Source organism: Cupriavidus sp. L7L, from assembly GCF_004353535.1.
GTDB classification, from domain to species: domain Bacteria; phylum Pseudomonadota; class Gammaproteobacteria; order Burkholderiales; family Burkholderiaceae; genus Cupriavidus; species Cupriavidus oxalaticus_A.
Window position 1 is genome coordinate 1 of record NZ_SMNY01000035.1, and the last position, 55,667, is coordinate 55,667.

46 protein-coding genes and 2 pseudogenes are annotated in these 55,667 nt (G+C 63.8%); 18 read left to right on the forward strand and 30 right to left on the reverse strand.

Features of this window, described 5'->3' with window-relative positions; all coding sequences use genetic code 11:
* Positions 1-496: 496 nt before the first annotated feature.
* Together E1J61_RS28510 and E1J61_RS28515 are read right to left on the reverse strand one after the other, a co-directional pair.
* The gene (locus E1J61_RS28510; RefSeq protein WP_133097283.1) at positions 497-1,735 is read right to left on the reverse strand and encodes an FAD-binding oxidoreductase; all 1,239 of its coding nucleotides are present in this window, start codon (positions 1,733-1,735) and stop codon (positions 497-499) included.
* A gap of 135 nt (positions 1,736-1,870) precedes the next feature.
* A complete protein-coding gene (locus E1J61_RS28515) occupies positions 1,871-2,791 on the reverse strand; it encodes a LysR substrate-binding domain-containing protein (protein WP_133097284.1) in 921 nt (306 codons plus the stop codon).
* Between the two features lie 184 nt (positions 2,792-2,975).
* Here E1J61_RS28515 and E1J61_RS28520 point away from each other — a divergent pair, with 184 nt between their 5' ends.
* The gene (locus E1J61_RS28520; RefSeq protein ID WP_133097285.1) at positions 2,976-3,971 is read left to right on the forward strand and encodes a tripartite tricarboxylate transporter substrate binding protein; all 996 of its coding nucleotides are present in this window, start codon (positions 2,976-2,978) and stop codon (positions 3,969-3,971) included.
* 60 nt (positions 3,972-4,031) lie between these two features.
* Positions 4,032-5,549: an amidase gene (locus tag E1J61_RS28525; RefSeq protein ID WP_133097286.1), complete on the forward strand. Its 1,518-nt coding sequence runs from the start codon at positions 4,032-4,034 to the stop codon at positions 5,547-5,549.
* Between the two features lie 58 nt (positions 5,550-5,607).
* Here E1J61_RS28525 and E1J61_RS28530 read toward each other — a convergent pair whose 3' ends face one another.
* The 3 genes from E1J61_RS28530 to E1J61_RS28540 all read right to left on the reverse strand — a co-directional run bounded on the left by E1J61_RS28530 (position 5,608) and on the right by E1J61_RS28540 (position 8,335).
* On the reverse strand, positions 5,608-6,528 hold the full coding sequence (locus E1J61_RS28530) for a lysozyme inhibitor LprI family protein (protein WP_133097287.1): 921 nt from the start codon (positions 6,526-6,528) through the stop codon (positions 5,608-5,610).
* Between the two features lie 161 nt (positions 6,529-6,689).
* The gene (locus tag E1J61_RS28535; RefSeq protein WP_133097288.1) at positions 6,690-7,070 is read right to left on the reverse strand and encodes a hypothetical protein; all 381 of its coding nucleotides are present in this window, start codon (positions 7,068-7,070) and stop codon (positions 6,690-6,692) included.
* Between the two features lie 101 nt (positions 7,071-7,171).
* Positions 7,172-8,335, reverse strand: a complete 1,164-nt coding sequence (locus tag E1J61_RS28540; RefSeq protein ID WP_133097318.1) for a porin — start codon at positions 8,333-8,335, stop codon at positions 7,172-7,174.
* A gap of 307 nt (positions 8,336-8,642) precedes the next feature.
* Between E1J61_RS28540 and E1J61_RS28550 the strand changes: the two genes are divergently transcribed.
* The 6 genes from E1J61_RS28550 to E1J61_RS28575 all read left to right on the forward strand — a co-directional run bounded on the left by E1J61_RS28550 (position 8,643) and on the right by E1J61_RS28575 (position 13,198).
* Positions 8,643-9,005 (forward strand): EF-hand domain-containing protein, encoded by a 363-nt coding sequence (locus E1J61_RS28550; protein ID WP_133097289.1) that lies wholly within the window; start codon positions 8,643-8,645, stop codon positions 9,003-9,005.
* 200 nt (positions 9,006-9,205) lie between these two features.
* Positions 9,206-9,541: a hypothetical protein gene (locus E1J61_RS28555; protein ID WP_243737022.1), complete on the forward strand. Its 336-nt coding sequence runs from the start codon at positions 9,206-9,208 to the stop codon at positions 9,539-9,541.
* Positions 9,542-9,550: 9 nt separating this feature from the next.
* Positions 9,551-9,778, forward strand: coding sequence for a YMGG-like glycine zipper-containing protein (locus tag E1J61_RS28560; RefSeq protein WP_133097290.1), 228 nt, complete (start codon positions 9,551-9,553; stop codon positions 9,776-9,778).
* A 592-nt stretch (positions 9,779-10,370) separates the two neighbouring features.
* Positions 10,371-10,772, forward strand: a complete 402-nt coding sequence (locus E1J61_RS28565) for a CopG family transcriptional regulator (RefSeq protein ID WP_133097291.1) — start codon at positions 10,371-10,373, stop codon at positions 10,770-10,772.
* A gap of 66 nt (positions 10,773-10,838) precedes the next feature.
* Positions 10,839-12,008 carry a PHB depolymerase family esterase gene (locus E1J61_RS28570; protein WP_133097292.1) on the forward strand — a complete coding sequence of 390 codons (1,170 nt, stop codon included), beginning with the start codon at positions 10,839-10,841 and terminating at the stop codon, positions 12,006-12,008.
* A gap of 245 nt (positions 12,009-12,253) precedes the next feature.
* Entirely contained in the window at positions 12,254-13,198 is a 945-nt protein-coding gene (locus tag E1J61_RS28575) for a DUF808 domain-containing protein (RefSeq protein WP_133097293.1), read from the forward strand.
* A 393-nt stretch (positions 13,199-13,591) separates the two neighbouring features.
* On the opposite strand, the gene E1J61_RS28580 is transcribed toward E1J61_RS28575, so the two are convergent.
* A complete protein-coding gene (locus E1J61_RS28580) occupies positions 13,592-14,386 on the reverse strand; it encodes an AraC family transcriptional regulator (protein WP_243737023.1) in 795 nt (264 codons plus the stop codon).
* 252 nt (positions 14,387-14,638) lie between these two features.
* On the opposite strand from E1J61_RS28580, the gene E1J61_RS28585 reads away from it, so the two are divergent.
* The 3 genes from E1J61_RS28585 to E1J61_RS28595 all read left to right on the forward strand — a co-directional run bounded on the left by E1J61_RS28585 (position 14,639) and on the right by E1J61_RS28595 (position 18,605).
* Positions 14,639-15,106 carry a CBS domain-containing protein gene (locus tag E1J61_RS28585; protein WP_133097294.1) on the forward strand — a complete coding sequence of 156 codons (468 nt, stop codon included), beginning with the start codon at positions 14,639-14,641 and terminating at the stop codon, positions 15,104-15,106.
* A gap of 86 nt (positions 15,107-15,192) precedes the next feature.
* Positions 15,193-16,584, forward strand: coding sequence for a GntP family permease (locus E1J61_RS28590; protein ID WP_133097321.1), 1,392 nt, complete (start codon positions 15,193-15,195; stop codon positions 16,582-16,584).
* Positions 16,585-16,589: 5 nt separating this feature from the next.
* Positions 16,590-18,605, forward strand: coding sequence for an acyl CoA:acetate/3-ketoacid CoA transferase (locus E1J61_RS28595; protein WP_133097295.1), 2,016 nt, complete (start codon positions 16,590-16,592; stop codon positions 18,603-18,605).
* 52 nt (positions 18,606-18,657) lie between these two features.
* Here the strand turns inward: E1J61_RS28595 and E1J61_RS28600 are convergent, their stop codons facing one another.
* From E1J61_RS28600 to E1J61_RS28615, 4 genes are read right to left on the reverse strand one after another with little or no spacing between them, the layout of a single operon-like run.
* Entirely contained in the window at positions 18,658-20,262 is a 1,605-nt protein-coding gene (locus tag E1J61_RS28600) for a GMC oxidoreductase (RefSeq protein ID WP_133097296.1), read from the reverse strand.
* A 23-nt stretch (positions 20,263-20,285) separates the two neighbouring features.
* On the reverse strand, positions 20,286-22,190 hold the full coding sequence (locus E1J61_RS28605) for a preprotein translocase subunit YajC (RefSeq protein ID WP_243737024.1): 1,905 nt from the start codon (positions 22,188-22,190) through the stop codon (positions 20,286-20,288).
* 59 nt (positions 22,191-22,249) lie between these two features.
* Positions 22,250-22,714, reverse strand: a complete 465-nt coding sequence (locus E1J61_RS28610) for a (2Fe-2S)-binding protein (RefSeq protein ID WP_133097297.1) — start codon at positions 22,712-22,714, stop codon at positions 22,250-22,252.
* Positions 22,683-25,007 carry a xanthine dehydrogenase family protein molybdopterin-binding subunit gene (locus E1J61_RS28615; RefSeq protein WP_133097298.1) on the reverse strand — a complete coding sequence of 775 codons (2,325 nt, stop codon included), beginning with the start codon at positions 25,005-25,007 and terminating at the stop codon, positions 22,683-22,685. The genes E1J61_RS28610 and E1J61_RS28615 overlap by 32 nt, the downstream gene beginning before the upstream one ends.
* A gap of 390 nt (positions 25,008-25,397) precedes the next feature.
* Between E1J61_RS28615 and E1J61_RS28620 the strand changes: the two genes are divergently transcribed.
* Positions 25,398-25,838, forward strand: a complete 441-nt coding sequence (locus E1J61_RS28620) for a GNAT family N-acetyltransferase (RefSeq protein WP_133097299.1) — start codon at positions 25,398-25,400, stop codon at positions 25,836-25,838.
* A gap of 162 nt (positions 25,839-26,000) precedes the next feature.
* Here E1J61_RS28620 and E1J61_RS28625 read toward each other — a convergent pair whose 3' ends face one another.
* The 8 genes from E1J61_RS28625 to E1J61_RS38925 all read right to left on the reverse strand — a co-directional run bounded on the left by E1J61_RS28625 (position 26,001) and on the right by E1J61_RS38925 (position 33,714).
* Positions 26,001-27,065 carry a 2-aminoethylphosphonate aminotransferase gene (locus E1J61_RS28625; protein ID WP_133097300.1) on the reverse strand — a complete coding sequence of 355 codons (1,065 nt, stop codon included), beginning with the start codon at positions 27,063-27,065 and terminating at the stop codon, positions 26,001-26,003.
* Entirely contained in the window at positions 27,065-28,258 is a 1,194-nt protein-coding gene (gene aepY / locus E1J61_RS28630) for a phosphonopyruvate decarboxylase (RefSeq protein WP_133097301.1), read from the reverse strand. Before aepY ends, E1J61_RS28625 begins: the two co-directional genes overlap by 1 nt.
* Entirely contained in the window at positions 28,255-29,970 is a 1,716-nt protein-coding gene (gene aepX / locus E1J61_RS28635) for a phosphoenolpyruvate mutase (RefSeq protein WP_133097302.1), read from the reverse strand. The genes aepY and aepX overlap by 4 nt, the downstream gene beginning before the upstream one ends.
* Positions 29,967-30,749: an NTP transferase domain-containing protein gene (locus tag E1J61_RS28640; protein ID WP_133097323.1), complete on the reverse strand. Its 783-nt coding sequence runs from the start codon at positions 30,747-30,749 to the stop codon at positions 29,967-29,969. Before E1J61_RS28640 ends, aepX begins: the two co-directional genes overlap by 4 nt.
* Before the next feature lie 28 nt (positions 30,750-30,777).
* A complete protein-coding gene (locus tag E1J61_RS28645; protein WP_133097303.1) occupies positions 30,778-31,782 on the reverse strand; it encodes a flippase-like domain-containing protein in 1,005 nt (334 codons plus the stop codon).
* A complete protein-coding gene (locus E1J61_RS28650; protein WP_243737025.1) occupies positions 31,779-32,606 on the reverse strand; it encodes a 2OG-Fe(II) oxygenase in 828 nt (275 codons plus the stop codon). Before E1J61_RS28650 ends, E1J61_RS28645 begins: the two co-directional genes overlap by 4 nt.
* A 7-nt stretch (positions 32,607-32,613) precedes the next feature.
* Positions 32,614-33,282: a CDP-alcohol phosphatidyltransferase family protein gene (locus E1J61_RS28655; protein ID WP_133097304.1), complete on the reverse strand. Its 669-nt coding sequence runs from the start codon at positions 33,280-33,282 to the stop codon at positions 32,614-32,616.
* 204 nt (positions 33,283-33,486) lie between these two features.
* Positions 33,487-33,714 carry a hypothetical protein gene (locus E1J61_RS38925; protein WP_371704827.1) on the reverse strand — a complete coding sequence of 76 codons (228 nt, stop codon included), beginning with the start codon at positions 33,712-33,714 and terminating at the stop codon, positions 33,487-33,489.
* A 394-nt stretch (positions 33,715-34,108) separates the two neighbouring features.
* Between E1J61_RS38925 and E1J61_RS28665 the strand changes: the two genes are divergently transcribed.
* The gene (locus E1J61_RS28665; protein ID WP_133097305.1) at positions 34,109-35,335 is read left to right on the forward strand and encodes a tyrosine-type recombinase/integrase; all 1,227 of its coding nucleotides are present in this window, start codon (positions 34,109-34,111) and stop codon (positions 35,333-35,335) included.
* Between the two features lie 766 nt (positions 35,336-36,101).
* On the opposite strand, the gene E1J61_RS28670 is transcribed toward E1J61_RS28665, so the two are convergent.
* The 3 genes from E1J61_RS28670 to E1J61_RS28680 are packed head-to-tail and all read right to left on the reverse strand — an operon-like array spanning position 36,102 to position 41,115.
* The gene (locus E1J61_RS28670; RefSeq protein WP_133097306.1) at positions 36,102-36,611 is read right to left on the reverse strand and encodes an acetone carboxylase subunit gamma; all 510 of its coding nucleotides are present in this window, start codon (positions 36,609-36,611) and stop codon (positions 36,102-36,104) included.
* A 23-nt stretch (positions 36,612-36,634) separates the two neighbouring features.
* A complete protein-coding gene (locus E1J61_RS28675) occupies positions 36,635-38,959 on the reverse strand; it encodes a hydantoinase B/oxoprolinase family protein (RefSeq protein ID WP_133097307.1) in 2,325 nt (774 codons plus the stop codon).
* Positions 38,960-38,970: 11 nt separating this feature from the next.
* Entirely contained in the window at positions 38,971-41,115 is a 2,145-nt protein-coding gene (locus tag E1J61_RS28680; protein ID WP_133097308.1) for a hydantoinase/oxoprolinase family protein, read from the reverse strand.
* Between the two features lie 451 nt (positions 41,116-41,566).
* Between E1J61_RS28680 and E1J61_RS28685 the strand changes: the two genes are divergently transcribed.
* The 3 genes from E1J61_RS28685 (at position 41,567) to E1J61_RS28690 (ending at position 44,336) form a co-directional block, all read left to right on the forward strand.
* Positions 41,567-42,097, forward strand: coding sequence for a lecithin retinol acyltransferase family protein (locus tag E1J61_RS28685; RefSeq protein WP_243737026.1), 531 nt, complete (start codon positions 41,567-41,569; stop codon positions 42,095-42,097).
* A 35-nt stretch (positions 42,098-42,132) separates the two neighbouring features.
* Complete coding sequence (locus tag E1J61_RS37535) at positions 42,133-42,270, forward strand: hypothetical protein (RefSeq protein ID WP_165971565.1); 138 nt, start codon at positions 42,133-42,135, stop codon at positions 42,268-42,270.
* 269 nt (positions 42,271-42,539) lie between these two features.
* Positions 42,540-44,336 carry a sigma-54-dependent Fis family transcriptional regulator gene (locus tag E1J61_RS28690; protein ID WP_243737030.1) on the forward strand — a complete coding sequence of 599 codons (1,797 nt, stop codon included), beginning with the start codon at positions 42,540-42,542 and terminating at the stop codon, positions 44,334-44,336.
* A 247-nt stretch (positions 44,337-44,583) separates the two neighbouring features.
* On the opposite strand, the gene E1J61_RS28695 is transcribed toward E1J61_RS28690, so the two are convergent.
* A complete protein-coding gene (locus E1J61_RS28695; protein WP_133097311.1) occupies positions 44,584-45,498 on the reverse strand; it encodes a LysR family transcriptional regulator in 915 nt (304 codons plus the stop codon).
* Between the two features lie 164 nt (positions 45,499-45,662).
* Here E1J61_RS28695 and E1J61_RS28700 point away from each other — a divergent pair, with 164 nt between their 5' ends.
* Positions 45,663-46,946: an aspartate aminotransferase family protein gene (locus E1J61_RS28700; RefSeq protein ID WP_133097325.1), complete on the forward strand. Its 1,284-nt coding sequence runs from the start codon at positions 45,663-45,665 to the stop codon at positions 46,944-46,946.
* Positions 46,947-47,000: 54 nt separating this feature from the next.
* Complete coding sequence (locus E1J61_RS28705; RefSeq protein WP_133097312.1) at positions 47,001-48,497, forward strand: CoA-acylating methylmalonate-semialdehyde dehydrogenase; 1,497 nt, start codon at positions 47,001-47,003, stop codon at positions 48,495-48,497.
* A gap of 69 nt (positions 48,498-48,566) precedes the next feature.
* Here the strand turns inward: E1J61_RS28705 and E1J61_RS28710 are convergent, their stop codons facing one another.
* The 8 genes and pseudogenes from E1J61_RS28710 to E1J61_RS28745 form a co-directional block, all read right to left on the reverse strand.
* Positions 48,567-49,682, reverse strand: a complete 1,116-nt coding sequence (locus E1J61_RS28710) for an alkene reductase (protein WP_133097313.1) — start codon at positions 49,680-49,682, stop codon at positions 48,567-48,569.
* A 96-nt stretch (positions 49,683-49,778) separates the two neighbouring features.
* Positions 49,779-50,585, reverse strand: a complete 807-nt coding sequence (gene dkgB, locus E1J61_RS28715; RefSeq protein ID WP_133097314.1) for a 2,5-didehydrogluconate reductase DkgB — start codon at positions 50,583-50,585, stop codon at positions 49,779-49,781.
* A 167-nt stretch (positions 50,586-50,752) separates the two neighbouring features.
* Positions 50,753-50,830 (reverse strand): annotated as a pseudogene (locus tag E1J61_RS38930) (adenylate cyclase); the annotation flags it as partial.
* A 61-nt stretch (positions 50,831-50,891) separates the two neighbouring features.
* A complete protein-coding gene (locus tag E1J61_RS28725) occupies positions 50,892-51,485 on the reverse strand; it encodes a LysR substrate-binding domain-containing protein (RefSeq protein ID WP_243737027.1) in 594 nt (197 codons plus the stop codon).
* 72 nt (positions 51,486-51,557) lie between these two features.
* Positions 51,558-53,227, reverse strand: a pseudogene (locus E1J61_RS38935) (Tn3 family transposase); the annotation flags it as partial.
* Positions 53,228-53,353: 126 nt separating this feature from the next.
* Positions 53,354-54,049: a hypothetical protein gene (locus E1J61_RS28735; protein WP_133097315.1), complete on the reverse strand. Its 696-nt coding sequence runs from the start codon at positions 54,047-54,049 to the stop codon at positions 53,354-53,356.
* Positions 54,050-54,079: 30 nt separating this feature from the next.
* Positions 54,080-54,535, reverse strand: a complete 456-nt coding sequence (locus tag E1J61_RS28740) for a toxin-activating lysine-acyltransferase (protein WP_133097316.1) — start codon at positions 54,533-54,535, stop codon at positions 54,080-54,082.
* A partial coding sequence (locus E1J61_RS28745; protein ID WP_133097317.1) for a TolC family outer membrane protein occupies positions 54,532-55,667 on the reverse strand: 1,136 nt, incomplete at its 5' end. The genes E1J61_RS28745 and E1J61_RS28740, both read right to left, overlap by 4 nt.

The window sequence follows — 55,667 nt, forward strand, 5'->3', positions numbered from 1 at the left end:
GTTCAATCTCTGTGTGGGTCCGAAGACCCTCGCTCTTTCGAGCGGTCGCTCACTCTCAGAAAACTGACTGACCAGATCCGAAGACCCAGTCACGTTTTGCTGTGCGAGCACTGTATAACTTGTAAGCTAAAAGACCGAAGTCTTTCGCATCCGTTATCAAGCGCCCACACTTATCGGTGTTTGTTTGTTAAAGAACTTGCGCGATTCGCTTTGCTTGTCGCGTCGCTGCTTTGTCAGCAGCGAAGGAGCGAGACTATAAAGAAATTTCGTCGATCAATCAATCATTTTCGAGAAATTTTTTAATTCTGCAAGGCGTGCTCTTTTGAGCGAAGCCTCGCAGGTCTTTTTCCTCCCCCGTTGCGCGGTGCCTTGCGAACGGGGGGCGAATATTAATGGCCCCGTACCCTGGCTGGCAAGCTTTTTCGAAAATAATCTGAGAGAGCATTACTCGGCACTTGCAAGTTGCCGGTCCATACGACTGGCTAGCTTCGGGAGGTCAGCCAAAGCGCACGGGGTCGTAAGGCGAGGCGTCGACCCACGGCTGCTCGCCGTCCATCAACTCGGCCAGCAGCCGGGCCGTGACGGGGCCCAGCGTAAAACCCTGATGCCCATGCCCGAAGTTGAACCACAGGCCGGGATGGCGCGGCGCCTGCCCGACGATCGGCCGCATGTCGGCGACGCAAGGCCGGGCGCCCAGCCAGGGCGTGTCCTCGACCGGCGCGCCCATCCGTACGAGTTCACGCGCGTGGCGCTCGGCATTGCGCAGCTGCACCGGCGTCGGCGCCGCATCGTGATGGGCAAACTCGGCGCCGGTGGTCAGGCGCAGCCCACGCTTCATCGGCGCCAGGAGGAACCCGTTCTCGACATCCAGCAGCGGCAGGCTCGGCATGGATTCGACCGCATAGTGGCGGTGGTAGCCACGCTTGACGAACAGCGGGAAGCGGTAGCCGAGCGGCCGGATCAGCGCCGAGGCCCACGGCCCCAGGGTAACGACAGCGTGGGCGGCGTTGACCGGGCCCTCGTCCGTCGTCACGGTCCAGCCGCTTCCCGCCTGCCTTAGCGTCATCGCGTCGCCGCGGCGCACGATGCCACCGGCCTGCGAGTACAGCGTGGCATAGCGGCTGACCAGCTCGCCGGGATCCGCAATGGTCCAGGGATCGCGCCAGTGGATCGCGCCGGCCAGCGGCCCACACCACGCCGGGTCGGTTGCGGTAATGCCGGCCCGGTCCAGGATCCGGTAGTCAAGCCCGTGCTGCTGCCCGACTTCCGTCGCGGCACGCGCGGCGTCGTCGAAGGCTGCGGCGCTGCGATAGCCCTGCAGCCATCCTGACTTGCGCACGAGGTCCTCGGCGCCGGCCAGCGCAATGAGGCGTTCGTGCTCGGTCAGGCAATGGCGGATCAGCGCGCTGTAGGCCGCGATGGTGCCGGCATAGCGGTCGGGTGCCGATTCGCGCCAGTAGCGCGCCAGCGGCGGCAGCAGGCTGGCGAGCGCGCCTGGGTGGTAGTGGACATCGTTACCCTGCCGGGCCACCACGCGCAGCACGGCCGCCCACTCGCGCGGAAAGGCGTAGGGCTGCACTGCTTCACGCTGAATGATGCCGGCGTTGCCATAAGACGTTTCCCTGCCCGGCTCGCGCCGATCGACCAGCACGACTGCATGGCCGCGCTGGCGCAGCGCCAGTGCCGTGCAGACGCCGACCATGCCGGCGCCGAGTACTACGATGTCCTTTGTCATGATGTCCGATGCGGTGCCTGGGGCACGGCAGGTTTTGTGATCCGGGTATCCAAAGCCCGATTCTGCATTGGGCGCGGACGCTGCGGAATATCGGCCGCGCGCAATTATTGGAATCCTTGGTTGCCGATCCGGCAATCAAGCGCTGGACATGCGCGCGATCGCCTCGGCCAGGTGCTGCACGAAGGCGCGCCCCGCCGGCGGCAGGTTGCGGCGGGCTAGCGTCTGGATCTCGATGTAGCGCTCGTTCATTTCGCGGTCGCGCAACGGTACCGCGGCAATGCTGCCTTGCGCCAGCCGTTGCCGGACCGACAGCTCGCCATAGAAAGCAACGACGCCACCACCCGCCGTCGTAAAGCCGACCAGCGAATCCAGGTTGTTGCTGGAGAAGACGGTCTGGTAGCTCAACCCCTGCCGGCTGCAACTGGTGTCGAGCAGCTGCCGCAGCGAGCTTTCCTTCGGCGGCAGCGCCAGCGGATAGCCGATGACCTGGGACAGCGATACCTGCCGCTGGCCGGCAAGCGGATGGTCCGGCGCCATGATGGCGAGCACCGGCGCCGGATGGCGCAGCTCCACTTCGATATCGAGCTCGGGCAACCCGCTCAGCGTGATGCCGACGTCCGCCTCGCCGTCCCGGATGCGGCGGGCGATGTCGCCCTGAGGGCAGACGTGGAGGTCGAAGCGGATCCCACCATACTTTTCGCGGAAGCTGGCGGCCAGTTCCGGGATGAAGTCGTGCGCAATACCCTCCACACTTGCCAGGCGCACCTGGCCGACGCGCAGGCCGCGCAGCGCCTGGATATCGGCGGTGACGCGATCGATCTCCTGCTGGGCGCGCTTGGCGTGTGCGGCGAGCAGCTCTCCCGCAGCGTTGGGGACGAGGCCGCGGGCGCGCCGGTCGAACAGCAGCGTATCCATTTCGCTTTCCAGCTTGGCGATCTGCCGGCTCACCGCCGACGGCGCCACGTTGAGCTTGAGCGCGGCGTCCTTGACCGAGCCGGTGCGCACGACTTCAAGGAAGTAGCGGACAGCTGTTTCTTGCAGGATGCGGTAGGACATGAGCGGATATTGCGGGGGGCGATCGGCATCCGCCGACCAGGGTCCATTCTATGGATTGCCGTTTTGGCAATCAAGCTTTCGAAACATTGCCACGATTCCGAGTCGGATCGGTCGTACGATGGGTTCAACGCGGTCACAGCCCTTCCACCGCACTGCATCGAGTCCTACCTGCCGGAGCCTCTTCATGCGATCCACCGCTCACCGCCCGCACTTGTTCCTGTCCGCCTGCAGCCTGGCTGCCGCCGCCGTGCTGGCGCCCGCTCCGGCTGGGGCCCAGGGCGGGTATCCGTCGAAGCCGATCCAGCTTGTCCTGCCCTTCCCGCCCGGTGGTGCCACCGACCTCGTCGGGCGCACGATCGCGCGCAAGCTTGGCGAACGGCTGGGCCAGACCGTGGTGGTCGAGAACCGGCCTGGCGCCGGCACCGTGGTCGCGGCGAGCTATGTGGCCAAGTCGGCACCGGACGGCTACACGCTGATGGCCACCTCGGGTACCACATTCACCGTCAACCCCTCGGTCTACGCCAGGCTGCCGTATGACCCGCAAAAGAACTTCGAGCCGATCGGCCTGATCGGCTCGACTGGCCTGGTGCTGCTGGCCAACCGCGACGTGCCGGTCAACAACCTCAAGGAGTTCGTCAGCGCAGTCAAGGCGCAGCCCGGCAAGTACTCGTACGGCTCGTTCGGCGCCGGCACCACCGCGCACTTCGCCGGCGAGGAACTGCTGAACCTCATCGGCACGAAGCTGCTGCATGTCCCGTACAAGGGCAGCGCGCCGGCGATGACCGACCTGATCGGGGGCCAGATCCCATTCAGCGTCGATACCGTCGCGGCGGCGATCCCTCAACTGAAGTCCGGCAAGATCAAGGCCATCGCGGTCACGACGGCGAAGCGCTCGACGCTGCTGCCCAATGTGCCGACCGTGGCGGAAAGCGGCTACCCCGGCATGGATACCAGTACCTGGATCGCGTTGGTCGGGCCGCGCGGCCTGCCGGAAGACGTCCGGGCGAAGCTGGAGAAGGCGCTGGCCGACACCATCGCCGATCCGGCCACACGCAGCCAACTGGCGGACAGCGGCATCGAGCCGTCGTTCGCACCCGGCAAGCAGGTCGCCGCCATGATCGACAAGGAGATCCCGCAGATGCGCGCGATCGCGCAGCGGGCCAACATCAGGCTCGACTGACCTTCCTGGCACCGCGCCACAGTAGCCACATTCCACCGACAAGCCACCGTCAAGCAACCGATGCAAACATCGCTGACCTCACTGACCGCGGTCGAACTGCGCCGCCTGATCGGTACCAGGGAAATCTCGCCGGTCGAACTGCTCGAAGCGTGCATCGCGCGCATCGAGGCCTACAACCCCCTGATCAACGCCATCACCGCCACCTGCTTCGAGCGCGCCCGCCAGGAAGCGCGCAACGCCGAACAGGCGGTGCTGCGCAACGAACCGCTCGGCCTGCTGCATGGGCTGCCGCTCGGGGTCAAGGACCTGGAGGCGACGCAGGGGCTGCTGACCACCTATGGCTCGCCGCTGTTCCGCAACCATGTCCCGGCCGAGGACAACGTGCTGGTGGCGCGCCTGCGTGCGGCCGGCGCCATCGTGGTGGGCAAGACCAACATTCCGGAGATGGGCGCCGGCGCGAATTCGCGCAACGCGGTCTGGGGCGCGACCGGCAATCCGTTCAACCCGAACCTCAATGCCGGCGGATCGTCAGGCGGCTCAGCGGCGGCGCTGGCTGCGGACCTGCTGCCGGTCTGCACCGGCTCCGACACCGGCGGTTCGCTGCGCATTCCCGCGGCCAAGTGCGGCGTGGTCGGATTCCGCCCTTCGCCCGGCATCGTACCCAACTCACGCAAGCTGCTGGGCTGGACGCCGATCTCGGTGGTAGGACCGATGGGACGCACCGTCGCCGACACCTGCCTGCAGCTGGCGGCCTCCGCCGGGGTGTCGGTGACCGATCCGCTGAGCTACGCGGTGGACGCCGATGCATACCTGTCGCCGCCACCGGTCGACCTGTCGACGTTGCGTGTGGGCTGGACTGAAGACTTCGGCAGCTGCGCGGTCGATGACGGCATCCGTCGCGTGTTCCGCACGAAGATCGCGGCGATGCGCCACCTGTTCGCGCGCTGCGATGAAGTCAGTTTCGACCTTGGCGATGTGCACCGCTGCTTCGACGTGCTGCGTGCCGAGAGCTTCGTCGCCGGCCTGCACGACGCTTACCAGCGCGACCCCGCGGCGCTCGGGCCTAACACCCGCGCCAACTATGAAATGGGCGCAAAGATGTCGCTGGCCGACAGTGCGTGGGCGCAGGCCGAGCAGAACCGAATCCTGCAGCGCTTCCAGCGGGCCTACCAGGAATACGACCTGATCCTGTCGCCGACCACACCCGTGTCGCCGTTCGCCTGGACTAACCTGTATGCCGACACCATCAACGGCGAGAAGCAGGTGAACTATTACCGTTGGCTGGCGCTGACCTATGTCGTGACCCTGACCACGCACCCGGCAATCGCGCTGCCCTGCGGCACCGACGACGCCGGCATGCCGTTCGGCCTGCAGGTCACCGGCCGCTTCCACGGCGACCTGCAAACGTTGTCGGCAGCGCGGGCCATGGAAGCGGCGTTCGCGACGTCGCCCGCGTTGCGCCGTCCGGTGCCGGATCTGGCATCGCTGAAACCCGCCCAGCCGGCGCTGCGCTCGATTGTCACGGCGCCGCCGTCGGCTGGAGCCGCGCAGCAAGGCGGCGGCGTCTCTGCGGTTTGAGCCAGGCGAACGATATGGAGCAAAGCCGGCCTGTCTTATTGGCAGGCCCGGGGCGCCACTATCGAATCCGCTTCAGTTCATCGATGCGCAGGTGATAGCTGCGTAGCAGGCAAGCCTTATCGCTACACTTGTTGCGAGAATTACGCAGCCATGCGCGTTGATCCTCCCGTAAGCGCCTCTTGTCAGCCGATGCTTTCAGCTTCCGGTCATAGATTCCTGCCAAGGTCTTATCGACCCGGGTAAGTTCTGTATCCCCGCAAATAAGTTGCGCTTGAACGGATATGAGCTTGCTGCAATCAAGGCTGTGCATCAGCGCAGCCTTCGTATCGTATCGAGCTTCGAGCAGGCCAGGCCTGCACAGACCTTCCAATGACTTGCAAGCGACGTCGCGCCCGACCCATGCCATGTCTCTCGCACCATAATGCCTGACGAAGCGATTGATGGCTGCGTGGCTGACTCCCCTTTGCATTGCGTTTGCCGCGATGATTTCGTTGCAAAGCGAGTCCGCGGCGTAGCTGTGGCCACCGCCGCGCCGGTAGCAACTGTGAAAGCCGAGCAGCCCGGTGCCAACGACACTTCGGCGCTCGCCTGAAGCGAACAGGATCGAGGCACAAGCGGACGCGCACCTGGCGTTGTCTGGAACTGTTGTATAGACGCCAACCTTATCCATTGCGTCGACAACCCGGAAAGCGGCCTCGACATTTCCGCCCGGACTATTCAGAACAAGGATGACAAGTCCCTCCTTATCGCGGTCGGCCATACGGGCGACCGCCTGGAACTTCCTTGCATCACCGTCCTGAATGGTTCCCTCTCCGATCACCATTCTCAGATTGATTTGCGGCTGGTGGTAGATCTTGAAGTCCATCCCCAGCACCACGCCGGGAAACATGAGCACAGTGAAACCAAAACATAACAGCGCCTGTTGTCTCAGGCTTCGCGGCGCCGCGCATCTGGCTGCGGGGTGCTCAGTGCTGCGCATGCATGTCTCCTCAGGATGTAAGGAGCATAGCTTCGAACCTGCGCATGGAGGATACGGCGTCTGCGGGGATCACCATTGGCCGGACAGGCGCCGTCGAGGCAGTGAAGCTCGAACGGCGCCAACGGGTCGATAGTCCGCCCGGCGTGGCGAAGACCTTGCAATCAGAATGCGGTTGGGGACAGATCCAGGCCGCCACTCGAATCGATGGAAATGCGATAGCGGACCGTCGAAGCCGGAGTGAGCCTTACCTCCCTCTCCTTCAAGCCACCGAGACACATTGCCGAAGTCTGGGCGCCAAGAATGATCGGCCCCGGTTTGGCGTAGAACCGGGCGACCTCACCGGATTTGAGTCGGCCCACTTCCTTCCCGTCAACCGAGAGGACGGCATCGCACGCGCTGCCGTAGAACCCCTCATCGCGGGTCACGACCAGCGTGGCAAACTCGCCGGGTGGCGGCGTTTGCAATCCGCTAAGTCTTTCTGAAGGTGCTGGCGCTGCCTTACTCGCCGGTATGGGCGTGGTCGAGCATGCGGAAACCAGCATGGTCACCACGCAGGCAGAAAGGATGGTTCTTTGGATTAACACGTGGCCCTCCGGAATGTTTCAGCGCGAGTGCAGGAACAAGGCGATGATTGCGAGGCGGCTCAGAATTTGTGCCGGACTCCCAAGGCAATGCCAAACATGTTGCTCTGCCCGTTGCCCAGGACATAGCTGTTACCCAGCGACAGACTGTTGGCAAAGACGGTCGCCAGTGAATCGAGCATCAGCCCGGCGTTCTTGGCATAGGCAGTGGTCACGTAGACATCGGTACGCTTGGACAACGAGTAGTCGGCCACGAAGGAGACCTGCCACGGATTGGCCACGCTCGTGTTGCCGTAAAGGTTCTTGAGATCGTCGTAGTTGTACTCGAGCGTGAGCGCGAGCGCCGGCGTGACCTGGTAGTTGGCGCCGATCCAGTAGAAGTCATCGCGCTGGATCAGGGCATCGGCCGCATTCCTGTTCTGGCCCCAACGGTAGCCGCCCATGATCTTGGCCGGGCCTAAGGCATAGCTGGCGCCTACCACCGCCTTCTTGACGGTGCCGGTGCCGGTGCCGATGGTGGGATTCCACTGGTCATAGCCGGCTGTCGCTGCGAACGGGCCGAACGTGTAAGCCAGCGCCCCGCCATAGGCGGTGTCGCGTCGGAACTGCCCCGGGACTTCCCCATTGCCGCCGATCGGAATGGGAAATCCTACCGAGGCGGGCAAGGCGACCCCGACGCCGAAGGACCAATGCGCCAGCGCCGTCAGTCCCCCGAACTTGCCGGAGTACTTGACGGTGTTGTCCGCGCGGTAGTTGGGGCCGGACTGCATGACGACCGGCTCATACTGAGTGGCATAGGCGGTCGGAGAGAAGTTGGCCAGGGCCTCGAACATCGAGGTGTATTGCCGGCCAAGGCTGATCTGGCCGAAACGGTTGCTTTGGACGCCGACGTACGCCTGGCGGCCGAACAGACGGCCGCTTTGCTGCGACAAGCCGTTGTCGATGCCGAAGCCGCTTTCCAGCACAAAAATGGCCTTGATACCGCCACCCAGGTCCTCGTTGCCACGCAGGCCCCAGCGGGAGCCGGAAAGCCCTCCCGAAGTCAGTCGGTAAGCATCGTTGCCCGGTCCCGGATTAAATCCGTTGGCGGCTGTCGGCACGACGCCCGCGTGGTTGACGTATTCCACGTTGGCGTCAATCACGCCGTACAGCGTGACGCTTGACTGCGCAAGGGTTGCCAGCGGCCATCCCAGCAGTGACGCCAGGGCTATTCTTTTCAGTGCCATGCCCGCTCTCCTCTCGTTCTTTTCTCTTGGTGGTTCAACCACGGCTTCGTTCGTTGCATGGCTGACCTTGCAGCATGTCTGCCAGGCAATCTGTTCGAGCATAGGAGCGTAGTTCGTTCTCCGCCAACATCCGATGACTGGATACGCTCGAAACGGAAAAACAGTGTCGGCCGATTGCAACAGTCGCGAGCAAAGCGCTCTCCGTGCGGAGCGCCTAGAATGCTGGTGAGCCAAGGCTCACCGGAGTTTGATCAGAAGTCGTTTTGGTGTCTTGAATCCAAACACATAACGTATCGAGGAGAGCGACATGTCCGTATGCAAATTTCCCGCATTTGGTTTCGCAGTCCTGATGGCACTGACTTCGATAGGAGCGGCCGCCCAGCCGGCCTCGGGACCCCAACCGGCGGCGGCGCCATCCGAAGTTCCCGCAGCGCCTCCGACTACGGCCCAGGCCAAGGCCCTGATTGCCGAGCGCTTCAAGGCGGCCGATGCCAACCATAATGGCAAGCTGACTCGTGACGAAGCGCAGGCGGGTATGCCAAAGGTCTACGAAAACTTCGACAAGATCGACGTAAAAAAACAGGGTTATGTCACTGAGCGCCAGATCGGTGCCTACTGGATGAAAAAAACCAAGGACCAGATGCAGAAGGAAGATCCGATCTGGAACTGAAAGCGCTACAGGTTCTTTTTAGGCACATAGGATGACGGAGCGGGAGAATTCGGGCCGTATCTCCCGCCCGCAGTGGTCCCGCATGACCGGATCGAGACTAAGATAAAAAGCGCATCGGACCCGCAAGGCAACAGCAACCGCTGAGGGAGACCGCAATGGCGAGATCGCTCATCCGAATCGCAGTGACTGCTGCGACACTTATGACGTTGTCCCTGGCCACCGGCTCCCGCGCCGATGAAGTGCCGCTGATCACCGGCAAGCAGTGGACGGATTCCTCCGAACAGACAAAAAAGGCCTACCTCGTAGGCATTGCCAACCTGGTGCAGGTGGATATCGCTTATCACGAGGGCAAGCCGCCGCCTGACTCCGCGAGCATTGTTCCGCGCTTTGCGAAAGGGCTCAGAGGCCATTCGCTCGACTCAGTGCGCCAGGGCCTGGATCGCTGGTACGCGGCACATCCCGACCAGTTGCAGCGGCCGGTCATTGAAACGATCTGGTTCGAAATGGTTGTTCCCGGCCTGCAGGGCAAGAAGTAAGGTGACACCATGAAAAGACTCAATCTGATTGGCGTTGCATTGGTCGTTGCCGGCGCTGCCGGATGCACGAATATGACACCGCAGCAGCAAGGCACCGTGAGCGGTGCTGCCCTCGGCGCCGCGGCCGGTGCAGGCATCGCGGCCATCGCGGGAGGAAGCGGCTGGACTGGCGCGGCGATCGGCGCCGTGGCCGGCGGCGTAGCGGGCAACATCAAAGGAGGCAAGCAGCAGCAGTGATAGGTCGCCCTGCCGCCTGCTGCATAACTGCTGACACGCCCGGTTCACGAAACGCAAGGTACAGCGCGAGGGAATTCGCCAGCCAGAACAACGCCTTCGCGCGCTGCCGTCGAACCATTACTGCCTCAAGCTCGTGGAAGCGAAATGACCTCAGCCGCCCCCGGCTGTTGTTGTCCGCGGTTGTCCGCGCTGGTCATGCCGCTCCTTTCTGTCTCCATCACGCGAATGGCACTTGGCATGCCGTCGATCCAATGCTTGGCGCGCTCCTGGCGTGCCTGGCACTAGTTCGATGAACCGATCGCAACTGATAAGCGGCGATCCGCCGGCCGTGCCAACGTCTCCCGCCGACGCCTGACCGCCCGCGTGGAATCGCGTGCTGTGCCCCCGCTGCCTGCAGCGCACGACGTCGAGCCGAAGCGCCTGTTGCCGCGATGGATGGGCAATCTTTCAGGTCACCCCTTGACCTGCTTTCTCCCAGCCTTTATAAATTGACCATCCATATGGATGGTATCCGGATGGTATCTGGATGCTTAGCTAGCTTTTGTGCCGCAAATGACACACATTCCGGCGCCTATTGGCAACAACAAACCCGATGAACAAACCAAAGCCCGGTGACACGGAAAAAATCACGATCAATCTCGGCCCGGTGGACCTGGGGCAGATCGACCTGCTGGTCGAAGAAGGCTTTTATTCGAATCGCACTGACCTGATCCGGACCGCCATTCGCAACCAATTGGCGACGCACGCTCAGGCCATACAGGAAACGGTGACGCGCCGGGCCCTTGTCCTCGGGCTCCAGCATTTCACCCGCCGCGACCTGGAGGCGGCGCGCGCGGCCAACGAGAAGCTCGACATCCATGTCCTTGGCCTGGCGAGCATTGCCTCGGATGTCAGTCCGGAACTGGCGCTGGCAACGATTGAATCGGTCGTGGTGCTCGGCGCCTTTCATGCCCCCGCGGCAGTCAAGGCCGCGCTCGCCGGGCGAATACGGTAGTACTGCGCGGTAGCACCGCGGCAATGTCGCCGCGCCCTGGCTCGCCAGGTTTGCCTGGAAACAAGTATGAAAATGAATGACGCCTTCCTCGCTTCGATGCGAGAAGCCATGCACTTGCTGCAGACGGCGGGTCCGCTTGAGGCCACCGAGGCTATCCAGCGTGCACTGCGCGAGCAAGCGTCGATGGGCGCGGCGGTCGCTCCGGCCTCCCCCTCCGCTCCCATGCCCGCACAGGTGGTCGAACGCCTGCTCACCGATGCCCGCGCGCAGGCCCGCCCGGCCGATGTCGCCGGCAGCGCCGCCAACGCAGCGCCCCCGGCATCTGCGCGCGGCACCCACTCGCTACGCCCCGACGGCAAACAAGCGTCCCCGCAGGATGTCAGCCATTTCAGCCAGCGCACGTTCGTGAACCGGGCGGGATCCCGCGCGTACAAGCTTTACGTTCCCGCTGGCCGTCGTGCCGAGCCGATGCCGCTGGTCGTGATGCTGCACGGTTGCACGCAGGATGCCGACGATTTCGCGGCCGGCACCCAGATGAACGCCCTTGCCGACATGCTCGGCTTTGTGGTGCTGTATCCGATCCAGGCCACCGGGGACAATCCGTCGAAATGCTGGAACTGGTTCCGGCCCGGGGACCAGCAGGCCGGCAAGGGAGAACCGTCGATCATTGCTGGCATGGCACGCGAGGTGATCGCCAGCCACGGCATCGACGCAAGGCGCGTCTATGTTGCCGGCCTGTCCGCCGGCGGCGCGATGGCCGCGGTGCTGATCCAGCGCTATCCGGAATTGTTCGCGGCGGCCGGCGTGCATTCCGGCCTGCCCGCCGGGTCCGCGCACGACTTGCCTTCGGCGCTGGGCGCGATGAAGGGTGGCAAAGGGCTCGGCCGGTCCAGGTCAGGCGCGGTGCCGCCCGCCTCCACCGGGCGGCCCATCATTGTGTTCCACGGCGATGCGGACCATACGGTGCATCCGTCGAACGGCGACCGTCTTGTTGCGCCGTTCAAAAGCGAGCACGCGCGCCAGCAGACGGAACGCAGGAACGTCTCCGGGGGGCATGACTACACGCAGCACAGGATCACCACGCCAGCTGGCGTCAATGTTGAATACTGGATCGTCCATGGCGCCGGGCACGCCTGGGCGGGCGGAAGTCCCCAGGGCAGCTATACCGATCCGAAGGGTCCGGATGCCAGTGCGGAAATGCTGCGGTTCTTTCTTGCAAATCCGCTGCCAGGCTGAGCCGGCGCAGTCCCGCGCAAGCCTGAGCGAATCACGGTTGCAACACCAAGAACAGCGGGGCCAGTCGCTCGTGTAGCGTTTCCTGCGCGGCACGGACGGTTGAGCCGCTGTCAACGGGCTGCTGGCATGGGCGGTATGGAACCTGCTTGGTCAGAGGAACAAGTCAGAGGAACAACATCGAGGAGCATGAACAATGACACATTGCCTGCATCAGCGAGGCCTTTGCCGCGCGCGGAGGTCCTGACATGGCCGGTTCGAGCTTGCTGGTACTGATCGACGACATCGCAACCATCCTGGACGATGTGGCCGCGATGAGCAAGGTGGCGGCGAAAAAGACCGCAGGGGTGCTGGGCGACGACCTGGCGCTGAATGCGCAGCAGGTCAGCGGCGTCAAGGCGGATCGGGAATTGCCGGTGGTATGGGCCGTCGCGCTCGGGTCGCTTCGCAACAAAGTGATCCTGGTCCCGGCGGCGCTGGCCATCAGCACCTGGTTGCCGTGGGCCGTCGTGCCCCTGCTGATGGTGGGCGGCGCGTTTCTTTGCTACGAAGGCTTTGAAAAACTGGCACACCGGTTCTTGCATAGCCATGCGGATGACGCGGCACATCACGCCCGTGAAATTCATGCCATGTCGAATCCCGCGGTTGACGTGGTGGCGTTCGAGAAAGAGAAGATCAAGGGTGCGGTCCGCACGGACTTCATACTTTCGGCCGAAATCATCGTCATTTCGCTAGGCACCGTCGCCGACGCACCTTTCGGCCAGCGGCTGGCGGTGTTGTGCGCGATCGCGGCCATCATGACGGTCGGCGTCTATGGCCTGGTGGCCGGCATCGTGAAGCTCGATGACGCGGGCCTGTACCTGAGCCGGCGCCCGTCGGCCGGCTTCCGCTGGCTGGGCCGAGCTTTGCTGCGGCTGGCACCCTGGCTGATGAAAGCCTTGTCGCTTGCCGGAACGGCGGCGATGTTCCTGGTGGGCGGCGGCATCCTGATGCACGGCATCCCGGCAATGCACCACGTGCTGGACGCGGTGGCACAGGTGGCGGCAGGCGTGCCGGCGATCGGCGGTGTCCTGTCGGTGCTGGCGCCGTTGGTGCTAGACGGCATTGCCGGCATCGTCGCCGGCGCGCTGGTGCTGGCGGCGGTGACCGTGGTGAAGGCCGGGATGCGAGCATTGCGGCCGTCAGCACGCTAGGCGGGTACAGCGGATGCTGCTGCCACTGGCCTCGGCGCATCTCTCGCCCACTCGGGAATGCCGCGCGGACACGCCGCTAGGACGTGTGTCTCGCGGCGTTCCTACGTGGCCAAGTTCTTTACCTGCGCGTTTGCGGCGCTGGCGTTACGGCGCCACAGGCACATCCGGTTCTGCACGGGCATTGCGGCCCGCAGTTGCAGCCGGCTCCGCAGGCGCACGGATTCCGTTCAGCAGTTGCCTGGCAACCGCAGGCGCAGCTAGCGCCAGGGCAAGCAGCGCAGAGGCATTGGGATTGGGTAGTGGTAGTCATGGCAGAGCTCCTTTCTGTTGGAAACGAGACGCCAGTGCCGGCCACCGATGACCGCCAGCTTGAACGAAACGGCTAACGTTCGCCTAGACCCGCTGGACGCTGATTGCGCCGGCAAGCACGCCGAACATGCGCTTGAATGTGCGCGAGAAATGGGCGGAGTCCGCGAAGCCACCAGCATAGGCGGCGTCGGTCAGGCTCTTGCCCGCAGCGTATGACGCGAGGGCAAGTTCAAGGCGCAGCCATAGCACGTACGGCCGGAACCGGATGCCGGTTTCCTCCAGGAACAGGTGACGGAAACGCTCGGGCGAGAGATGGACGACATCAGCGATCTCGGCCATCGAGACCGTCTCGCCAATCCGTTCGCGCAGCACCTCAATAGCACGCTCAATGCGCTTGTCGAGCGGCCTGGATTGCACGGCCTGCGCCAAGGTGAGCCTGGCAATCACTGCGCGAGCGCGGTCGGTGAGTTCGTCATCTGTGGCGTCTGCGCCATAAGCCGACGCCAGGGCCGCGGCCTCCTCGGCGAAGGTATCAGGAGCCAGCGGCGCCAACCCGGTACGGAAGCGTTCCCTCAGCATCCGTCCTTCTCGCGATTCGGGTTCGGTGAAAATGAGCGCAAAGAGTTCGCCCCGTGCCTCGAAGGCATGCGGCTGGTGGGCGGAGATAATCGCCGCCTTATAGGAAGCCCAATCTTGTCCCGGAATCTGGAAACGGACCTCCCCACCGGATAGCGCGAGCGTTACCTGGATGGCGTGATGCGCATGGGAATCGGCTCCTGCTTCCGCGCGGCCGATCCAGAGACTGCCAGCGCGCCACAACACGATACGCCCGGTCCCGAAGAGCTTTGCACCGACTCCGCGTCGTTGGGTGGTCATCATTTAGCCTGCCAGCAGTATCACCCCGATTCTGGCAGAATCCCCGGCAGATTGGATCTGTGGCACGGGAATGGATGTGAGTGCCGCCGCATCTCCACGGTGTCAGATGCCAAGCAGTGACGGCGCATTGTGGTTTAGATTTGGTTCCGCGGAAAAGATCGCCTACCATGCGGTTAGCCTGGTCTGGCGAAGCGTCGTCGGCGTCATAGCCAACGTGCGCTGCTCGATAGAACGGGGGCGTCGAGGGAGGCGACGATGAAGAAGGCGACAAAGACCGCGCGCCAGCTATTGTCCGCGAAGCCCCGCGAGCTGATCTTCGTCAGTCCCGAGGACTCGGTATTGGCCGCGCTGCGCCTGATGGCAGACAAGGACGTCAGCACGGTACTCGTGATGCAGGCCGACAGCCTCGCCGGCATCCTTTCCCAGCGAGACTACGCCCGGAAGGTTGAGCTGTCGGGCCGCACGGCAGGCGACACCCGGGTCTGCGACATCATGACCACGCAGGTAATTTACGTCACACCCGACCACACCTGCGAGCAATGCCTGGCGTTGATGCACGCCAGGCGGATCCGGCACCTGCCGGTCATCGAGTCCCGGCGGGTGATTGGGGTGCTGTCCAATAATGATGTCCTCGAAGAACTGATCCAGCAGGACGAGCACTTCATCAAGGATCTCGAGCACGACATGCTCAAAATGACCATCGATACGGGCGGCAGCTACTAGCGCAGGCACCCGGCCCCCGCCAGCAGCGGCGTGGGCAGGATTTTTGGCAAGGCCGTCATCCGTCACCCTGGAAGGAGCGCATCGTGGTGAGCTTCCTGATCGTCGTCGCCGCCCTCTTCTTCCTGATGTTCGTCGCCTACCGCGGTTTCAGCGTGATCCTGTTCGCGCCGGTCGCCGCGCTCGGCGCCGTGCTGCTGACCGACCCGCCGCTGGTGCCGCCCATGTTCATCAGCGTGTTCATGGATAAGATGGTCGGCTTCGTCAAGCTCTACTTTCCGGTCTTCCTGCTGGGCGCGGTCTTCGGCAAGACGATCGAGCTCTCGGGCTTTTCCAAGTCCATCGTCTCTGCGGTGATCGCGCTGGTCGGGCGTGAGCGGGCCATGCTGTCGATCGTGGTGGTGTGCGCGGTGCTGACCTATGGGGGCGTTTCGCTGTTCGTCGTGGTCTTCGCCGTCTATCCGTTCGCCGCCGAGATGTTCCGCCAGGGCGGCATCCCCAAGCGGCTGATCCCCGGCACCATCGCGCTCGGCGCGTTTACGTTCACGATGGACTCGTTGCCGGGGACGCCGCAGATCCAGAACATCATCCCGACCACCTTCTTCAATACCAATACCTGGGCCGCGCCCTGGCTGGGCGTGGTCGGAACGATATTTATCCTGGTGGTGGGCCTTGCCTATCTCAACTGGCGCCGGCGCCAGGCCGCGGCTCGCAACGAGGGCTATGGCGAGGGCCATAGCAATGAGCCGGAGGCCTTTGAGCATGGCAAGCTGGCCAACCCCTGGATTGCCATCCTGCCGCTCGTGCTGGTCGGCGTGCTCAACAAGGTGTTTACCGAACTGATCCCGCGCTACTATGGCAAGAGCCATGAGTTCATGCTCGCCGGCTCTACCAAGCCCGTCACCACGGAGGTGTCCAAGGTGGCGGCGATCTGGGCGGTCGAGGGCGCGCTGCTGGTGGGTATCCTCGCGGTGCTGGTGTTCGCCTTCAGGCCGGTCAGCCAGAAGTTCGCCGAAGGGTCCAAGGCGGCGGTCGGCGGCTCGTTGCTGGCTTCCATGAACACCGCCTCCGAGTATGGATTCGGCGCGGTGATCGCGGGACTGCCAGGATTCCTCGTGGTGGCGGACGCCCTCAAGTCGATCCCCAACCCGCTGGTCAACGAAGCCATCACGGTCACCACGCTCGCCGGCATCACCGGCTCGGCCTCGGGCGGCATGAGCATCGCGCTCGCCGCGATGTCCGACCAGTTCATCGCCGCCGCGCATGCCGCCGGCATCCCGCTGGACGTCTTCCACCGCATCGCCTCGATGGCCAGCGGCGGCATGGACACGCTGCCGCACAACGGTGCCGTGATCACGCTGCTCGCGGTGACCGGCCTGACGCACCGCCAGTCCTATGGCGACATCTTCGCGGTCACCTGCATCAAGACGCTGGCGGTGTTCGTCGTCATTGCCTTCTACTACCTGACCGGCATCTATTGATCCAAATGAACACGCAAGACAGTACGCACCGTCCGTTGCCAGCGATCCACACGCGCGAGAACGGCAAGCTGGTCTCGGCGCGCGAAGCGGTGCGCCTGATCCGGGATGGCGATACCGTGGCGACCGGGGGCTTCGTCGGCATCGGCTTCTCGGAAGAGATTGCCATGGCCGTCGAGGCGCTCTGTCTGGCGCGCGATGACGATGCGCCCGTGAGCCTGTCGAAGCCCGGCAATCTGACGCTGGTCTATGCCGCGGGCCAGGGAGACGGCGGGGACCGGGGCCTGAATCATTTTGCGTTGCCGGGCCTGGTGAAGCGCGTGATCGGCGGGCACTGGGGGCTGGTGCCGAAACTGCAGCAGCTCGCAGTCAGCAACCAGATCGAGGCCTACAACCTGCCGCAGGGCGTGATCACCCACTTGTTCCGGGATATTGCGGCCGGCAAGCCGGGCCACCTGTCGCGGGTCGGGCTGGGTACGTTCGTCGACCCGCGCTTCGGGGGAGGCAAGCTGAACGAACGCACCACCGAGGACCTGGTCGAGGTGATGCAAATCGGTGGCCAGGACTATCTTTTCTACAAGGCCTTTCCCATCAACGTCGCCATCGTGCGTGGCACGACGGCCGATCCGGACGGCAACATCACCATGGAGCGCGAGGCGCTGACGCTGGAAGCCCTTGCCATCGCCATGGCCGCGCACAACTGCGGCGGGATGGTGATCGTGCAGGTGGAGCGCATCGCCGAACGCGGCTCGCTCAATCCCCGCCAGGTCAAGATTCCCGGCGTGCTGGTGGACTGCGTGGTGCAGGCCAGGCCGGAAAACCACTTGCAGACCTTTGCCACGCCGTACAATCCGGCGTTCTCGGGCGAGGTCCGCGTGCCGGCGAGCAGCGTGGCGCCAATGGCGATGAGCGAACGCAAGGTGATCGCCCGGCGCGCCGCCATGGAACTCCAGCCGAACAGCGTGGTGAATCTCGGCATCGGCATGCCCGAGGGCATCGCCAGCGTTGCCAACGAGGAACGGATCCTCGATCTCGTCACGCTCTCGACCGAGCCGGGCGTGATCGGCGGCATTCCTGCCGGCGGGCTGAACTTCGGCGCGGCGACTAACCCCGACGCGATCATCGACCAGCCCTACCAGTTCGATTTCTACGACGGCGGCGGGCTCGACATCGCCTTCCTCGGCCTGGCGCAGGCCGATCGCATGGGCAACCTCAATGTGTCCCGGTTCGGGCCACGGCTGGCAGGTGCCGGCGGCTTTATTAATATCAGCCAGAACGCGAAGAAGGTCGTGTTCGTCGGCACCTTTATGGCGGGCGGCGGCGAGTTCTCGGTGGCCGACGGCCGGTTCCATATTCACCGCGATGGCATCGCGAGAAAATTTGTCCAGGAAGTCGAGCATCGCACATTCTCCGGTCCCTATGCGGCAGCGTCGTTCAAGCCCGTGCTCTATATCACCGAGCGCTGCGTGTTCGAGCTGGGCGCGCAGGGCCTGGAACTGATCGAAATTGCGCCCGGCGTCGACCTGGAGCGCGACATCCTCGCCAGGATGGACTTCGTCCCGATCGTGCGCGCACCCGTGCTGATGGACCAGAGGATCTTCCGACCGGAGCCGATGGGGCTGCGCGCCGACGTGTTGCGCCTGCCGCTGGAGGCGCGCTTCAACTACGACGAAGAAAAGAACATCCTGTTCCTGAATTTCGAGCAGCTCGAAGTGAAGCGCCAGGAAGACGTCGAGGCGATCCGCAAGGCGGTTATCCGCATCTGCGAACCGTTGGGCCACAAGGTCTACACGGTGGTCAACTATGAGGGCTTCGTGCTCGACCGGGACGTGGAAGATGCCTATGTCGAGATGATCTCGGAAGTGGTGGCACGTTACTACATCGGCGTGACGCGCTTTACCACCAGCGCGTTCATGCGTGCCAAGCTCGGCGACACGCTCGCCCGGCGCGGACTGGCTCCTTATGTCTACGAAACCGAGGCGGAAGCGAAGGCGAGCCTGCGGGACCAGCCCGGCAGTCACTAGGCTGGCTCCCGGGCGACGGGTTTAGCTGCAGCCTGCCAGTCCGGCCCCAGCCTCAATCCTGCTCGCGCAAGAGCATCGCCACATTGCGCTCCGCGAGCGCAGCGATGGTGCGCGAAGGGTTCAGGCCGAGCGGACGCGGAACGATCGCTCCGTCCATGACATAGAGCCCCTTGTAGCCGAATACCCGGCCCGCTGCATCGACGACACCGTCGGCAGCGGAGGTCCCCATGTTGCAGCCACCCAGCGGGTGCGGTGTGATCAGGTTATGCCATCGCCGCCAGGTGAGCGGCACCCACGGGTCCCCGCCGGTCGCTTCCGAGAGCCGCTTATGCGCTGCAATCATGGCCTCGATGACGGCCACCGATGACTGATAGGACCAGTCGAGACGCAGCACCCGGCGCCACGGCGCGTACCACCTGCGGCCCAGCCTCAGCTGGCCATCGCCAGGGTCCACGCCTTGCCCGAACCAGGGCATCATCCGCTCGACCGGATCGCCGTCGTCAAACAGTCCGCCGACGTCCCTCCACACCGCGCGCAGCTTGCGGGAACGGGTTCGCTTCATATGGCGTCGGATAAAATTGCGTGCGAGGTTCGGGACGCCGCCATCCTCGACGAAGAGCGCCTGTCCGTTCGGGCCGCTGTGGTCCAGCAGGTCGATCGCGGCGGAGATGGTTACGCCATGAGCAGGAGAAATCCTCCTGTTGCCATAGAAGGCTGGCGTCACGAAGTCGCCATTGTGGGCCCAGCCATATCCCAACCGCGGTGAAAGCCCGGGCAGCGTGCGATGTTCATCCCGGCAGCGCAACAGTAGTTCGGTGCTGCCGATGGAACCGGCGGCCAGTATTACCCTGGCGGCCGTGACTTCGCCAGGGCTCGTCGTCTGTCCTTCCGGGTCGATTTTCCTGAAGCGCACCCGCCAGCCCTGCTGCAGCGGCTCCAGCCTGTCGATCAGGTGCAAGGGACGAATCTCGGCACCGTTGTCTTCAGCCACTGCCAGGTAATTCAGGTCCAGCGTATTCCTGGCCGATACCTGGCACCCGACGTCGCAGTTGCCGCAATGGACGCAAGTGCCCTGCCACCGGCCGTGCTGGTTCAGGAATTTCACCGAATGCCGGTCATCGCGGGCGTCTTGCCGTGCAGGGTCCCAATGCTCGGAGAACGTCACGGCCAGCGGCAGCTTGCGAAAGCGCCCGCCCCATCCGCATGCTTCGGCGCCCTCGCGCAGCAGCCTGGTTCGCTCGCTCTCCTGCTTGTCCGGCACTTCGCTCACGGCGAGCATGCGTCCTACCTCCGCATAGTGGGCCTGCAGGCCGGCATAGGTCACCTCTTTCGGCCAGCCGCGCTCGAAGGCTTCCGGCCTGGCTTCCACCGAGACGTTGGCGTAGATCAACGAGCCGCCACCGACTCCGGCCCCGGCGATGACCCATACGTCGGAGAATGTCCGTATATCAGCCCAGCCATTGAAGCGGTGCGCGCGTTCCTGGTTCCACAACCAGGCATCATTTTCGTCGCGCGGGAAAGTCGCCGGGCTCCAGCGCCTTCCGCGCTCCAGCACCAGAACCTTGCGGCCGGCCTGCGCCAGCCTGCAGGCCGAGACCGCGCCACCGAAGCCGCTGCCGATGACGACGACATCGTAGGCAAGCGTATTGCTCATCATGACGCCCCCTGTCGTTGGGATGCTTACCGCTGGATGATGATTGCCTTCTCCTCAATCATCCGCACCGCTTCCGTCGGCGATACCTGGCCGTCAGCCGGCACGAAGCGGGGACCGGTTGCGCCGGGCTGGGCGCGTACGCGCCAGCTGCCGCGGACCTTCGTCATCTGGCTGACGCCCTCGCCCAGCTTCCAGTCTCTGCACACCTTCTCCAGCTTGAGCGGGTAGATCTTCAATTGCCCATGCTCGAACCGCATCCGCAGGAAGCACTTGTAGTCGGCGATGCGCTGCGAAGAGAACACCTCCTCGGGATGCAGGCGCCACAGCGCGTTGCCCATCACCATCCACACGCCAAACAGCAGGCCGCCGAGGACACCGCCCAGCAGCATGGCCTCGACGAGGAACAGCAGGATCGGCGTCGCATTGTGCGCGCCAAAGCCATGAACGTTGAAACGCGTGATGAGCCATAGCACGGCGACAGCCAGCGCCAGGTGCAGCAGGCCGTGGCAGGCGCCGACAACCCAGGCCAGCCCGACGCCGCGCCTGACATCCCGGGTCGACAGCGCACCACAACAAAAGACAATGCCCGCGGCGAACACCACTGACGCCGGACTGTGCGCCATGATCCGGAACAGTTCGTGATACACCTCGCAAATATTCCCGAATGTCACTTCGAGGTCGGCCAGCCCTTGGATGAAGTTGCGATGCTCGCGCCCGGGCACTGGTACCAGGCTCGCGCTTTGGACGATCCAGTCGAACAGCAGGTACAGGATCGCCACCAGCGCACAGAACGAGAGATTGCGCGCAGGAAGTTGCCACGCGCGATTGCGCAATTGCCGGGACGTCGCCTTTTCCGGATATGCGGACTTCAGCTCGTAGTGCTGCCTGGCCGGACCCACGACGATGGGCCGCGGCGGATCCGGCAGCAGATGCGTGCCGTGAAGAAACGCGCCGCCGCCTCCACAGGTGATCCGATGCGGCCCCGCCGTGCCTGCTCGCGGCACGTAGTGCGCGTAATGGTGCGAGTTGCCGGCCAGCACCAGTGCGAGCCGGTCGCCCAGCACGCCCTCGATCTCGCTCAGGCTTCTAAAGCGCGGCGTCTTGGTTTCGATCGACGGCACGGCGCGCTTTTCCCCGCGGCGCACGCGGTCCATCTCGTCAACCCAGCTCGCCTCGGGCGCGCACAATACCACGCGGTCGCCGGGCTGCAGCTGCGTGTACAACTTCTGGAAATACTCGCGCTGCGGCCGGTCGATTTCGGACTCCAGTTGCAGGTCCAGGCCCCAGATCCACCAGCCGCCGGGCAACTGCAAGGCGTAATAGCCGGTGCGCTGGCGTGTCTCCCAGCCGCCCACGGGCTTGCCACTGCAGAACAGGCGGGCGAAGCCACGCAGGCCGTCGTACCAGTCGTGATTGCCAGGCGTGGCAATCATCCACGGCGCATCCGGCAACTTGACCGGCTGGTCGCTGTATGCGGGGCGCGTGGCCTCGACCGGCGCCGGGAACGCAGCACGAAAGGGATCGACGAAGCGGCTCCGATAGCCGTCATGGGCAGGCGTCGGATACACCTGGTCGCCACCCAGCAACAGCACCTTTGAGCGCGGCAGCGTCACGCCCTGGTCGCGCAGCGTCACCGCGTGGCTGACGCACAATGCCATGGAGTAGGTCGAGTCCCAGCCGTCGCCCGTGTCTGCCATATAGTCGACCCAGACACCGCCCTGTTCGTCAGCCGGTACCGGCAGCGGCGGATTCGGATTCAGCGTGGAGAGCGCGGCCTGCACCATGCGCTGGTCCGCAAAGGCGCCGACAGCCATCGCCACGGCAACGCGCATGGCGGTGAACGGAAGCTGCAGCGGGCTCAGCCAGTTCACCATGGTTCGTTGCGTGTAGAGCTCCACGCGCCCGGTCGCCGCGGCCCCCGAATCCTTCATTGCCTTCCCCCTGAGACTTCAAAGCTCGCCTGATGGCCGGGGCGCGCGCATCGGCGCCCTCAACCCGTCAGCATCCCCACCGCTTCCGCAATCGCCCGCCTGATCCGCGTATACGTGCCGCACCGGCAGATCACGCAGCTCATCTGGTCGACAATCTCCGTCTCCTTCGGATTCCGCGTGCGCTTGAGCAGCGCGCTCGCCGCCATCAGTTGCGCGCTCTGGCAGTAGCCACACTGCACGACCTCGTGCTTCTGCCAGGCCGCCCGCAGGGCATTCGCCTCGGGGCCGTCAAGTCCTTCGATGGTGACGATCTTCTTGCCCTCCATCTCGCTCACCTGGTGCTGGCACGACAACAGCATCTTGCCGTTGACATGCACCGCGCAGGCGCCGCACACGCCCACGCCGCACCCGAACTTGGTGCCCGTCAGCTTGAGCTCGCAGCGAAGCACCCACAACAGCGGCGTGCATCCGTCGGCGTGGATTTCGACGTTCTTACCGTTGACACTGAGCTGACGGTCTGACATCGCAGGCTCCGGAAGGCGGCAGGGTCTTCAGCAGCGGCAGGTCGCGCAAGCGCTCGCCGGTGGCATTGAACAAGGCGTTCGCCACCGCCGGCGCGATCGGCGGCGTGGTGGACTCGCCCACGCCCTGTGGCGTTGCCGTCGATGGCATCACGTGTACCTGGATCTCGGGGCAGTCCCGCAGGCGCATGGCAGGAAAGGCGGTGTAGTAGTCCTCCTTGACCTTGCCTTGCTCCAGCGTGATCTTCTGCCACAGCGCCGCCGACAGCCCGAACACAATGCCGCCCTCGACCTGCTGCTCGATCAGGGTCGGGTTGACCGGCCTGCCGCAATCGATGGCGCAAAAAACGCGCTCCACGCGCACCTGCCCCGCGTTGTCCACCGACACCTCGGCGACCTGCGCCACCACGCTGCCGAACGATTCGTGCAACGCCACCCCGCGCCCCACCTTTGCCACGCCAGGCTTCTTGCGCAAAGGCTGGCCCCAGCCAGACATCTTTCCTGCCTGCTCCAGCACCGCGCGCTGCCGATCGTCCTTGAGCAGGCTCATGCGGTAGTCGAGCGGGTCCTTGCTGGCCGCCACCGCCAGCTCGTCGACAAAACTCTCCATAAAGAAGGCGTGGTGCGAGTGTCCCACCGAGCGCCAGTAGCCCACCGGGATGGGGAGATCCACGGTCCGGTGCCCCACCCACACCTCCGGCCAGTCATAGGCCTGGTCGAAAGCGCCTTCAACGGTGGATTTGTCCAGCCGTGACACGAAGATATCGGGCAGGCCGAAGTTGCGTTTCGCGGTGCTCTCCAGCACCGACTGGCTGGCCGACATATTGCGCACGGCGATGACCTTGCGGTCCCCGTCGAGCCAGGCCTCGAAGCGCGACACGCTGGCCGGGCGGTAGAAGTCATGCCGCATGTCCTCGGGGCGCGACCAGATCGTCTGCACCGGCACGCCCTTGCGCTTCGCCGCGATGGCGGCCGCCTGGCAGATGAAATCGACTTCGAGCCGGCGCCCGAATGCGCCCCCGATGGAATGCTCGTGCAGTTCTACCTTGTCCGTGTCCAGACCCAGTGTCCTTGCCACGCAGCGGCGGGCCAGCCCGGGCATCTGCGTGGCGGCCCACACGATGGCGTGGTCCTCCTGTACCAGGACCGTGCAGTTGACCGGCTCCAGCGCGGCATGAGCGAGATAGGGCGCCGAGTACATGACCTGGATGGCGGGCTTGCCCTGCTTCATGGCGCGCCCGTCGCCATGCTCGTACCAGACGCGCGGGTTGGAGCTGTCGAGCGCCTTCACCAGCGTGTCGCGGATGCCGGCGCTTGACAGGTTCCCCGCCTCGCCCGCGTCCCACTTGCACTGGACCTTTTCCACCGCCTCCATGGCGATCCACGCATCGCTGGCAATGACTGCCACACCGCCGCTGCCGCCGGGGAACGGCGGCAGCTCGACGAGATCGAGCACCCCGGGCAGCTTTTTCACGTCATCGGGCGGGGATCCCTGCAGCTTGCCGCCCAGCGTCGGACACATCTGCACGCTGGCGTAGACCATCTTGTCCGCCACCACGTCGATGCCGAAGCGCGCGGTGCCGTTGATCTTGGCAGCGGCATCAAGGCGTGCCGTGCGGGTGCCGATGAGCCTGTAGCTGCCTGGCTCCTTCAGCTCGACCTTGCGTGGCACATCCTCACGCGCGGCTGCCGCGGCCAGCTCACCGAACGTGGCACTGCGTCCCGACGGATGCACCACCTTGCCGGCCTGCGCGCGGCACTCTTCGACCTTGACGTTCCACTGCTTCGCCGCTGCCGCGCACAGCATCATGCGGGCGGCGGCGCCGGCCTCGCGCATCGGATTCCACAGGTCCCGGATGCTGGTCGAGCCGCCGGTGAACATCATGCCCACCTCGCGCACGCCCTTGCGCGTAAACCATGCCGCGGCGCGCCTGGGCCAGCCATTGTTGTCGGGGCGGAACGGCAGGTTGGCGACCACGCCCTCGATGTTGTTGTACAGGTTGTCGATGGGCGACGGCTCGACGCGGATCTGCGACCAGTCTGCCTCCATCTCCTCGGCCAGCAGCATCGCCGCGCCGGTATGCACGCCCTGCCCCATCTCGGCCTTGTTCATCACCACCGTGACGGTGTTGTCGGACGCCACCTTGACCCAGCCGTTCAGCGCGAACTGCCCGTCGCGCACCGCCAGCGGCTCGCCACCCACCATGCGCTGGCGCGGCGGCAGCAAGGCCCATCCGATCACCAGCGCACCGGCAGCGCCTGCCCCCCCGAGCAGGAAAGCTCTGCGCGTCAACATGGCAAGACTGGCGGATCGATCATCATCGGTAAGCCCCCCGTACCGCCGATGGCATGGCCTATATTAGGTCGGGAAGTGCTTCAGTGCGAATACGAACACGTGGGTGGCGCTAGCGCGCAACACCTGCCCTGCTGTCCGGTGGCGCCGCCGCGGGGCCGGCACCGGGTCTGGTCCGATGTGATATGTCGCGCGACTTTGTTGTATCAAATCACTTCCGAGTGAATGAGAATGCACGCACTGGCTTCATTGGCTCTGAGACTTAGCTCACTTGGGGGATGGCGCCATGAATCCCTTTCGTGCATAGTCCTCCGTTTTCGGGGTACTTGCTCACGGAGAGTCGCGAAGGGGCGGCTATGGTTGTGGCGAGGTGCCATGACGTGAGAAGCGAGAATGATAAGAAATGCCAGACTCCGTGCTGCGAATGCAGAGGACCTGGAGGCAGTTGGACAAGTGCTGGCAGCGTGTGGACTGCCGCTTCCAGAGCCGAGGGATGCGACTCCGCTTTACCATGTCGCAATCGTCGAGGACAGTATTGTCGGCTGCGCCTGTGGCGAGCAGCGCTCTCAAACCATCGTCGTTCACACGGTTGCAGTGTTGCCCGGCTATCGCGGGCACCGACTCGCCACCCATCTCGTGAGCGTGCTCCTGACGAGAGCGCGGGCCAATGGCTGTACGAAGGCCACCGTTTTAACCAACGAGAATCCAGGCTTCTTCGCCCGATACGGCTTCTCGCTGACCCCTACCGACACCGTTGTTCGGGAGATGCAGTTGTCAATGGATTTTCTCCGTCGATTCGGCGCCCGCTCGCACTATATGTGCCGACAACTTTAGGCTCTGTTGCGCGGCCGCCTGCCGGCTGCGGCTTGCGCCGAGGCGATAATGCAGATATGCCCGACATTGCCGTCATGGCCAGCAGCGGGCGCCATTCCAGTTCGGCGCCAAATCCTGCGGTCGAGGTAATCGTGCGGTCCCGGCAGCCAAGCCGAAGTGTCATCAAGTCATCAATGCCGCGAACCCCTGCAGCAGGCGCTCGATGTCGTGTGCGTGAATATCTCCCATCGTGGAGATCCGGAACAGTTCATCCGACAGCTGCCCTTGCCCTGCATAGATCACGAAGCCGAGCGCTTTCAGGCCGTCGTGCAGCTGCGTGTACGACAAGCTTGCCGGCAAACGGTAGGCGCGCAGGACGACGGAGGACTGGTCCGCCGGCAACGCGCTCGCGATGCCGCGCAATGCAAGTCCCGCGCGCACTTGCTCGGCCAGGGCCGCATAGCGCGCGTGCCTGGCGTGCTGGCCGCCGCTGTCGTCGAGTTCGCGCAGCGCTTCCACGAGCGCGTAGTAGGCGTGCACGGACGGCGTGAAAGGAGTGTTGCGCTGATCCTGCAGGCGTGCCAGCCGGCCAAGATCCAGGTAGTAGGTCCGGCTTGCCGCCTGGGCCAGCGCGTCACGCCGCGCGATCACGAAGGCGGCCCCCGGCACGCCGTGCAGGCACTTGTTGGCAGTGGCGGCCACGGCGGCAATGCTGCCGCCGAAGTCGATGGTCTCGGCCCCGAAGCTGCTGACAGCGTCGACCAGCAGGTGAACGCCGCGCTGGCGGCAAACGGCGTCGAGCGCGTGCAGGTCGTTCAAGCGCCCGGTGGTCGTTTCATGGTGGATCACCGCCACATGGCCGATGGTCCGGTCCGCGTCGAGCATGGCGGCCAGCCGGTCGGGATCGGGCGCCTGCATCCAGTCATGCTTGATCACCTCATGGTCGATGCGGTACTGACTCGCAATCTGCGTAATGCGCTCGCCGTACACGCCGTTTTCGACAATGAGCAGCTTGCCGCGCGCGGGCACCAGCGCGGCAATCATGCTTTCTACTGCTGCCGTGCCTGACCCGGTCATCAAGATCGCGGCCCACTCGGTGGGGTCCAGCCGGTAGACGCCGAGCAGCCGCGCGCGCGCCTCGTCCTGCAAATCGAAGAATTCGCTTTCGCGATGGCACAGGTCGGGCTGCAGCAGGCTGCGGCGGACGCGCTCGGACAAGGTCACCGGGCCGGGGTTGAGCAATAGCATCAGTTCTCTCCGTGATCAGCGCCGATGTGGCGCGCGAGGCGGGACTTCACTTCCGCGGGGGTGATGGTGGGCCGGGGCAGGCCGTCCGGCGTGCCGGCGCGTATCACCAGCCGCACGAAGCGCGATCCGGGAGCGGCGCCCGGCTCGCCCGGCACAGCCGCCGCGAGCACCTCGTCAAGCAGTTCGAGGCAGTCGCCTTCGGCCGCCGAGGCATAGCCGCAAGCCGCCGCCACGCCGGCGAATGACACATTGGGCGACACCGTGGCCTGTGCGCCGGTCGAGTCGTGTGCGCCGTTGTCGAGCAGCACGTGCGTGAGGTTCGACGGACCGTATGCGCCCAGCGTGGCGAAGTTTCCCATGCGCATCAAGGCAGCGCCGTCGCCATCGATGGCGACCACATGCAGGTCCGGGCGCACCAGCGCGAGGCCAAGCGCCAACGGCGTCACGCAACCCATCGAGCCCACCATATAGAGCTGGTTTGGCCGGTCATCGAGCGCATACAATTCGCGGCCGCAGAAACCGGTCGATGCCAGCACCACCGTCGCAGCGGCCGGCGTATGTGCAATCACACGCTGCAAGGCCTCGCGCCGCGAAGGCAGCGCATCCGGCGCCCCTCCCCGCCATTGCGTGCGCACCGCGCATCGCGCACGCGGCGCGGATCGATCCTGCGGCTTGAGCGCATAGGGCGCGACACTGCCCTTTTGCATGACCAAAGCGTAAGGGCGTCCGGTCGCGTCCATATGCGCCAGCGCGCGATCGAGCGCCGGGCCGATGCCGGCCGCGTCAGTCGGGAACAGCTCCCACGGTATCTCCATGGTGTCGAGCATCGCAGGCGTGACCGGGCCCATCAACGCGTGCTGCGGCTCGTCCGCGGTGCCCGGTTGCCCTCGCCACGTCACGATCAGCAATTGCGGCAGGCGGAACGTCCAGGTCAGCGAAGTGAGCGGGCTTACCGCATTGCCAAGGCCGGAGTTCTGCATCATCGTGATGCCGCGCTGGCCCCCTCTGGCCCCGAGCGTCACGCCCGCGATCAGCGCTACCGCGTCGCCTTCGTTCGCCGACGAGACGTAGTGCAACGAAGGATCCTGCAGCACGCAATTGATGAAGGGGGTGAGATACGAGCACGGTACCCCCGCATACCAGGAGAAGCCACGCGCAAGCGCCGCCTCGATAAACTGAGCCGCTTCGATCATCGGCGTTTCTCGGTGCCGGGTGTGCCGGGTGCGCCCTGGGCAAACGGCAGCCGGGCATGCGCGAACTCGCCAGCGCGCTGGTAGTCCTCCAGGTCGTTCACGCTGCGCCAGTGGCCATGCACATACTTCACGTCGATCTCCTCGCCAGCCCCGATCAGGGCGTTGAGCAGGTCAGGCATGTCCAGCGTGTCGAAGTCCGCCCGCGCACGCAGGCCGGCAAGTGCCTGCTGCAGGGCCTCACGCCCGGCGCCGCGCACGCACAGCAGGCCGATCCAGCGTCCCTGCGGCGCCTGCCCGCCGGTGACGGCCGCTTCCTTCCCCTGGTTCGAAACATGCCGCAGCAGGACCTTCTGGCCGAACAGGGCGCGGTCGTCGGGCGCGGAGCAGTAGGCGAAATCGCGTACGCTCTGGTTCGACGGTTGCGTCTGCGACGAGTCGACCACCACGCTGAAGCGGGACTCGCTCTCGAACAGGTCGCGCAGGAAGTAGCTGCGAAAGAGCAGATCACCGTAGGCGATCACGGTATCCGTATGCAGGCCGTCGGCCGCGCACGCCAGCGACGCCAGTTCGCCGCTACTCGCGTAGCGCTCGTTGCGCACGAGCTTGATACCCGTGCTCTGGATCGCATCGGCGCGATAGCCGCCGACCACGGTGATGTCGTGGATGCCCTGCATCTTGAAGGCGTCCACCAGCCAGCGCAGCAGCGGCTTGCCCGCGACCGGCAGCATGACCTTGGGGCGCTCGGCGGTCAGGGCGTCAAGCCCTTCGCCGCGGCTCGCCGCCAGCACAACCGCCGCGCCGGGCGCCTCGGCGCCAGACAGGTACAGCCGTTCGGCGGCGGCATACTCGTCGGCATCCTGCAGGCGGAAGATCTCGCTCATCGGCGCGATGCGGTCCTCCACATGAACCAGCGTCTGGGTGTCATGGATCTCCCTGGCCACCGCCTGCATCGACGATGCCGCCGCGCGGATCAGATGGTTGGCCCAGATCACGAGGCTGATGCCGGCCTGGCGGAATACGTCGGTGGGAGTGCTGTAGTACTTGGTCGGCACGATCACCAGCGGAGCGCGGCCGGCCCACTCGCGTGCGAACTCGAGGATCTCGTCCGGCCGCGACAGCTTGCTGTGGATGAGGATCGCGTCGGCACCGGCCTGCCGATAGGCTTCGGCCCGGCGCAAGGCCTCGTCCATGCCCCAGCCCGCGATCAGTGCTTCTACGCGCGCGACAATCGAGAAATCGGCATCCGTCTGCGTATCCTTGCCGGCCTTGATCTTGCCGCAGAATTCGTCGATCGTGGCCAGCGGCTGGCGTTCGCCGTCGATAAAGCTGTTGGTCTTGGGGAACTGCTTGTCCTCGATGCACAAACCCGCGATGCCGCGCTGTTCGAGCTTCCTCACCAGGCGCCGCACATTGTTGAAGTTGCCGTAGCCGGTATCGCCGTCGACCAGGATCGGCAAGCCGCTGGAGTCGGCCATGAATTCGAGCGTGTCGACCACCTGTGTCCAGCTTGCCTCGTTGTTGTCGCGCACGCCGAATTGCGCCGAGATCGCCAGGCCGGAGGCCCAGATAGCCTTGAAGCCTGCTTCGCGCACAATCCGGGCCGAGAGCCCGTTGTGGGCTTCCATCATGAATTCAAGTTCGCTGCCCACCAGCAACTGGCGCAGCGCGGCGCTGCGCGACGCAGCGGGCAAAGCCGGATCACGTGCGTTCATGGCGTGACTCCCGAGGCAACTCCCGAGGTAACACCGCGCCGGAGTTGCGGCAACACTTCATCGCGGGCGCGCACGACGTCGCCCGGGAAGTCGATCTCGAGCCAGGGCGCACCGGTGACGTCTGCGATCTCGAATGCATGGCCGCCCTCCAGCAGCAGGTCGCGCACGGCTTCCTCGTGCGGCATCTTCTCCTGGTTGCGCTCGACATACCCCGCGACGATCTGCGCCAGGCGGCGTGCGGCCTGCTCGCTGAAGCGGAAGAACCCGACCGACTCGCCAATCGTGTCATATGCCAGGCCCACCGCCACCTGCTTGCGCAGCTCGACCGGAACGCCGTCCCGCAGGCAAAGCTTGACTGGCTCGTCGCCGGTTTCGAAGTCGCGGTCGATCAGCAGGCGGTTGGCGCTGTCGCCGGCAACCAGCGCGGCGAGAATGCGCTCGTCGTAGAGCACGTCGGCGTCCATCAGCAGTACGTCGCCGCCGCGCGTGAGCGCGTCGGCGACGGTGTGCACGGTCAGGACGCTGCCGAGTTCGTAGCGCGGGTTCAGAACGATTTCGGGATGGGGCGAACGTCCGAGCCGGTCGAGTTCGGCCTTGACCTGTTCCGGCTGGAAACCGAGGGCAAGCACGACCTCCGTGACGCCCGCCGCGTCCAGCATGCGTAGATGCCGTTCCAGCAGGGTGATGCCATCGAAGCGCAACAGGCACTTCGGGAATTGTGCTTCGGGCGGTTGCTGCAAACGCAGGCCAAGGCCTGCGGCAAGAATAATCGCTCGCATATTTTTCTCCGCTCCCATGCAACCGCCATCAATCGGTAGCCGGCACACCCCCCGTGCTTCGCCGCCGGTGTCTTCGTTCACTCCAGTACAAATACAGAAGGCCGGGCGCGCCAAGCACGATTTCCCGCGCGCGCTTGATCAGCGACAGCGCCAGCGCCGCGTCGGCAGGCAGTCCCACCAATGGCGCGAGCAGCAGGTAGCCAGCCTCCTGCACACCCAGCGAGCCGGGAATCGCAAACGCGGCGCCGCGGATCGCCTGCCCGGCGCTCTCCAGCAGCAAGGCGTCGAGCCAGCTGACGGGATGGCCGAGAAACCGCAGGGCCAGCCACACCTCCCCGGTGCCGACCAGCCAGCCCGCCAGGCTCAGCGCGAAGGTCGCGGCGACCTTGCCGGGCGCGCGATAGATCCGCCGCACGGCTGCGTCCACCGCATCGGCACGCATCGTCAGCGCCGCCCAGTCGCGCTTTCCCCGCAATTTCGACAGCAAGCGCAGCACGCGCCCAAACAGGCCGCGCCGCTGCGCCACATAGAACCCGAACAGGCACAGCGCCAGCAGCGCGGTGACGGCAATGACCGGCAAGCGCACATCCTCGCCCGCCTCGCTCGCCGTTGACGCGCCGAACAGCACGAGTCCGAGCACCGCGAACACCAGCTGCGCGATCGCTTGCATCGTCGTGCTGACGGTGATCGCTGCGGCAGCGTCGCGCATGCGTGCACCGCGTTGCGCGAGATGGCGCACCATCAGCACCGGTCCACCCAGCTGTCCGGCGGGCAGCAGGCTGTTCACGGACTCGCCCACCCAGCGCGCAAACAGCGCGTCGCGCATGGCGCGATGGCTGGCGTGGCGATCGAACAGCACGAAAATGGCACCAGCATCCAGCGCCAGCGGCAGCAGGTGAAACATCACCACCAACAGGCTCAACCAGCCCGCCGACATCAGCGTCGACGCCACCGAGCCGAAGCCGGTAAAGGCAATCAGGGCGACAAAGAGCGCCGCACCGACCGACAGCGAAATCATCGCCGCACGCGTCATGCCCGGGGCTGCTGGCCCCTGGCCAGCCGTTTGAATACTTGCCGGAAGCCGAAATAAGCGAGGGCGTCCTTCATGTTGGAGACGAAACGCAGCCAGGGCCGCATGCCCGGGTCGGTGACGTATTCGAAGGTCAGCGACACCCGTATCTGGTTCGCCCCGAGTGGCGTGATGCGGTGGCGCAGCTTGTCGCCATCGAAGAAAACGAGGCCACCGGGGGGAATCTGTACCGAGCCCGCTTGCACAGGCACATCGGGCTCGCGCGTGTGCAATTCGTAGTCGAGACGGCACGACGATTCGTCGATCACGCCGAACAGCAAGGTATAGCGCCTGCCGTTGTAGTAAGAGGTGTCGTAATGCCAGCCGATATGATCGCCCTCGCGCGTGTAGTAATAGAGCGCGTAGGCATGCGGATCCTGCTCGGGCGAAGGCAGCAGCTGCTCGCCGCAGATCTGTTCGAGCCAGCCGATCAGCGCCTTGGACCGATAGAGTTGCGCGATAAAAGGCGCGTGCTGGTCGATCGTATGGCGGCTGACGCTGCCGCCCTGCTTGTGGCCCGGGAGATAATTGCGATTGATTTGGTCTTGCAAGGCCAGGGCGCTGGCAACCAGGCCTTCCGTGACTTCATCCGGCAAAAACTCGCCCACATGCAGGAACGCTCCCTGGCGCTCGAATTCCGCGCGCAGCGCGCTGTGCCCCAGGGCGCCAACACGTGCTGCCACACCTGCATCGGGACCGGCACGCGCGCCCGCGGGGTCGGCGAACGGCTGCTGCCGCTCGCCAGGCAGGGTGAGAAGATCCCGGTCCGCTTCGGCTGATTCGCTCATCGGCGCCTCATGGTCTGGTAGCCGCTGTAACGGGGCGAGCGCGCCGCACGGCGCGCCAGTAGTCGAAGACCACCCATGCCGCGAACAAGGGCGCGCCGATCGACGCCGCCGTCAGGAACGGGCTGATGGCACTGCTCAGGGTCACAAGCGGCAGGAGGTAGAGCACATCCTCCGTCTCGAAGCCACCGACCGAGGCCTGTTTCGTGGCGGTCTTGCCAGCGAGCGCTTCGATGCGCATGCGCAAGAAGAAGATCAGCGCCACGGCCACGCCCGCCACGCTGCCACGCACGACTGCCGGCACCGCGGCATCCTGAAACTGGCCCGAGACGCCGATCCCCATGCTGACGAAGAGCAGGATAGTGACCAGCGAGTCGCTGAAAAGATCGTAGAAATGGCCTAACTTGCTGGATTTCCCGCTGATCCTCGCCAGTTCTCCGTCAGTATGGTCAATAAAATTGGAAAACACGACCAGCAGCGCACCGCCATTCGCCCAGCCGAAGCCGCCCTGCGCGAGGCACGCCGCGCCGGCCAGGCCGGTCAAAAGCCGGAGCGTGGTCAGATGGTTGGGCGTAACCCGGGAATCCTTGAGCGGCTCGACAAGCCGCCGCGCCAGGCGTGCGTCCCAGGTGCGCGGAGATGGCGGCGGCGCAGGCGGGTCCATTGGATTGCTGCTCATCTTGCAAATACCCCCGCGGCAGGAAATGCGACATGGCCAGGACTGCAGGGCAAGTTCGCGTGCTTTGCTTGGCAGTATTTCAATCTGAAGGACCAAGGCCGGCCGCGCGCCGGATTCCGCGCCGCAGTCGCGTCCAGGCACTGAGACCGCACGCCCGGGGCAGCTACCGTCCCTTGCGTGCGCAAGACAACTGCACTCAGGCACTCAGGCCTTCATTGGCGTCAATAATAGACGTGATTCCGACGAGCTGTCGAGGCAGCAACCCCTGGGCGTTGCCGGTAGCAGGCCGGTAATGGCGGGCGCGGCGGATCGAAACACCGCGCCGCTTCCAGCTCTTTCCATCGTCAGCCCATAGTCGGCCATCCGGTCCAGGATCCAGCGGATCGCCTTCGCCCGCTCATTCTTGGCTGTCGTTACCGTCGTTGCCGTCATCCGGATTCAGGGTTGTAGTTGGCGCACCCTGCTTTTTGTCCTGCTGTCCGGTCTGTGCTTGTTTCTTGGCTGTCCCGGGCCGTTGGCCTTGCGCCGCCGCCCGCCGCCCGCCGCCCGCCGCCGCCAGCTCGGCGCTGGCGAGCCGATCGGCGAGCGCGGCGGCCTGGGCTTCGAGCCGGGCCCGCGCTTCGCGCCTGCGCCACCTCGTTGCGCGCCGCCACCAGTTCCCCGCGCAACGCTCAGGCCGTGCGCTCGTTCTGCTGGCGCGCGGTGCGCTTCTCGTCAAGTATTACTACGTAATACGTATCAAAACTTAATACCATCGAATTACTTTAGACATAACTGCGCTTATGTTTATAATATCAAAGTGAAGTGTGATTCTTTCGGCTCGCGCATGGACCTGCTGCCCCTCAAACCGCTTGGGAGTCTTACCGACTCACTTCCCACACCACTGGAGCGGTTGAAACTGTCATCGCCGCTGTCCGGCGCCGCCGGTACTAATCGCGCGCCCGCCACCGGCGCTCGTATTGCCGCGGCCGATGACCTGGCCGCCGTGACCGCCTGGCTGGCCCGCTATGCCGACAGTGCGGCGACCATCGCCACCTACCGCCGCGAGGTGGAGCGGCTGATCCTGTGGGCCGTGCTCCAGTTGGGCAAACCCTTGTCCTCGCTGACGCACGAAGACCTGCTCGCCTACGAGCGCTTCCTCGCCGATCCGCAACCGGCCGCGCGCTGGGTGCTGGCCGGCAACAAGAAGCTCGCGCGCAGCCATCCGGACTGGCGCCCGTTTGCCGGGCCGCTGGCCCCAGGCAGCGTGCGCCAGGCCATGGTGATCCTGAACGCGCTGTTCGCCTGGCTGACCGAGGCGGGCTACCTGGCCGGGAACCCGCTCGCCCTCGCCCGCCGTCGGCGCGCTCCCAGCAAGGCGCGCATCACCCGTTATCTGAGCCACGACCTGTGGGCGATCGTCAAGGAGACGGTCGAAGCGATGCCGACCGAGACCGCGCGGGAACGGCTGCATGCGGCACGCTGCCGCTGGGTGCTGAGCGTGCTCTATCTGGGCGGCTTGCGGGCGTCGGAGCTGACAGCGACCACGATGGGCGCGTTCTTCTGCCGGCGCGATGCCCAGGGCACTGAGCGCTGGTGGCTGGAGGTGACCGGCAAAGGCAGCAAGACCCGGCTGGTGCCGGCGACCGACGAGCTGATTGCAGAACTGGCGCGCTACCGTCGCGCCCACGCACTGCCGCCGACTCCGCAGTTCGGTGAGGCGCGTCCCCTGGTGCTGCCGGTGATCGGAAAAGCGGACAGCGAGAAACCGCTGTCACGCGGCGCGCTGCACCTGATCCTGAAAGAGGTGTTTGGCATGGCCGCGGCGCGCCTGCGGGCGCGCGGGCCGGAATGGGAAGCGCAAGCCGCGGTGCTGGCCAGCGCCTCGGCGCACTGGCTGCGCCACACCGCTGGTTCGCACATGACCGACCAGCAGGTCGACCTGCGCTTTGTGCGCGACAATTTCGGGCATAGCTCGTTGTCGACGACGAGCGGCTATCTGCACAGTGAAGAGGATGCGCGCCATGAAGCCACGCAGGCGCGGCATCGGATCGGCTGGGACGCGGAGAAGTAGCGGGACGGCGATACTCCACTAGGCTAGCGGTTCAGCGGACGCATCAAGCCGCTATTCTGAGCGCTTACCTCATCGAGAAAATCGGCCGATTCGGGCCGACTCTGGCGATGCAGATCAGGATTTGGACGTGCGCTACCATGCGCCATCGCTCGCTGACCTTCGCCCTATGCTGCTGTGCGAGCGGAAGACCATCCGCGCGGATATCGGGATGGAGAGCGCTCGCGCGATTGGATAAGGATCAAGCGTCCCGGCGCCGTGCCGCCAGAAAGGTTTCGTCGCTGACACTTGGTTCTGTTTGGCACCCCATACGGTGTTTGCGACACATACCGTAAGCTGGATCAAGCGTGGTGGGCCTTTCCCCCCTTCCCCAGGGTCACTGCGCTTTGCCCCGCCGCGTTTCAGCGGCTCCGCGGCGGGGCCTTTCTAGAATGGCGCCAGACGAAGCTATCGCGAAACTTTGGCGTTCTACCCGAGAGCCTTCGAAAGCGTTTCTCCTTGCGACACACCCGCCGCGTCGACAATCCCGCTATCGCCCCTGGCTTGCTCGGCTTCAGGGCTTACCGGACCTTGGTTGCCGGCGGGACGCCACTCCGAATCGCCTTGGGTGCAGCGCCTTTTCTTTTGGTTCTTTGACTGGTCCAGGGGCAGTCCAGCGTGAGCCCGTTCATTCTGTCGGCCTACTTAAGCCGGCTGTCAAAGCAACCGGCAGCCTCTCCGCAAGGCGGGGAGCAGGCCTGTGCCTGCCCCCCAACCTTCGAGTTGCAATCTAGTCCGGAGCGCGCTCGGGGACCGGCATTTGCACCCATTCCTTATAGAATGCCTCGATGTCTGGCTCGAAGTCGTGGATCACTGGATACCATGGTGTTGGCGCCTCGACGTCGTGCATAGTGCCGCATGCCGGGCAGTAGTACTCTCGATACACCTGCCACTGGGTATCGGGGGCCATCAGCTTGGGATACACCTCGGCCATCGCTTCCTCTGTGTCGCGCACATAGATGGATGCATGCAGTTTCCAGTTCTCGCGGTAATCGCAGAACTCGTGGCCGCAATCGCACTTGACCACCCACTTCTTATTATTGGTCGATTGCACAATATGCATGTGCGGGCCGAGCGGAAGCACAATGCGGTCCGGGAAGCTGACCTTGGCCTGCAGAGCGGCCAAATACTGAGCAAAGCGGCTGTCATCTTTGGGCATCGACAGCATGCGGAAAGTTGTTTCCCAGTCCAGGGAGCCCTCAACGAGGTGGGCAACCTGTTCATTCGTGTACTTGGACATGACTCAACTCCTCGATTCTGTGATTACTCTTCGACCTGGACGACGGTGGTAACGTCGGGCAGCAGGGAAAGGTCCATGCGGTGCCTGGCGCCGTAGGACGGCACGCCCAGTTCATCCTCAAGCAACTGCCACTCGGCGGGGAGGTTCCAGAATGCCTTGAACTCCCGCGTGAACTTCTCCGACAGGGCGAAGCTGGTAGCGAACATGTGTTGCACCTGGACGGACGCGTGCTTGTTGAGGATGCGATCGCGCTCTTCCTTCATCCATTCGCGGGTTGGCAGGGAACGTGCCAGGCGTTCCTTGCGGATCTCGGCACGGCGGGCCTGGGTTTTCTCTACATCCACCGTGAACACGCCCTTGGCGTCCTGGGTGAAGACGGCACCGTAGACTTTCTGCGCATATTCCGGCAGAAGGAATTTCTGGTTGAGGTCCGCCTCGACGGCCTTCGGATCGCGGTCGATCGGGTCGCCAAAGCCCGGCCCCCCGCGCAAGTAGTTGAGGTACAGGTCATGGTTGGCGTAGCAGTCCTCGGTAGTGATGCACTGCTTGTCACGCTTGACCACCGCAGTTGCATCGATGTGGCGCTCGTAGTCTGGCTTGCCGGGATCGATGTCGCCACCCAGAGGCAGGGAATCGCCAATGGCGATGCGCTTGTCCAGCCCGGTCTTGTGTGCCTCAAACCGGTATCCGGTCGCCGAGGGATAGCCACCCATCATGCCCCAGTCGCTGTTCATGAACCCATTGCCCATGAAGAACATGGTCCAATCCTGGGCGTTCCACACCATGCGCAGCGTCTCGAAGCCGCAACCGCCGCGGTACTTGCCATACCCGCCGGAGTTGGCCTTGACGTTTCTGCCAAGATAGAGCAACGGTTCGGCCATCTCCCAGATTTCGATGTCGCCCATGTCCCCTTCCGGGTTCCAGATGGCGGCTGCGTGGTTGAGGCCATCCTTGACGGCGCAGGCGCCCGTTCCGCAGGAACTGGCCTCGAAACTGTTAACCGCATGGATCTCGCCATCCTGATTGATGCCACCACCTTGCAGCCAGTTTGAAGTGTTGGCGTTACCGGCGTTCACCTCCTCCAGATACCCCCGGCTAAAATAGGACTGGGATAGGCCGCGCCACAGGGCCGCCCAGCCGGAGACCAGGAAGTGCCAGGCATAAGCGTGACCGGTGCGGCGGTCGTCGGGATTGCACCAAGTGCCCTTTGGCAGGCGGAACTCGGTGGCGAAGTAGGCGCCATCATTGATGCGCTGGGTTGGCACCAGGGTCTGGCACATCATCACCCAGATTCCTGAAGTAAATGCCACCTGATGGGCGTTGAAGGTGTGCCAGCCCCAGCGGCTCGCTCCTTCGAAGTCCAGGCGCCACTTTCCGTCCGGCTTGATGGTCATCTCCACCGGCGAATGCATGATGGAGTCGAGCTTGGCGAAGGCGTTGGATACCTGCACGTCGTCATGCTTGTAGGGCACATCGACAAAGGAGACTTTGCGATACTTGCCCGGCAGGGTCATGGCCCTGATACGGCTCTGCAGTCCGCGGCGGCCTTCTTCGATGACCTCGTAGGTAAATTTCTCATAGGCCTCGATGCCATCAGCCCGAATCACTTCCTCAACCAGGTCGCGAATCATGTGGCAGCCGGCGATGCGGGTCTTTTCGTCAAGGATCCAGTACTTGGGCGTGCGCACTGAACGCTGGGACTCGTGCAGCCAGTCGCGCAACGGCACGTCATTCACCCCCGTCTTGCGGCAGGTAATCATGTAGCCATCGCCGAAGCGCTGGGTCTGGCCGGTGGACATCGAACCCGGCGTCACTGAGCCGGTGTCGATGACGTGCGTGACGCCACCGACCCAACCGATAAGCCGGCCTTGCCAGAAGATCGGGACGATAGTCGCGATGTCACAGGGATGCACGTTGCCGATAGAGCAATCGTTGTTGGTAAACATGTCCCCCGGATTAATGCCGGGGTTGGCCTCCCAGTTATTCTCGATCATGTATTTGATTGCCGCCCCCATGGTCCCGACGTGGATGATGATCCCGGTCGAGGTCAGCACGCAGTCGCCCACAGCGTTGTAAAGCGTGAAGCAAAGCTCGCCTTCTTGCTCGACGATAGGGCTCGCGGCAATCTTCTTGGCCGTTTCCCGGGCATGCACGAGGCCGCCACGCAGCTTGGAGAACAGCTTTTCGTAGCCAATCGGATCGCTGTCCCGGAATTCCAGCTTCCCGAGGCCGTTGTAATGGCCCGTAGCATTGGTGCGCTCAATGATGCCGTCACGGTGCTGCTTGAGCGTCTGGCCGTTTTGCAGCAGGTCGGCGAAGCCGACTTCTTTATTGCTCATCATGTTCATGGCATGTCTCCTTACTTCACTTCTTTGAGATGGAACAGGCGGTGCTTGTCAATCGTCGTTTCGAAGCCGTCGGGCACCACGAACGTGGTGGCATCGGATTCGATGATGGCGGGACCGACGATGTGATTGCCGGCCTTGAGGGATTCCATCTTCCAGAGCGCGGCATCGACCCACTTCTTGTGGCGATAGAAGGGCCGGGTACCGAGATAGGCCGACTTTGGCGGCGTGGGCCCGGCGTCCGGGTCCTCCGGCAGCACGGGTTTCTGGGTTACAACCATCCCGCGAAGAATGGCGCCAGTAATGGAAAAGCCCAGTTCCGGCGAGCGGGCAGAACTCGCGTAGACGCGTCCATAGGTATTTTCGAATGCGTCGACGATTTTGTCCCAATCGGCGGCAGTCGCGGCACGGGTCACCGGCGACACAATCTCGAGATCGTTCAGTTGGCCCATGTACTGCATCTTGTAGCCGGGAATCAGCATCACGTCTTCGGGCTTGTACCCGTTGAGGACGAACTCGTCGATGACCTTCACTGCCAGTTCCGACCAGGCGTCCTGCAAGATGCCGCATGCAACCGCCTTGGCATCGTCCGGCGCGAGCTGGGCAACACCAAGGTCCACTGACTTGTCGTAGCGGTACTCAAAGTCGGCGCAAGCGCAACCGAAGGCCGAGAAACCCGCTGCCCAGGCCGGCACGACGACATCCTTGAAGCCTACGCCCCCGGTGTAGCCGTACGTGTGCACCGGGCCGGCGCCGCCGTAAGAAAAGCAGGTGAATTCCGCCGGGTTATAGCCTTTGGCACTGATGTTGGCGCGCAGGTACTCGGAAAGGGTAAGGTCAAGCAACTCGATGACGCCTGCCGCGGCGTCTTCGACTGACAGGCCGAGCGGGTCGGCGATCTGCGCCTTGATGTGGTCGCGGGCGCGTTGCACGTCGAGCTTGATGGCACCGCCCAGGAAATTGTCCGGGTTCAGATAGCCCAGAACGACGTGGCAATCGGAAACGGACACCGTGTCGAGACCGCTTTCCGGCCAGCAGGTGCCCACGCGGTAGCCTGCGCTGTCGGGGCCGAGCTTGATCGACTTGCTGTAGGGGTCGAGGCGCACAAAGCTGCCGGCGCCGGCGCCAACCGAGTCCATTGCCACCAGGGGCAAGGAGAGGACCAGACGGGCCATGTCGGGGTCGGATTTGATGGCGAAATTGCCCTTGGTGATCAGGGCCACGTCGAAGCTGGTGCCGCCGATGTCGGAACAGGCGATGTTCTCGTCGCCCAGATACTCGCCCAGCAGCCTGGACCCAATGACGCCGCCGATCGGGCCAGAAACAATCGTGCGCGCGAGTTCCTTGGCCTTCCAGCTGATGGTGCCGCCGTGGGTGGCCATCACCCGCAGATCGAATTTGGCGCCGTGCTTCTTGAACCGGTCACTCACCTTCTTCAGGGTCTGGCGCGAAGGCTCTGCACCGTAAGCCTCCAGGATGGTGGTATTCATCCTGTGACTCTCCTTGCGCGACGGGTAGTAGTCCACCGAGGCGAACACCGGTATATCGGCCTTTAGTTTTTTGAGCTCCTCGCGCACGACGTCTCGGGCGCGCTGCTCGCTCGATTCGTTCTTGTGGGATTGCAGCAGGCAAATGACGATGGCTTGCGAGCCAGCCTCCACCAGTTCTCGGGTAGCCTGACGGACCTCATCTTCACGCAGTGGGATAACCAGCTTCCCCTGCACGTCGGTACGTTCGGTGACGCCGCGCGTGCGCGAGACGGGCACAAGAGGCTCGTCGTAGCGGTGGGTGTTCAGGTGGATGCGGTCCTCCAGCGCATAGCCCAGGTAGCTCTGCAGTGCTCGGCCCATCGAATGGATCTGCTCGAAACCGCGATTGCAGATGAGACCAACGTCGAGGCCTTTGCGCATGAGGATGCGGTTGAGCATCGCCGTACCTGAGTAGACGCAAGTCACCAGTTCGGGGTAGACGTCATCCACTGTCCGGTCCCAGTGAGCAAGGGCGTCCTCGGAAGAGTTGTAGATGGCGAGCGATTCGTCGCCGGGATTGCTCTGCGCCTTGCCTACGACGAAGCGGCCATCGGAGCGCACAAAGAATGTGTCGGTCATCGTGCCGCCAGCATCGATGCCCATCACCTGTACGGTGGACTGCGATTGCATACTGCCTCCTGTCATTGATGTAGTCATGGTGGGATCCCCCCACGACCCATCTATGGCAAAGCTTGTGCCAGAGCCGGCTGGCATCGGAAACAGCCCCTGCAGGCTATTGAATTCAATGGGTTGGCACTGTTGTTCGGCTATTTCGTTGATGGCGGCATGCCTTTGGTCAGTGTCCGGATTCTCGACGTCCTGTGCAGCGGTGTCCGGGAATCGGACGCTTTCTGACCAGGAAGGATGGGATTGGCCCGTGCGAGTCCGGGCGGCATGTAGCAGTTGGAGGGCCGCCCAACAATTGCCGCAGGCGTGGCGGCATCGAAGTCTGGCGGTCGATGCCGAGAGGGACGCCAGCTACCTTGAAACTCCAAGGCGGCGTCCATGCGAAGCGCTTGTGGCGCTGGCACGCGCTATGCACTGAATTCAAGCGAAATGACAGTGACGTATGGTGAAGTCCATGAAGTACTCAACGTCAAGCCACCCGGTTTTTGAATCAGTTGCCGATATGGACCCGGCGATCGGAACCCATCTCGTCACCGACCGGCTTTGGTATACGCATCATGGCCTCTACGCGGGGGCCGGCAAGGTCGTGCACTACTCGGGTCTGTCACGATCACTGCGTCGCGGCCCGGTGCACGAGGTCACGCTCGCGGAATTCGCGCATGGGCATCCGATCAGAGTTCGCCAAAGTCCTGGCGCCAGGTTTGATGGTGTGGAGGCCGTCCAGCGCGCCTACTCACGCATCGGTGAGGATCGATATCGCCTGATTTCCAACAACTGCGAGCACTTCTGCATGTGGTGCCTGTATGGCGAGAGCCGCAGCGAGCAGATCGATGTCTGGAGGTTCTGGGCTGGGTCCGCTGCCTGGTTTAAACGTGCGACGTTGCCCACAGTCGCAACCTTGCTGGGCGGGTCGGTATTGCGAGCAATTTCCCGGTTCGGACCTGGGGACAGGACATTCGCAAGCACAACGCAATCGGCTTCCTGAACCTGCGTAGGGTGCATTGACAGAAAACTAGATACTTGGCGCAGGCCCTCGTGTACGCCTTTGCCGCCTTGTCGCTGCCGACGCTGTCCGGTTTCCGGACACTAATTGCTGCGATGGCCGGAAATCGGACACCTTGGGATTTTCATGCTGCAAAGCACAAATATTTGATTTGAAAAGAGATTATTGACTTGGCGGTGTCTCGCGGATACGGTTATCCCAGTCAATTGAGAGCGACCGTCCTATGCCGTTTTCTCGTTGCGGCACCCTGATCCCACGTATCGGCGACGAGCCCGTCGTGGCTTCCGCCTGGGAGCGTTTTGTGCAGGATCAGTCCCTGGAAGGGGCGGGTGTGCGCAGCGTCGTCCTCGCCTCATGGCAGCGGTGTCGTTCGGAGGCCGTCGACCCTGCTCGGCACTCCGCACCGGGGGCAGCGGCCGAACGAGTGCGCCAGTTGCAGCGACAGAACCGGGAGCTCTGTGACGCTGCGCTTCCGGCGCTTGAGAGCCTGCGGGATATCCTACGGGAATGCGGCACGCTCATCATGCTTTGCGACCCGAGCGGAACGGTTCTCCATCTCAAGGGCGAAACCAGGGCTCGCAGCGTTGGCGAGGGAATCAACCTGGCCACCGGTGGCTGCTGGAATGAGGAAGTCATCGGCACCAATGCCATCGGAACCGCGATCGCCACGGCGGCTCCTGTCCAGATCCATGCCGACGAGCATTTTTGTCTGGACGTCAAGCGTTGGACCTGCGCTGCGGCTCCCATTCTTGACCCCTTCAGTCGCACCCTGTTAGGGGTCGTGGATGTTTCCGGGGTCAAGGAAACCTTTCATGGCCACACCTTGGGCCTGGTGATGACTGCTGCCAGCCAGATCGTCAGCGAACTAGCCCGCCGAGACGTTGCTCTTCACGAGCGGCTGCTGACTCGAGCCATTGATTATTTCATCCGTTACGCCAGCGACTACGTTGTGCTTGTCGACAGCCGTGGGCGCATTGTTCGTACGAATGGAAATGCGCAGGTGGCGCGCGAGAGCTATGACGTGCGGCTGCCCTCTGAAGTTGGCAGCCAGGTGCCAGGACTGAACCTCGCACTGTCGGATGTCGACCGGTACTGCCAACGTCCGGAATGGCTGCGTCCTGAATGGCTGCACCCTGTGAAGGATCATGCCGGCATGCTCGGTACGGTGCTGGTGCTTCCCCTCGTGACTCGCCAGAATCGAGCCGCTATATTGCCCGGGGCCCCAGTCGGGACAACGACAGCAGGAAACGATGTGTTTGGCGACATCGTTGGCGAAAGCGAGGTGCTGAAGGCGACCAAGGCGCGCGCGCGCCGGATTGCGCCGCTCGATCTGCCGGTACTGCTTCTTGGCGAAACTGGCGCGGGGAAAGAACTCTTTGCCCGAGCACTGCATCGGGCTGGCAACCATCCCGACGGCCCTTTCATTGCTGTCAATTGCGGCGCATTTACGCGTGAGCTCTTGGCCAGCGAACTTTTTGGCTATTCCGATGGCGCTTTCACAGGTGCCCGTCGAGGTGGCCTTCCCGGGAAGTTTGAGCAAGCTGACGGGGGCACCCTCTTCCTGGACGAGGTCGGCGAGTTGCCACTTGATATGCAGCCTCACCTGTTGCGCGTGCTGCAGGATGGCGTTGTGGTTCGCTTGGGTGACACCCGCGAGCGGCGCGTTTCGGTCCGCATAGTTGCCGCTACGAACCGTGATCTGCAAAAGGAGATTTCCGCCGGCCGCTTCCGCGAAGACTTGTTCCACCGTCTCTGCGTAGTGAGCCTGGCGCTCCCCCCGCTGCGCGATAGGCCCGGGGATATCGATGCAATCATCAAGCATCTCAACGTCAAACTCGCGCACAAGTATGGCTGTGCGCCCAAGCAGCTTGAACCGGCGGTGCGCCAGGCGCTACTTGGTCATCGCTGGCCGGGTAACATACGCGAATTGCAGAACGTCTTCGAGATGATGTTCGCGCTCAGCGACGACGACGTCATCGATGCCTCTCTGCTTCCCCCGAACATCCAGCAAACGACAAACGCCTCCCTTTCCGTACCTGCCCCGTCGTCAAAGCCGGTTTCATTCCGCCGACTTGAGGAAGTCGAAAGACAAGCGATACTCGACGCGCTCGCGAACGCCCACGGAAACATCTCTATGGCAGCGCGGACACTGGGCATTTCCCGAAGTACTTTGTATGTCAAGCTAGCCGAGATTCGGGCTCAGTCCGGCAGTTCAGGTTGATCTTGGAGCTTAGCTCAAGCTCTCTGACGGGGAACCGTGTCTTCGCTACAGGCCGGTCGGCTCGATGAACCAGCCCTTCTCCATTCCGGGCCCTGTGCCACACGCCCCCCAACGGCCGGAACGAGCCCGAGGCGGCGCGCCGCGTCGAAGCTTTCCTGGGCCTTCTCAAACTGGGCCCTGGTCGTCATCGGGATCACGCTTACACGCTCGGCGACCTCGGACTACTGCAGCCTGCAAGGTTTCTCGATCAGCGGGCGCTATCCTGAATCAGGATGTCCAGAAATCGGTCCATAATCAGATTTTTTCTTCGGCCCTTCCGCGTCGCGACGCCAAGCGTCACTTCAAAGTGCATCTCTTTGGTCACCAGAGGTGTGAGCATGCCCTTTTCCACCCAAGTCGCCGCGAAATGGTCTGGCAGAAAGCCAATGTACTCGCCGGTGAGAATCAGGAAAGCTATACCTTCGCGGTCCGTCGCCGTCGCCGCGCAACTCAACTTCTGGTGCAATTGCATGGCCTCAGCACTGATACGGTAGCTCGGCGCCACGGCAGCTACCTCTCGCAGGTCAGCCACCGACAACTTCTTCCCAGACGGAAACAATCGATGATTTCGGCTGCAATAGAGCTGTGAGCGTTCTTCGTACAGCGGAATGTAGTCCAGTGTCGAGAGCGTAGTGAGCATCGGCAACGCGCCGATGTGGAGACGGCCATCCAGCAAGCCCCGCTCGATCTCGCCAGGCGTACTCATGCTGATGTTGATGCGCACGCCCTCGCTCTGGCGCCGAATTCCTTTCAAGGCGTCGGTGATCCGCATCTTCGGCTGCGTCACCAGGTTGTTCATCAGCCCGATATTGAGTTCACCCCTGAGGCTTTGGTGGAGCTGATTCACCTCTGTACGGAAGCCTTCGATGGCAGAAAGCACCGCCTCCCCCGCCCGAAGTACTTCGCGTCCTTCGTCCGTTAGCGCGAATCCCGCTCGCCCCCGCTGGCACAACCTGACACCCAGCCGCTTCTCCAGGTCACTCATGTGAAGGCTAATCGCGGATCTCGTGATTCCGAGAGCACTTTCAGCCGCAGTAAAGCTTCCTACTTCTGCAACGGTGCGGAAGACCCGAAGCAGGCGCAGGTCGAAGTCCGTGACCTGTGAGAGCGGCAGCCTTTTCATAGGTGAGTAATTCAATATGTAATCGTGAGAATAATTGTATTTTACTCACCCAAATAACGTACCACACTCGAGGCCGTAGACCCTCTCCAAAGGAAGCCGCCTTGAACCCCTCCGCCGCCTACGCCCTCAAGAACAAGAACGAGCTCAATCTCAGCGCTCACTGGATGCCGTTCAGCGCGAACCGCAATTTCCGTCAGGACCCGCGTCTGATTGTCGCGGCTGAGGGGCGCTATCTGATTGACGCCGATGGGCGCAAGGTCTTCGACGGATTGTCGGGTCTATGGACATGTGGTGCCGGCCATAGCCGGAAGGAGATCCAGGAAGCGGTGGCAAGCCAGTTGGGAACTCTGGACTACGCGCCTGCGTTCCAGTTTGGCCACCCGCTGTCGTTCACGCTGGCCGAGCGCATCGTTGACATAATGCCTGGCAACCTGAAGCACGTCTTCTACACCAACTCCGGCTCGGAATGTGCGGATACGGCTGTAAAAATGGCCCGCGCATACTGGAGGCTCAAAGGCCAACCGGCAAAGACCAAGCTCATTGGTCGTGCCCGCGGCTATCACGGTGTGAACGTCGCCGGCACGAGCCTGGGCGGCATTGGTGGAAACCGCAAGACGTTTGGCCAGCTGATGGACGTGGACCACCTCCCGCACACGCTGCAGCCCGATTGCACGTTCACCAAAGGCCAGGCCGAGACCGGCGGCGTGGCGCTCGCCAATGAACTGCTGAAACTCATCGAACTGCACGACGCGTCGAACATCGCAGCGGTTATTGTCGAGCCGATGTCGGGTTCGGCCGGCGTCATTGTTCCGCCCCTGGGATACCTCCAGCGCCTGCGCGAAATCTGCGACCAGCACGGCATCCTGTTGATCTTCGATGAAGTGATCACGGGCTTCGGCCGCATGGGTGAACCGACTGGCGCCGAATTCTTCGGCGTCACCCCCGACCTGATGAATGTCGCAAAGCAGCTGACCAATGGAGCAATTCCCATGGGCGCGGTCATCGCGTCGAGCGAAATCTACGAGACGTTCATGAACCAGGCGGCGCCGCAACATGCCGTCGAGTTCGCGCACGGCTACACGTACTCAGCCCACCCAGTAGCATGCGCCGCCGGCCTGGCGACGCTGGACGTACTGAAACGTGAAAACCTGATTCAGCAAGCCGCCGAGCTGGCTCCCCATTTCGAGCAGGCCATCCACGGCATACGGGGCACAAAGCATGTCGTGGACATCCGCAACTGTGGCCTGGCCGGAGCCATCCAACTGGCCCCGCGCGACGGTGACGCAACCATACGCCCGTTCGAGGCTGGTCTCGCGCTGTGGAAGAAGGGATTCTACGTACGCTTCGGCGGCGACACGCTCCAGTTCGGACCGGCTTTCAACACCACCACCAGCGAGCTTGACACCATGTTCGACGCCGTTGGCGTTGTCATCGGGACGCTCGCTTAAGGCCGTTCGGCCACCTGCCCTTCCAGCAACTACCCTTGTTTTCCTGGATTCAGTATGAACACCATCCCGCATTTCATTAATGGCGAGCGTGTCGTAGGCGAAGGCCGCCCCTCGCCGGTCTACAACCCCTCCACCGGCGAAGTCACCGGCCAGCTTGTCCTGGCGGATTCCGCTACCGTGAGACACGCCATCCTGACTGCCAAGGCTGCATTCCCGGCATGGCGCAATACGCCCCCGGCCAAGCGGGCGCAGGTGCTGTTCCGCTTCAAACAGTTGCTGGAGGAACATGAAAAGGCCATCGTCGAACTCATCAGCAAGGAACACGGCAAAACCATCGAAGATGCCGCCGGCGAACTGAAGCGCGGCATCGAGAACGTGGAATACGCGTGCGCCGCTCCCGAACTACTGAAGGGCGAGTACACCCGCAACGTAGGTCCGAACATCGACGCCTGGAGCGAATTCCAGCCGCTGGGCGTAGTCGCCGGCGTCACGCCGTTCAACTTCCCGGCGATGGTGCCGCTGTGGATGTACCCGCTCGCCATCGCCTGCGGTAACACCTTTGTCCTGAAGCCGTCGGAGCGTGACCCCAGCTCGACGCTCATGATTGCCGAACTGTTCTATCAAGCCGGCTTGCCCAAAGGTGTCCTTAATGTGGTTAACGGCGACAAGGAAGCTGTCGATGCGTTGATCGAACATCCCGACGTAAAAGCGCTGAGCTTTGTCGGGTCCACGCCAATTGCGGAGTACATCTATGCGGAAGGCACGAAGCGCGGCAAGCGTGTACAGGCCCTGGGCGGCGCAAAGAACCATGCGGTCTTTTTGCCAGACGCTGACCTGGACAGCGCCGTCAACGCCTTGATGGGCGCTGCATACGGCTCTTGCGGCGAACGCTGCATGGCCATTTCGGTTGCCGTGTGTGTTGGCGACGAGATTGCCGACGCTCTCATCGAGAAGGTTGTTCCCGCAATCCAGGCCTTGAAAATTGGCCCGGGTACCTCGTGTGGACTGGATATGGGGCCGCTAGTCACGTCCGCAGCGCTCGAGCGCGTGACCGGATACATTGCGGCGGGTGAAGCCGCCGGCGCCAAGCTGCTGGTCGATGGTCGCGGCTTCACGGTAGCTGGCCACGAGGACGGCTACTTCGTGGGCGGCACGCTGTTCGACAACGTCAGCACAGACATGACCATCTACAAGGATGAAATCTTTGGGCCGGTACTGTGCATCGTGCGTGTCAAAAGCCTGGAGGATGCGATGCAGCTCATCAACGCTCACGAATATGGCAATGGCACGTGCATCTTTACGCGCGATGGCGAATCGGCTCGCACCTTCTGCGACGAAATCGAAGTTGGCATGGTTGGTGTCAATGTACCGCTGCCGGTGCCCGTGGCCTACCACAGCTTCGGTGGCTGGAAGCGTTCACTGTTTGGCGACCTGCATGCCTACGGTCCGGATGGTGTGCGCTTCTACACCCGTCGCAAGGCAATCACCCAGCGCTGGCCAAAGCGCGAGGTCACCGAGAAGGCGCAGTTCGCTTTTCCGAGCAACAGCTAGGCTCGGAGGAGGCGGAGCCGGGGCCGGAAAGCCAAGGTTTCGCCTTCACCATCGAACTCCGGGTCTCGTTCAGGCTGCGGCTTCGGCCAGCGTGGGGTAGTCGATCAGCCCTTGCGCACCGCCACCGAAGAGCGTGCCACGGTCATGCTGCGCGAGCGGCGCGCCAACGCGCAGGCGCTCGGGCAGGTCCGGGTTCGCGACGAACGGACGGCCGAAGGCAACCAGGTCGGCCCAGCCCGCCGCGATCGCTTCGCGCGCGCGTTCCGCGGTGTACTTGCCGGCATAGATCAGCACGCCGGGGAACGCTTCACGCAGCTTGCGCTTGAATGCCGCCGGCATCAGCGGCGCATCGTCCCAGTCCGCTTCCGCGATGTGGAGGTAGCCGACACCGAGATCACCAAGCAGCCTGGCCGCGGCAAGGTATGTCGTTTCCGGATCGTCGTCGACGCAGCCGTTCAGCGTGGTCAGCGGCGCGAGGCGGATACCGACGCGCGACGCGTCGCCCGTGCCTTCGACCAGCGCCTGCGCGACTTCGCCAAGGAAACGCAAGCGGTTCTCCAGCGACCCGCCGTAGGCGTCGGTGCGCGTGTTGGCATTCGAGTCGATGAACTGGTTCACCAGGTAACCGTTCGCGCCGTGCAGCTCGACGCCGTCAAAACCCGCCTCGATGGCGTTGCGCGCGGCGGCGCGGTACTGGTCCACGACTTCGCGGATCTCGTCGACGGTCAGCGCGCGCGGCGCGGAGGCCTGGACGAAGCCGGGCGTGCTGCCGTCCTCGCCGGCGATGAACACATTTACGCCCTGCGCCTGGATCGGCGACGACGACACGGGCTGTTGCCCGCCAAGCAGGCTCGCGTGGCTCAGCCGGCCCACATGCCAGAGCTGCGCGAAGATGTGGCCGCCGGCGGCGTGCACGGCATCGGTCACCTTGCGCCATCCGGCCACCTGCGCGGGCGTGTGGATGCCGGGCGTCCATGCATAGCCCTTGCCGAGCGGCGCGATGTAGGTGCCTTCGCTGACGATCAGGCCGGCCCCCGCGCGCTGCGCGTAGTACGCGGCCATCAGCGCATTGGCCTCGTCGCCGGGCTGGCTGGCGCGCGAGCGCGTCATCGGCGGCATCACGATGCGGTTCGGCAGCGTCAGCCCGCCGAGTTGAAGCGATTGAAACAGCGGATCCTGGGTCATGGTGCGTGTGCTATCGGATCCGCGGCCTGCGGGCCGCGGAGGGATCTAGGAAAGACGGGACGAAGAAGGACGGAACGAAAAACGGTCGCTGCGCGTTCAGTCCCATTGCGGCGCGAGGCCGTCGGGGCTGACTTCGCGGCCGCTGCGCTCGAGCGCGGCGATCTGCGCCATGTCGTCGTCGCTCAGGCGCAGCGTCTGCGCGAGCAGGTTGCTGGCGAGGTTCTCGCGCCTGGTGGACGACGGGATCACCGAGTAGCCGAGCTGCAGCGCCCAGGCCAGCACGACCTGGGCCGGCGTCGCCTGGTGCCGCTGCGCGATCGCGCCGATCACCGGGTCGCCAAGCACCTTGCCGTACGCCAGCGTCATGTACGACGTGACGTGGATACCCTCTTGCTGCAGGAAGTCCACCAGCTTGCGGCCCTGCAGATAGGGGCTCAGCTCGATCTGGTTGGTCGCGATCGCGTCCTTGCCGACCGCGGCGATCGCCTGCTTTGTCAGTTCGATGTTGAAGTTCGAGATGCCGATCTGCCGCGTCAGGCCTTTTTCCTTCGCCTCGGCGAGCGCGGTCATGTAGGCCTCGAGCGGCACGCCGTTGCCGGGCGCCGGCCAGTGGATCAGGGTCAGGTCGACGTGGTCCGTGCGCAGCTTCGCCAGACTTTCCTCGAGGCTGGGCACGAGCTTGTCCTTGGCGTAGTTGCCGACCCAGATCTTCGTCGTCAGGAACAGGTCGTCGCGGCGCACGCCGGAGGCGGCGATCGCCTCGCCCACGTCCGCTTCGTTGCCATAGATCTGGGCGGTGTCGATTGCGCGGTAGCCGAGTTCGAGGCCGTTGCGGACCGAGTCGATGACAACCTGGCCTTGCAGGCGGAACGTGCCGAGGCCGAAAGCGGGAATATTGCGCATGGTGTGCTCCTTGGAAGGGACCGGTTTGATCTGGAGGAGATTCTGCCGGTGGAAACTGATGAAATAAACGCCGTTACTGGACAAAAATATTTGATTTCAAATCAAGTATTGATGCCGCCCGTATTGATGCCGCCCGGAACGGATTCGAATCCGGTCAAGGGCGCCGTTCAGAGGGCGCGCAGGCTGCCTTCGAGCCGGTAGAAGTCCAGCGACGGCGCGGTAAAGAACGAACGCGAAGTACTGCTCGGCAGCGGGAGCCCCGCGCGAGGGACGCCGAACTGGACGGAGCGATGACCTTGCCGAATTTCAGGATTGCCGCGCGGCCCACGGCCTAAGCCACCACAAAGCGCGGATCCAGCCGGGCCAGCGCGAAGCGCGCGTGTGGGTGACGAACGCCTTGAGCAATATCGACGGCGACCGCTGCGCCGAAAACAGCACGGAAAAGTCCGTCGTCAGCAACGGTTCGAACATCCGGAAGCAGACGCCGGTGCCCTTGTACTCGTGCGCGGTGATCGGATCGATCAGCGCCACGCCCAGCCCCTCCTCCACGAATGCGCAGATGCTCCAGGACACCTGCGTTTCCACCTGCACATTGCACTCGATGCCGTAGGAAGCGAACAGCGCATCGATCTGCAGCCGGGAATCCAGCACGCGCGGATGGGAGACAAAGCTCTCCCCCGCCAGGTCCTGGGGCCGGATCACTTCCTTGCCGGCCAGCGGGTGCCCGGCCGGGATGGCGCAAACCATCCGGGTCGAGATCAGGCGCTCGCCATGCGTGCTGGGGTGGTTCATCGACAGGATCGCAAAGCCCACGTCGCAGCGCTGCTCCGACACCATGTTCACGACCGTGCGCGAAGAATGCGGCAGCATGGTGATGTGGGTCTGCGGGTGGTCCTGCATGAACGCGGCGGAGCGGCCGTGAAAGATTCTTTTTTTTGGCACGTCCATAACGGCATGTTATAGACTTGCCGCATGCCGGAAAACCGCAATGTAATTGTCCGCCACGTGCCGGTAGACCACCGCGCCCATCTTGCGGTACCGGTGGTGGTAGCCGGCCAGCAGATTGTTGTCGTAGAAATCGTACTGGGTGCCATCGGCCGCCACCGTCTTGCCATCGCCCCAGTGCTTGGGCAGGTCCAGTCGTAGATAGAGCTCGATCAGCTCCCGCTGTGCGGTCTCCAGCCGCTCGAGGCTCAAGTGCCGCCGGTTGACGAACGACATCATGTGTGGCGTGACTTTGTCGCCCATATGGCGCGCCGCCTGGGTCGGCCCGAGATTGCAGCCCATCGCGAAGATGGTCAGCAAGTAGCGCTCGGCAGCGTTACGAATCTTGGGGTCGCTACCACTGAGCGGGCCGAAATGCCGCGTGAAATGTGTCCAGTGTTCGATATTGGCCAGAACGTCCAGCAGGTTGCGCACTGGCATGCGCTTCATCAGCGGTTTCTGCAGCGCGACTGCGCTTTCCGGGACGATGGTGGCCGCGGTGCGGCGCACCACCAGCTCGCCCGCTTTGTTGATGATCACATGCTCGGACTTCTCGGGGAACCGCTCATCCAGTTGACGAGCCGTGTCCGAAAGCCTCTGACGCAGCTGGGCCACGAAGCCGGCGCTGCTGGCGGGCATGCCGAACTTCTCGCAGTAGTTCGGCAAGCGGTGTTCGCACTCGCGCCATGGCAGCAGGTGATCGCGGTAGTCCGCAAATGCGTCGGAGCCGGTCACGCACAGATCGCCGCTGCGCAATTCCTTGGCCATATAGGACAGGACGCAGAGCTCGAGATAGCGACGATTGGTCGGGGCGCCCAGTTCGATCGGACGGCGCACCAGCTTGCGCCAGCGTTCCGAGGAAAAGCTGAGGTCAACGTCGACGGCAACCCACTCCCGGTGCAGCGACTCGTTCTCGAACACTCGTTTCCAACGCCGTCAGCAAGGTCTGCGATTGCGTGGTCGATCCCCATGCCAGGGCGTGCGCCAGGCGCAGCAGGACGGCCCGGTGCGCCTTGAAATGCCGCCACAGCAACGGTGTTGTATGCCGTCTGGCGCTGATTGAATTCCCGATTGAGCAGGCGGTCCAGCTGGGCCTTGTCATCATCCGTCAGGCGTCGCGCGACGCGCCGGAACAGAGCTGTTTGCGTGCGCGCATGGACTTGCTCCGCAATCGAATCCAGCGTCGAGAACGACGGCAATTCGACCTGCTGCTGGATCAGGCTGTCGATGGTGGCATTGATGATGTCCACCGGCTGATCCACGACCTCGGCCGCCTCCCGTGCCGCACGCACGGCGACTTCATTGGCGTCGGTGCCGTAGTAGGACTGGATGCCAAGAAACTCGCGAATGGTGGCGTAGTGCCGAAACAATGCAGGAGATCTGGCTCTGTCGTAGCCAAAGTCGACCTCCGTGCCGATGCCTGCGCTAACCCGGACGTGCTCGATGATGGCCGTGGGAATGGAATCAAGATTTGGGAAGTGGTGCATCTGCTGAAAGACCTTCAGCAGCACCAGTAGGCCGAGTCGCGTGGACTCCCCCCGCGCATTGCGTCGCCCCCACACCAGTTCCTCGACGTCCGGCGTATAGCAGGCCTGCAATTCCGCTGTCGAAAAGACCTTGGGAAAGCGCGGATAGGCGGTGCGTTCTACGTTGGCCATGCCGGACTGAGATCTCCAATGGGCCGGCCACTGTAGCGGAAGAGTCGCTCGAGAGACGGCGCCGTTTCTTTTAACAATTGGATATTTGGATGTGGCCCCCGCGTACGCTCCGCGCAAGGCGTCGAATCAGCCTGCAGAGCGATAGCGCTGCATCAACTCCGGCATCGTCGAGGGTTCGGTACCCGGGAGGCCAGCGGCCTGGTGGAGGCGGAAAGCTTGCGTCACATCGCACTCGACGGGAAACACCGGGACACCTTGCGCCAGCATCCAGATCAGGTGGTGGGCGCCCTTGTCGACCACGGCAAACCAATAGGTCTGCGCCCCTTGCAGATCCTGTGGGCGCCGTCGCAGGCGCCGAACATCCCGCACGCGCTCTGCCATATGGCGCAGGCATTGAACCTGCGGAAGTGGGATCGGCATCCGTGCAGAGTCACGGCATTGCGCGGCGGCTTCTGTGAGTTTTGGGTCGGTGAGCCAAGTAAATGGAGGCTCTTCCAGGAATTGCCGATACTGGAATCCCGGCTCTTGTTGCCAAAGCGTCATGAACCGAGAAGCCTCGACGAACACGACGGCGCGGGCGGCATCCTGGGAAGGGGCTTGGCCCGCCAGCCGCAGAACAATTTCGCCCGCGCTCGTGCTAGGCAGGCGGAACAAGAGGGCCGGCACGGCGCTGCTCGTATCCGTCCCGATGTCCAGCGAGGCTTGTGGGCCGCCAAGGGGCTGGGCTTGTACGGTCGCGTCCGGCAACCGGTGGGGAACTGCCGGAGCCGATACCGTGCTTCTTGCATGACCGCTTCGTCTTTCGAGAACAGGTTCTTGCATGATAGTTGCGCGGAGGGATGACACAGGCAATTACAGCGTGATGACGTTCATCGAGGAAGCCGTCTCTGGGGCTACCTGATGAATCGCCTTGCCTGCGAGCGCTGTTTGCTTCAGATCGGCCAGCACCTCAGCAGCGCCATCATAGGGCGCGATCAGGTCGATCAGGATCACCTTGTCGCCCGATTTCCAGTCGCCGGGGGCGAGGTGGAATGGCGGCCTGACAAATCGCTCTAACACTGTCTCGGACAGGTAAGCCCATGTCACGAACGCGGTAGGCATGTCGCCCTTCATGTAGAGCTTGGCCTGCTCCAGCACGAGCGGCGGCATGACACGCCATTCCAGGTCGGCGAAGAAGGCATGCCGAGTCGATGGATTGTTCATCATCAGCCAGGAGACAGGCCCCAGCAGGGGGATCTTCTTGACGACGCGCTGAGCCTGCTCGGCGGCGAACTTTGCCAGTTGCTCGGTGTTCGTAGGAGTTGTCATTGGGTTCTCACTTGCGGTGATTGGGTGGCGTTCGATGCGGCTGGCATGGCCGGCACCGCGGGTGTGGTTTGACTGGCATCCTCGGTCAGCAAGGCATTGACGGCAATGACGTCGCCTTCTGCCAGCGTGCCAGCGGCCGATTTCAGGCGTAGCCCCTGCAGGATGGTGTCGTAGCGCGCCTTGGCCAGGTCGCGCTGTGCGGCGAAAAGCTGCTGCTCGGCATTGAGCACGTCGATGTTGACGCGCGTGCCGATTCGGTAGCCGATCTTGTTGGCATTCACTGCATCCAGGCTCGAGGTGACCGCCGAGGTCAGCGCCGCCAACTGCGACAGGCCGCTGGTAACGCCGCCGAAGGCCTGCCGCGCCAGCGTGGCCGCCTGGCGCCGCGCCGCCTCCAGTTCCGCGCGGCTCTTGTATCGGTTGGCAATGGCTTCCGACACCCGGGAATTGACCGCGCCGCCCTGGTAGATGGGAATGGTCAGCTGCAGGCCGATGGTGCCGGATTTGACCCGATTCTCGATGTCGGCCGGCGAGGTCATGGACCCCGACGTGTAGTTCCGGCCATAGCCGGCGGTGAAATCGAGCGTCGGCAGATGGGCCGCCCGGTTCTTTGACACTTCCTTCTCGGCCACTTCCACCGCAGCCAACTGCGTGCGCACTGCGGGATTGTTCTGGCGCGCGTTGCCCATCCACGCGCCAACGTCTGCCGGCTCGGGTGCGGGCAGGCTGACATCGGCCCGGAGGCCAGCCAGCGGGTCGGGCAGTGCCCCAATCAGCTTTTCCAGCTCAGCCTGCCGGGATTCCTTGTCGTTCAGCGCCTGCACCAGCTGAGACCGCCCGAGATCATGTCGGGACTGCGCCTCGTACACATCGGTGATCGTTGCCTCGCCCACGTCGTAGCGGCGCTTGGCCAGCACACGCTGCTGTTCCACCGCACGCAGCTGCGCCTTGGCGACCGTTACACTGTCGCGTGCCGTCAGCACGTCAAAGTACGCCTGTGCCGTGCGCAAGATCAGGTCGCTCTCGGCCTGCGCAAACTGCGCCTCGGCCTGCTCGACTTGCGCGCCAGCTTGCGCGATGCCAATCCAGTTGGCGACGCGCACGACCGGCTGCGACAGCTGCAGGTTCCACG

What these genes read in the sequence shown, in the direction of transcription:
- E1J61_RS28605 (WP_243737024.1), bottom strand. Translation starts at nt 22,190, where the DNA reads ATGAAGGATTCGGGGGCCGCGGCGACCGGGCGCGTGGAGCTCTACACG.
- E1J61_RS28530 (WP_133097287.1), bottom strand. Translation starts at nt 6,528, where the DNA reads ATGCGCAGCACTGAGCACCCCGCAGCCAGATGCGCGGCGCCGCGAAGC.
- E1J61_RS28645 (WP_133097303.1), bottom strand. Translation starts at nt 31,782, where the DNA reads ATGACGCGTGCGGCGATGATTTCGCTGTCGGTCGGTGCGGCGCTCTTT.
- E1J61_RS28670 (WP_133097306.1), bottom strand. Translation starts at nt 36,611, where the DNA reads ATGTCCAAGTACACGAATGAACAGGTTGCCCACCTCGTTGAGGGCTCC.
- E1J61_RS28575 (WP_133097293.1), top strand. Translation starts at nt 12,254, where the DNA reads ATGGCCGGTTCGAGCTTGCTGGTACTGATCGACGACATCGCAACCATC.
- E1J61_RS28640 (WP_133097323.1), bottom strand. Translation starts at nt 30,749, where the DNA reads ATGCGAGCGATTATTCTTGCCGCAGGCCTTGGCCTGCGTTTGCAGCAA.
- dkgB (WP_133097314.1), bottom strand. Translation starts at nt 50,585, where the DNA reads ATGCGCAATATTCCCGCTTTCGGCCTCGGCACGTTCCGCCTGCAAGGC.
- E1J61_RS28685 (WP_243737026.1), top strand. Translation starts at nt 41,567, where the DNA reads ATGAAGTACTCAACGTCAAGCCACCCGGTTTTTGAATCAGTTGCCGAT.
- E1J61_RS28740 (WP_133097316.1), bottom strand. Translation starts at nt 54,535, where the DNA reads ATGACAACTCCTACGAACACCGAGCAACTGGCAAAGTTCGCCGCCGAG.
- E1J61_RS28540 (WP_133097318.1), bottom strand. Translation starts at nt 8,335, where the DNA reads ATGGCACTGAAAAGAATAGCCCTGGCGTCACTGCTGGGATGGCCGCTG.
- E1J61_RS28535 (WP_133097288.1), bottom strand. Translation starts at nt 7,070, where the DNA reads ATGCTGGTTTCCGCATGCTCGACCACGCCCATACCGGCGAGTAAGGCA.
- E1J61_RS38925 (WP_371704827.1), bottom strand. Translation starts at nt 33,714, where the DNA reads ATGACGGCAACGACGGTAACGACAGCCAAGAATGAGCGGGCGAAGGCG.
- E1J61_RS28565 (WP_133097291.1), top strand. Translation starts at nt 10,371, where the DNA reads ATGAACAAACCAAAGCCCGGTGACACGGAAAAAATCACGATCAATCTC.
- E1J61_RS28650 (WP_243737025.1), bottom strand. Translation starts at nt 32,606, where the DNA reads ATGAGCGAATCAGCCGAAGCGGACCGGGATCTTCTCACCCTGCCTGGC.
- E1J61_RS28655 (WP_133097304.1), bottom strand. Translation starts at nt 33,282, where the DNA reads ATGAGCAGCAATCCAATGGACCCGCCTGCGCCGCCGCCATCTCCGCGC.
- E1J61_RS28520 (WP_133097285.1), top strand. Translation starts at nt 2,976, where the DNA reads ATGCGATCCACCGCTCACCGCCCGCACTTGTTCCTGTCCGCCTGCAGC.
- E1J61_RS28570 (WP_133097292.1), top strand. Translation starts at nt 10,839, where the DNA reads ATGAAAATGAATGACGCCTTCCTCGCTTCGATGCGAGAAGCCATGCAC.
- E1J61_RS28735 (WP_133097315.1), bottom strand. Translation starts at nt 54,049, where the DNA reads ATGCAAGAACCTGTTCTCGAAAGACGAAGCGGTCATGCAAGAAGCACG.
- E1J61_RS28510 (WP_133097283.1), bottom strand. Translation starts at nt 1,735, where the DNA reads ATGACAAAGGACATCGTAGTACTCGGCGCCGGCATGGTCGGCGTCTGC.
- E1J61_RS28625 (WP_133097300.1), bottom strand. Translation starts at nt 27,065, where the DNA reads ATGCTATTGCTCAACCCCGGCCCGGTGACCTTGTCCGAGCGCGTCCGC.
- E1J61_RS28665 (WP_133097305.1), top strand. Translation starts at nt 34,109, where the DNA reads ATGGACCTGCTGCCCCTCAAACCGCTTGGGAGTCTTACCGACTCACTT.
- E1J61_RS28695 (WP_133097311.1), bottom strand. Translation starts at nt 45,498, where the DNA reads ATGAAAAGGCTGCCGCTCTCACAGGTCACGGACTTCGACCTGCGCCTG.
- E1J61_RS28610 (WP_133097297.1), bottom strand. Translation starts at nt 22,714, where the DNA reads ATGTCAGACCGTCAGCTCAGTGTCAACGGTAAGAACGTCGAAATCCAC.
- E1J61_RS28710 (WP_133097313.1), bottom strand. Translation starts at nt 49,682, where the DNA reads ATGACCCAGGATCCGCTGTTTCAATCGCTTCAACTCGGCGGGCTGACG.
- E1J61_RS28600 (WP_133097296.1), bottom strand. Translation starts at nt 20,262, where the DNA reads ATGATGAGCAATACGCTTGCCTACGATGTCGTCGTCATCGGCAGCGGC.
- aepX (WP_133097302.1), bottom strand. Translation starts at nt 29,970, where the DNA reads ATGAACGCACGTGATCCGGCTTTGCCCGCTGCGTCGCGCAGCGCCGCG.
- E1J61_RS28555 (WP_243737022.1), top strand. Translation starts at nt 9,206, where the DNA reads ATGACGTTGTCCCTGGCCACCGGCTCCCGCGCCGATGAAGTGCCGCTG.
- E1J61_RS28515 (WP_133097284.1), bottom strand. Translation starts at nt 2,791, where the DNA reads ATGTCCTACCGCATCCTGCAAGAAACAGCTGTCCGCTACTTCCTTGAA.
- E1J61_RS28615 (WP_133097298.1), bottom strand. Translation starts at nt 25,007, where the DNA reads ATGTTGACGCGCAGAGCTTTCCTGCTCGGGGGGGCAGGCGCTGCCGGT.
- E1J61_RS28595 (WP_133097295.1), top strand. Translation starts at nt 16,590, where the DNA reads ATGAACACGCAAGACAGTACGCACCGTCCGTTGCCAGCGATCCACACG.
- E1J61_RS28585 (WP_133097294.1), top strand. Translation starts at nt 14,639, where the DNA reads ATGAAGAAGGCGACAAAGACCGCGCGCCAGCTATTGTCCGCGAAGCCC.
- E1J61_RS28580 (WP_243737023.1), bottom strand. Translation starts at nt 14,386, where the DNA reads ATGATGACCACCCAACGACGCGGAGTCGGTGCAAAGCTCTTCGGGACC.
- E1J61_RS28560 (WP_133097290.1), top strand. Translation starts at nt 9,551, where the DNA reads ATGAAAAGACTCAATCTGATTGGCGTTGCATTGGTCGTTGCCGGCGCT.
- E1J61_RS28700 (WP_133097325.1), top strand. Translation starts at nt 45,663, where the DNA reads ATGCCGTTCAGCGCGAACCGCAATTTCCGTCAGGACCCGCGTCTGATT.
- aepY (WP_133097301.1), bottom strand. Translation starts at nt 28,258, where the DNA reads ATGATCGAAGCGGCTCAGTTTATCGAGGCGGCGCTTGCGCGTGGCTTC.
- E1J61_RS28725 (WP_243737027.1), bottom strand. Translation starts at nt 51,485, where the DNA reads ATGCAGGACCACCCGCAGACCCACATCACCATGCTGCCGCATTCTTCG.
- E1J61_RS28525 (WP_133097286.1), top strand. Translation starts at nt 4,032, where the DNA reads ATGCAAACATCGCTGACCTCACTGACCGCGGTCGAACTGCGCCGCCTG.
- E1J61_RS28675 (WP_133097307.1), bottom strand. Translation starts at nt 38,959, where the DNA reads ATGAACATGATGAGCAATAAAGAAGTCGGCTTCGCCGACCTGCTGCAA.
- E1J61_RS28550 (WP_133097289.1), top strand. Translation starts at nt 8,643, where the DNA reads ATGTCCGTATGCAAATTTCCCGCATTTGGTTTCGCAGTCCTGATGGCA.
- E1J61_RS28680 (WP_133097308.1), bottom strand. Translation starts at nt 41,115, where the DNA reads ATGCAATCGCAGTCCACCGTACAGGTGATGGGCATCGATGCTGGCGGC.
- E1J61_RS28620 (WP_133097299.1), top strand. Translation starts at nt 25,398, where the DNA reads ATGATAAGAAATGCCAGACTCCGTGCTGCGAATGCAGAGGACCTGGAG.
- E1J61_RS28705 (WP_133097312.1), top strand. Translation starts at nt 47,001, where the DNA reads ATGAACACCATCCCGCATTTCATTAATGGCGAGCGTGTCGTAGGCGAA.